Source organism: Aestuariivirga litoralis (assembly GCF_015714715.1).
Taxonomy (GTDB): Bacteria; Pseudomonadota; Alphaproteobacteria; order Rhizobiales; family Aestuariivirgaceae; genus Aestuariivirga; species Aestuariivirga litoralis_A.
This window is the reverse complement of record NZ_WAHS01000001.1, coordinates 1,995,001-2,051,269: the sequence shown is the minus strand read 5'-3', so window position 1 is coordinate 2,051,269 and position 56,269 is coordinate 1,995,001. Positions and strand designations below refer to the sequence as shown.

Here is a 56,269-nt window from a genome sequence, read left to right as displayed (position 1 = left end):
CTGGCCGAAGTCTTCACAAGACGCATGCGCATGGCGCTGCCCTCGATTGTGCTGCTGCTGGTTTTTGTCGGTTCGGTCTTCTGGCTGGTCGCGGCTTTGTTGAACGCGCCCATCTTCACCACAGATCAAAGCGGCGGCCTGCCCAATTCCAGCTATGTGGTCGGCGCTGCCGTCGCGGCGCTTGCGGCGGGCCTGCATTGGTGGCGCTTCCACGTGCCGATCACTTTTGCGGCCGGTGCGGCTGCATTGGTAGGCATTCTGGTCTTCGGCTTGGAATCGATTTTCCCTGGTGTCTTGGAAAAATCCAGCGGGCTCATCTTCTTGCCACTGGGACTTATAACTTTCATCATTGCCATGGTCTTTGACAGCCGTGACCGCGCGCGCCGCACCCAATTATCAGACCGCGCCTTCTGGCTGCATTTGCTGGCCGCCCCGATGATCGTGCACCCGCTGGTGTGGAGCATGACCAAGGTGGAAGAGCTTTCATCTTCGGGGGCAGGGATGATCATTGGTCTCTTTGTCATTCTCGGCCTTGTGGCGCTAGTGGTGGATCGCCGTGCGCTCCTCGTCTCGTCACTGCTTTATCTCGGCTATGCGCTGTCCAAGATCATCGGGGGTAATCTGTTCGGCGCAGAAGGCGCCAGCATCACGGTTCTCACTGTCGGTGCGGTGGTCCTCTTGCTCTCCGTCGCCTGGAAGCCGCTGCGCCGCACGCTGGTTGGTGTATTGCCATCCTCCATCACCAAACTTGTGCCCTTGCCTGCGTGATTTGATCCATGACCAATTTCTCCCCCCGCGAAATCGTATCCGAGCTTGATCGCTTCATCATCGGCCAGCACGACGCCAAACGCGCCGTGGCCATTGCCCTGCGCAACCGCTGGCGCAGGCAACAGCTCAAAGGTCAGTTGCGTGAAGACGTGGTGCCGAAAAACATCCTGATGATCGGGCCCACCGGCGTCGGCAAAACCGAAATCGCCCGCCGCCTCGCCAAGCTGGCCAATGCGCCCTTTATCAAGGTGGAAGCCACCAAGTTCACCGAGGTGGGCTATGTCGGCCGCGATGTCGATCAGATCGTGCGTGATCTTCTGGAAGCCGGCATCGGCCTCATCAAGGCCAGCCGCCGCAAAGAAGTCGAAGCGCAGGCCGAAGTGAACGCCGAAAGCCGCGTGCTGGAAGCTTTGGTGGGCGCCAACGCGTCTGAAAGCACCCAAGACGCCTTCCGCAAGAAACTGCGCGCTGGCGAACTCGCCACCAAGGAAATCGAAATCCAAGTGCAGGATTCAGGCGTGGCAAATTTCGACATTCCCGGCATGCCGGGTGGCTCTGGCTCCATGATCAATCTGTCCGAAATGATGGGCAAGGCCTTCGGCGGCCGCACCAAGCCGCGCAAGGTGAGCGTGGAACAGGCGCAGAAAATCTTCCTCAATGAAGAGAGCGAGAAACTGCTGGATCAGGAAAAGATCATCGCCGAAGCCATCGACGCGGTGGAAAATAACGGCATCGTGTTCCTCGACGAGGTGGACAAGATCGCCTCGCGCGAAGGCCGTGGCGGTGCGGATGTCAGCCGCGAAGGCGTGCAGCGCGATCTTCTGCCGCTGATCGAAGGCACCACTGTTTCCACCAAACACGGCCCGGTGAAAACCGATCACATCCTGTTCATCGCCTCAGGCGCTTTCCACGTGGCCAAGCCGTCAGACCTGCTGCCCGAATTGCAGGGCCGCTTGCCTATTCGTGTTGAGCTGAAAGCTCTCGGCCAGGAAGAGTTCCGCCGCATCCTCACCGAGCCGGAGACAAGCCTGATCAAGCAATATAAAGCGCTGATGGAAACCGAAGGCGTGGCACTGGAATTCACCGATGACGGCGTGGAAGCCATCGCCAAACTCGCCGCCGAAATCAATGCCAGCATCGAAAACATCGGCGCGCGCCGCCTGCAAACCATCATGGAACGTGTGTTGGACGAAGTCAGCTTCACCGCCACCGACCGCGGCGGCGAAAGCGTGCTGATCAACGAAGCCTATGTCACCCAGCACATAGGCGCCCTGGCCAAGAATGTGGATCTGAGCAAGTTCATTCTATGACCGGAGCGAAAGCTCCCACGTCTCTCCCACGAGGTCATGGCCGAAACTGTGATGCGGCTCGCTCTTGATCAGCCGGTATCCCTCATCGGCATAAAGTTTCCGCGCCGGAAGCAGGGTGCTCTGCGTCCACAGCACCATGCGCTGATAGCCGGCAGCCTTGGCAAATTCCGTACACTGACGAACCAGCTTGCGTCCCAGTCCCTGGCCTTGCGCCGCTTTTTCGACATGGAGCAGGCGCAGGCGTGCCGTCGTTTCATCTTCGCGCATCACGAAGACACTGCCCACCATCTCGCCATCGATCTCAGCAACCCATCCGCGCTCCCGTGATGGGTCGCGCTTCGCCGCATAGGCCTTCAGGATTTTCGCGGCCAGCGCCTCATAGGTGCCATCCCAATCATAGTCGCAGGCATAAAGCATGGCTTGCCTCGCCGCGATAAAATCGAAATCATCCGGCCGGTCTTCGCGCAGGATGATGCCGGTCATCAGTCCACCCATTCACCGCTGCGCATCAGTGGTTCACGTTTGCCATCCTTGAACACGCCGTCCACATTGAGCTCGCCAGAGCCGATCATCCAGTCGACATGCACCAGCGAGGTGTTCATGCCCTTCGCCAGCTTTTCTTCAGCACTCATGTTAGCCGTGTTCGCCATGTTCTGCGAATAGGCCTGGCCCACAGCGATATGCGAAGCGGCGTTTTCGTCGAACAGCGTTTCATTGAACACGATGCCGGAAGCCGAAATCGGCGAGGAATGCGGCACGAGGGCCACTTCACCCAGCCGCGCTGCGCCGTCATCGGTCTCGATCATCTTCTTGAACACTTCTGCACCCTTGGATGCCGTGCCCTTGATGATGCGGCCCTTCTCAAACGTCACTTCGATACCTTCAATGAACGTGCCTTGGTAAGAAAGCGGCTTCGTCGAGCGCACCACGCCGTCCACCCGCTCGCGGTGCGGCATGGAGAACACTTCCTCAGATGGGATGTTCGGATTGCACATGATGCCATTCTTGGCCATCGACGCGCCGCCAGCCCAGACATGGTCATCGACCAAGCCCAGCGTAAAATCAGTGCCCGGGCCTTTATAGGCCAATGCCGCATAGCGCTTGTCATTGAGCAGCTTCACCCGGTGGTGCAGCGCCTTGTTATGGGCGGCCCATGCAGCAACAGGATCGGGCAAATCAGCCCGCGTGCATTTGAAGATCGCGGCCCACAACGCTTCCATCGCTTTGTCTGGCGGCAGATCAGGGAACACGCTTTTGGCATGCGATGGCGTGGCCGCAGAAATGATGCACCAATTGGTGGCGAAGGTGGTGATGAGTTCAACGACCGGCTTGTAAGCGGTGGAACGTGCGCGGTTGGCGCGTGACACCTTGTCGATATCCTGGCCGGAAAGCAAAGCCGGGTTTTCCCCGATGATCGCCAGCCTTGCGCAATTGCCATCACGGAAGGCTTCCGCCATCCCCGTGAACAGCCAGCCGGGCGCTGCGTCAAACGCTTCCGTGTGCCCGTCGGTGTAGCGCATGAGCGCCGTCTGCTCGTCATTGTACAAGCAGGTCACCAGCGAGGCCCCGACCTTGTAAGCGTGATGCGTAATGGCACGCACCAGGTCCACGGCTTCCAGCGGCGCTGTCATCAGCACCTGCTGGCCCTTGCGCAAATTAAGGCCGGATTTCACCGTGAGTTCAGCATATTTATCGAGCAGTTGGGCGTGCGTGGTCATGTGATACCTTCTTCAAACGTCTTCGCGGCGAAGTGGAGTGAATTACGACTTTGCCAAATCTTCCGGCCGCGGCATCGAGATGATGTTGTAGCCGCTATCCACATAATGCACTTCGCCGGTCACACCGCCGGACAGCGATGAGAGCAGATAGAGCCCGGCCCCGCCCACTTCTTCCAGCGTAATAGTCCGGCGCAGCGGCGCGTGGTTCTGCTGATAGTTGAACATGGCGCGTGCATCGCCGATGCCTGCGCCCGAAAGCGTGCGCATCGGGCCAGCCGAAATCGCATTCACGCGCACACCTTGCGGACCGAAATCGGCCGCAAGATAGCGCATCGAAGCTTCAAGAGCCGCCTTGGCGACACCCATCACATTGTAATTCGGCATGACACGCACCGAGCCACCATAAGTGAGCGTGATGATCGAGCCGCCATTCGGCATCAAGGCCGCAGCGCGCTTGGTGATCTCCACAAACGAGAAGGCCGAGATGATCATCGTCTTGGTGAAATTCTCGCGGCTGGTATCAGCGAATTTGCCCGTCAACTCTTTGCGGTCGGAAAAGGCAATGGCGTGAACGAGGAAATCAAACGTGCCCCACTTCTGCTTGATGGCGTCAAACACTGCGTCCACCGACGCAATTTCTTCCACTTGGCAAGGCAGCAGGAAATCACTGCCCACTGATTTGGCCAAGGGCTCGACGCGCCGTAGCAGCGACTCGTCCTGATAGGTGAAGGCCAATTCAGCACCTTGCGCGGCCAGTTGCTGGGCAATGCCCCAGGCGATGGAATGATCGTTGGCCACGCCCATGACCAGGCCGCGTTTACCCTTCATCAAATCAGACATGCTTTTCCGTCCCCAGCAGTTTTCTTATCCGTTATAGCGTTGCATGACGAGCGTGGCATTGGTACCGCCGAAGCCGAACGAGTTCGACATCACTGTGTCCACCTTGGCATTGTCCACCCGCTTGCGCAGGATCGGCACGCCCTCGAATTCAGGATCAAGCTCTTCGATATTTGCACTTTCGGCCAGGAAACCGTTCTTCATCATTAACAGGCAATAGATCGCTTCCTGCACGCCGGTCGCACCCAGCGAATGGCCAGTCAGCGATTTGGTGGAAGAGATCGCCGGAATATCCGCACCGAACACTTCCTTGATCGCGCCGATTTCCTTTGAGTCACCCACCGGCGTCGAAGTGCCATGCGGGTTGATGTAATCGACCTTGCCTTTGACAGTGGCCAGCGCCTGCTTCATGCAGCGCACCGCACCTTCGCCCGAAGGAGCCACCATGTCATAGCCGTCAGACGTGGCGCCATAGCCGACGATCTCGCCATAGATTTTCGCACCGCGCGCCTTGGCGTGTTCAAGCTCTTCCAGCACCACAGTGCCCGCACCGCCGGCGATCACGAAACCATCGCGGTTCTTGTCATAGGCGCGCGAGGCCGTGGCGGGCCTGTCATTGAATTTGGAAGACATCGCACCCATTGCGTCGAACAACACGGACAAAGTCCAGTCCAGCTCTTCACCGCCACCGGCAAACATAACATCCTGCTTGCCCCATTGAATGAGTTCCGCCGCATTGCCGATGCAATGGGCTGAGGTGGCGCAAGCAGACGAAATCGAATAATTCACACCACGAATGCCGAACGGCGTGGCCAGCGTGGCAGAATTGGTAGAAGACATCGCGGCGGGAACCACGAACGGCCCCACGCGCTTCGGGCCCTTTTCACGCGTCGTATCAGCGGCCCACACGATCGACTTGGTGGACGGCCCGCCAGAGCCCATGATCAGCCCGGTGCGCTCATTCTTCTGGTCTTTTTCTTCGAGGCCGGAATCGGCGATGGCCTGCTGCATGGCCACATAGTTCCACGCTGCGCCATCACCCATGAAGCGGCGCACACGCCGGTCAATCGTGTCGAGGTCATAATGCGGCTGGCCATGCACCTGGCAGCGGAAACCCAGCTCGGCATATTTGTCAGCCTTCACAATGCCGCTCTTGGCATCATGCAGCGATGACGTGACTTCCTGAACATTGTTGCCAATGCTCGATACAATGCCCATGCCGGTAACGACAACGCGACGCATCTTAATTCTCCTCGGGTTTAAGCCTCAAGCGGCCTCTGGCTGGAACAGGCCAACCTTCATGTCAGTGACTTCATAAATGGTCTGGCCATCGGCCTTCATCACGCCGTCGGCCACGGCAAGCTTCAGCCTGCGCAGGATGAGGCGTTTCACATCGACCTCATAGGTGACCTTTTTGACCTCTGGCGTCACCATGCCGGAAAATTTCACTTCGCCCACACCGAGTGCTCGGCCACGGCCCGGCTCACCCAGCCAGCCGAGGAAGAAGCCAGTCAGCTGCCACAGCGCATCAAGGCCAAGGCAACCGGGCATGACGGGATCACCCTGGAAATGGCAGGGAAAGAACCAGAGGTCTGGCTTGATATCGAATTCGGCAACAACCTTGCCGAGCTGATGGGCACCGCCTTTTTCTTCAATATGGGTGATGCGGTCGAACATCAGCATGGGCGGCAGCGGCAGCTGCGCATTGCCGGGCCCAAACAGCTCGCCGCGCCCGCAGGCGATCAGGTCATCAAAAAGGAAGCTCGATTTGCGTTCAGCCATTTTTCCCGTTCACTTCAAATTACTGGGCAAGTTTACCACCCGGCAGAGGCAAAGCCAAATGCCGAGAAAGTGGCGTGTGGATGATTGCTGCCGGGGCCTGTTCCCTGCTATAGGGCGCGCATGAACCATATTCAAGAAGCAGAAAGGCGCTTGAAAGCGGCAGGCTTGCGCCCCACGGCGCAGCGGCTGGCTCTGGCGCGCGTTCTGTTTGACGGCCATGACAAGCATGTCTCGGCTGAAAGCCTGTTTGCCGAAGTGCAAAAGGCCGGCCTCAAGGTTTCGCTGGCCACCGTCTATAACACCTTGCACCAGTTCAAGACGGCAGGCCTGCTGCGCGAGCTGGCGCTTGAGGGTGACCGCACCTATTACGACACCAACACCTTAAACCACTTCCACCTCTTCAATGAGGAAGATGGCGCGCTGACCGACATTGATCCGGCCTCGCTGAAGATCACCGGGCTTCCGTCTCTGCCCAAGGGCAAAGTGATCGACCGCATCGACGTGATCGTGCGGGTCAAGAAGGTCTAAGAACCTATTTCATCTCCGACGACCACGGGAAATTCACATAACGATCCCGCGTGTCATAACAGATATTGCCATACATCTTGAGATAGGCCGCGCGCCGCGCTGGATCGGCAAAAACTGCCGCAGGGTTTTCCAAGTCAGCTTCGTATTGATGGATATTATCCTTGGTCAATGCCGTGGGCAGAATATCCATGGCTTGCGGCACGCTTTTGCCTTCCAGCCAATCAGCACCATACTCTCCCATCGCATATCCGAAGACCGGCGATGATAGCGCAATGCTGGCCTTGTAGGGGCTGTCGCCCTTCTTGATCTCGGCCACGGCCTCAGGTTCACCATCAATGCCGCCCAGAAACTGGTCGGGCCGCGCCTTGCCGGCGTCACGCAACGCCTGCAGCGCGCCCAGCACCACGGCATCGCTGCCGAGCACCACATCAATATCGGGATTGACCAGCAGGATCGTCTTCATGGTGGTCGCCCCACCTTCCTTGCTCACAGTGTTGGGCGCGATATCGGCGACAATGGTCACGTCTGGCAGCGCATCAAGTGCGTCACGCATCGCCTTGAAGCGCGGCGTCAGAAACTGCATCGAATCCTGTGTGAGCAAAACCACATTGGCTTTTCCGCCAAGCTTTGACTTGATATGCGCAATAGCTGCATCGGCCAGCGCCTTGCCTGTCGCATATTGCGGCGCGTTGAGCAGCAGGGTGGCCGGCGGCGGCACTATGGTGCCGACATAGGCGCCTGACCAGAGTACCTGCTGCAATCCCGGGCTAACGGCACTCGGATTGGATGAGGTTGCAATCAGCGCGCCCACCTTGTCCTTGCGGTAAGCCTCGATCTGCTGCACCGCTCTGCCAACATCATTTTCGACCACTGCCCGGCGATAGTCCAAACCACGATCCTTCGCGGCCATGCTCAAGCCATGATCCACGCCGCCCAGGAACTCGCGCTCATTCTCTTGAACATAAGCCAGCGTCTTGGTCAGTCCCGGAGGCGCGGTGCAGGCAGGCGCATTGGGATCAAAGTCAGGGAATATGGTGGGGTGGGTGATGCCGGACGGGAATTCCTCAGCACCGGAAGCAACGGGCACTGAAACCAGCGCAAGCAAAAGAAACATGGAATATAGCTTCGCTTCTGGCATTTTCCCCGCCAACCGTTTTGAGCCAACGCGGAAGTTCAGAACAAGTTCCGTCCAAATGGAAATTTAGTTCACGGCCTCGCCGGGATAGGCACCCCAGACCATGTTCTGGTCCACATAGCCATCATAACCGCCGGACACGATGCGGCACCAAGTGCCGTCACAGGATTTGATCTCGCCCAGCACACCGGACGCTAGCTTGGCCACGGCGCGCGATTCAATCGAAGGCTCAGACATCAGATTGATGAAACTGTCCTTGCGCGATGGTGCAACCAAAGCGGTGCGCTTGCCGGCCAGCATGTTCTGCAGGATCCAGCCTTCCGAACCTTCGGCATCGCGGATGCGCCGCCAGGTTTCAAACTCGGCGGTGATTTCAACCGGCAGGCCCTTCTGCTGGTAAACCCAGGCCACGGCATGGTCGCTCGATGGGCCTTTGCGCACATTGACCTTCTCGGCCTTAAGCGAAACAAAACGCGGAATGGGCAGGCCCGAAGGCCCCAATTGCTGTGCGGGTGCGACGGAGCCGGTAAGTGCTCCGGCCTCGGCCTGCGCAACAAACGGGATCTTGTGGCTGTGCTGGTGCTTGAGGACCGCAGCAAAGCCAATGGCGGCAGCCATCATCAAGCCCACCGCAGTCATGGCAGACATATAGGAAAAGCGATTGATGGCAGCGGCTTTTGGCATTTCGGATGAAAGCCAGACTTGGGCAAATTTAGTTAAGATTGTGTAAATACCTTCGTCTATCTAGAAAGCAGTCCATGGCAAAATTCACCTACCGAATCCTGAAGCGCGAACTCATGGCCAAGGGCTGGTCCACCCTCACCCGGCTGATGGTGGAGGCAAGGGACGGGGATGGAAACATCCGCCTGCTGCCGCGCGAAGTCTCGGATCATGGAGATGGTGCCTCGGTCCTGCCCGTTGATAAAGCGCGCGGCATGGTCTTGCTGGTGCGCCAGTGGCGCGCTGGTGCGGCCTTTGGCGGGCATGACCCGTGGATCATCGAGGCTTGCGCCGGTCTTCTTGACGGTGACGCTCCGGCAGAATGCGTGCGCCGCGAGGCTATGGAAGAACTGGGCGTTGCCATCCACAACATCCGCCACGTGGTGGATTGCTTCTCCAGCCCCGGCGCCCTGTCAGAGCGCATCAGCCTTTTCATTGCGGATTACACTACAGCAGACAAAGTGAATGCTGGCGGCGGACTTGATTCTGAACATGAAGATATCGAAGTGATCGAAATGCCGATCAATGAGGCCATCGCACTAATGAAAAAAGGCGGCATCACCGATAGCAAAACCATCGTGCTGCTCCAACATCTGATGTTGGAATGACGAATTGGTTTCGCATCGAAATCCCCCTAAAACCTGAACCATGTCCGAGAGATTCGACATTGCGGTGATCGGTTGTGGCGTGGTGGGCCTCGCTATCCTGCGCAGGCTGGCCATGTCTGGCCTCAAGGCGGTGGCGCTCGAAAAGGGTGCCGATATTCTCTCCGGTGCATCCAAGGGCAACAGCGCGCTGTTGCATACCGGCTTCGACGCACCGCCCAAAAGCCTCGAACTCAAATGCATGCAGGCCGGATATGCCGAATATCTGGACATCCGGCAGAACCTCAATCTGCCTTTGCTCGAAACCTCGGCCATTATCGCCGCCTGGAATGAGGAAGAAAAAGCCAAGCTGGAGGGCATAGAGAAAAAGGCCCGCGCCAATGGCGTGAATGATGTGAAGCAGCTCTCGCCCACCGAGCTGCGCATCCGCGAACCGCAGCTCTCGCGCAACGCGTTGGGTGGCCTGCTGGTGCCGGGTGAACATGTGATCGATCCATGGTCGGCTCCGCTGGCCTATGCTCATCAGGCCATCGCCCATGGTGCAAAAATCATCCGCAAAGCCGAAGTCACCGCCGCCCGCTTTGAGAAAGACGCCTGGCATCTCACCACGGCGCAAGGCGAGGTCACCGCGCGCATCGTGATCAATGCGGCAGGTCTTTATGGCGACAAGGTGGAAGCCTTGGCGCGTACGCCTTCTTTTGAGGTAAAGCCGCGCAAAGGCCAGTTCGTCGTCTTCGACAAGCCTGCCGCAAAACTGCTGCGCGCCATCCTGCTGCCGGTGCCTACCGCCCGCACCAAGGGTGTGGTTCTGTTCCGCACCATCTTCGGCAATCTCGCCATAGGCCCAACTGCCGAAGAAACCGATGAACGCGAAAACGCCACGACTGACACAGCCACGCTGGAAAAGCTCAAAGCCCGCGCCATCGAAATGCTTCCTGCGCTGAAGGATGTGGACGTAACCGCACTCTATGCCGGCCTGCGCCCCGCCACGCAGCAAAGCGAATACATTATCGAGGCCGATGAAAAGCAGAACTGGATCACCGCAGCAGGCATCCGTTCCACCGGCCTCACAGGGTCGCTCGGCATCGCCCAGCATGTGAGTGCGCTTTACGCCAAGCATTTCGGCAAGCTGCCGAAGAAGCTGCCGCCACCGAAATGGACGCCGGTTCCCAATCTCGCCGAACACGCCATCCGCCCCTACATGAAAGGCGGCGAGATCATCTGCCATTGCGAATGGGTCACGCGCGGCGAAATCGAAGCCGCCACCAAAGGCCCCCTGCCTGCGGGCGATCTTGCCGGCCTCAAGCGCCGCACCCGCGCCACGATGGGCCGCTGCCAGGGCTTCTATTGCGCTCAGCATGTCTCAGCTGCATTCGAAAAGGCCAAGCATGGAGCATCATGATGTGGTCATCATCGGTGGTGGCCCGGCGGGTTTGACGCTGGCCTGCGAGCTGCGTGAACGCGGCCGCAAGGATGTGGTGGTGCTGGAGCGCGAAGCGCAAGCCGGTGGCATTCCCCGGCATTGCGGCCATGGCGGCTTCGGGCTTTATAATTCATGGCGCACCCACAAAGGCCCCACCTTCGCCAAACTGCTGCGTGAACCTGCGCGCGAAATTGATCTGCGCACCGCCACCACGGTTTTGAATTTCACCATGTCTGGAAATCTGCGCCTGCATTCCGCCAAGGGCATTCAGGAAATGAGTGCGGGCACATTGGTGCTGGCCACCGGCACGCGCGAAGCCTCACGCGCCGCGCGCCTCATCGGCGGCAACAAATTGCCCGGCGTAATGAATACGGGTGAGTTGCAGCAGCGCGTCTATCTCAATCACGAAAAGCCGTTCTCGCGCCCCGTCATCATCGGGTCGGAATGGGTGTCATTCTCGAGTCTGCTCACTTGCCGCCATGCCGGCATGCGCGTGCAAGCGATGATCACCGAAGAAGCCAGCCTCGATGCGCCCGGCATTTTCGGACTGGGCGCAAGACTGGTTTTCGGTGCGCCGGTGTTGCGCAAGGCGAAACTCCGCGCCATCCTCGGCCACAAAAAGGTGGAGGCGGTGGAAGTGGAGCAGGGCGGAACAACCAAGCAGATCGCGTGTGACGGCGTAATCATCTCCGGCAAGTTCCGCAGTGAATCGGCGCTCTATGCTGATGGCTTTATTGAGCGCGAAGGCTGGGCCCCGAAAGTGACGGAACAATTCAAGACATCACGCCCCAACGTTTTGGCTGTCGGCAATGTGCTCGGCCATCTGGAGCGCGCCGGCACCTGCATGCTGCAAGCCCGCGAACTGGCAAAGGTAATGACGGCATGAAAGTTCTCGCCATCGATCAAGGCACCACCGGCACCAAGGCCTTCACCTATGACAGTGACGGGAATTTCAACCAGGTGTTCAGCGCCGAGGTGACTCAATATTTCCCCGAGCAAGGCTGGGTGGAACATGATGCCGAAGAACTCCTCGCCCATATCGGCATGGCGTTGGAAAAAGCAGGCCAAGTAGATGCCATCGGCATTGCCAATCAGGGCGAGACACTTTTGGCCTGGGACGCAACCACCGGCATCCCCATCTACCGCGCCATCGTCTGGCAGGATGACCGCAGCAAGGATTTCTGCGAGGCGCTGAAAGGCCAGGGCGCCGAAGCCCTCACCAAATCGAAAGCGGGCCTGCCGCTCGATCCCTATTTCTCCGCCTCGAAATTCCGCTGGCTGCTGGACCATGTGCCGGAAGCGCGCCCGCTTCTGAAACAGGGCCGCCTGCACATGGGCACCAGCGATGCGTTCTTTTTGGAACGCCTCACCGGTGAATTCGTCACCGATGTCACCACCGCCTCGCGCACTTCTCTTATGTCGCTCGACACGCTGCAATGGGATGCGGAGCTGTGCGATCTGTTCGGCGTGCCGATGCAATGCCTGCCTGAAATCCGTGCCACCACCGGCCCGTTCGGCAAAGGCATCACGGCATCGATGGTGGATCAGCAAGCGGCACTCTTCGGCCATGGCTGCATGAAGCCGGGTGATGGCAAGATCACCTTCGGCACCGGCGCTTTTGCTTTGGCCCTGGCAGGCCCCAACCGCCCGCAGCAGGATCAATCCGGTCTGCTGCCCACCGTCGCGTGGAAGATCGGCCAGGAGCCTGCCGTCTATGCCCTCGATGGCGGAGTGTACAACGCCGCCTCCGCCGTGAACTGGGCCAAGAGCCTCAAGCTCTTTGCCGACTACGCGGAGATCAACACTTTCGAAGCCGCCCCCGCCATTGCCCGCAAGCTGGCGTTTGTGCCAGCACTCTCTGGTCTCGCCTGCCCGCATTGGGACCGCAACGCCACCGGCCTGTGGATCGGCCTCGGCCTTGATACGACAGCGCGCGATATGATGCAGGCCGTTCTCGAAGGCGTGGCCCTGCGCGCCTGTGAAGTGGTCGAAGCCATGTCGCGTCACGGCAGAAGCGGTGCGGCGATCTCCATTGATGGCGGCCTTTCGAAGAATCCTTATTTTGGCCAGTTCCTCAGCAATGCTTTGGGCCGCATGGTCACGGTCGCGTCCACCGCCGATCTCACTGGATTGGGCGTCGCGCGCATGGCGATGGTGGGCGCTGGTGCCGCGCATCTGCCGCCACTGCCTGCGCCTTCGCAGCTTTATTCACCCAGCGATCCTTTGCCCGCCGCCTTGCATTCACGCTTCGGAATTGCTGTGCTGCGCGCCAAGGGCTGGAAAGCTTTTTGATTCAATAAAAAGAGGGAATTTGGAAATGGCAATCTCGGGCACATCAGAAAAATCAACCGGCCGCATTCGTCTGGGCATGGTCGGCGGCGGGCAGGGCGCGTTTATCGGCGCGGTGCATCGGTTGGCGGCACGCATGGATGACCATTATGAATTTGTCGCCGGTGCACTTTCCTCCAGCCCGGAAAAATCTGTGGCCTCCGGCAAGGAACTGGGCCTCTCCGGCGATCGCATCTATGGCGATTTCGCTCAGATGGCCAAAATGGAAGCCAAGCGCCCCGATGGCATCGAAGCCGTCTCCATCGTCACGCCGAACCACATGCATTACCCCGCTGCCAAGGCCTTCATCGAAGCCGGCATCCATGTGATCTGCGACAAGCCGCTGTCGCTAAATCTGAAAGAGGCGAAGCAGCTTGAGACCTTACTGAAGAAAAATCCGAAGGTGATCTTCGCGCTCACCCACAATTATTCCGGCTATCCGATGATCCGCCATGCCCGCGCCATGGTGGGGCGCGGTGACCTCGGCGAAATCCGTTTGGTGCAGGGCGAATATCCGCAGGATTGGCTGACCGAGGCCATCGAAAAAACCGGTCAGAAGCAATCCGTCTGGCGCACTGATCCCAAGCGCTCCGGTGCAGGCGGCAGTGTGGGCGACATCGGCACGCATACATATCAGCTCGCCACTTTCGTTTCAGGCCTCACACTGGATTCGCTCGCCTGCGAGCTCACCAGTTTCGTCAAGGGCCGCGCGCTGGATGACAATGTGCAAGCCATGCTGCGCTTCAAGGGCGGCGCCAAGGGTGCCATCTGGGCCAGCCAGGTGGCGGTGGGCAATGAAAATGGTTTGAAGCTGCGCGTCTATGGCACCAAGGGTGGCCTGGAATGGACGCAGGCTGATCCGAACTATCTGTGGTTCACCCCCTATGGCGGTGAAAAACGCTTGATCACCCGCGCCGGTGCCGGTGCCGGGCCGGAAGCCGCACGCATGACGCGCGTGCCATCGGGCCATCCGGAAGGCTATCTCGAAGGCTTCGCCAACATCTATTCGGAAGCCGCACTCGCCATCAAGGCCGCGCGCTCCGGCGGCAAGGCGCCAAAGGAGGTCATGTTCCCCGGCATCGCCGATGGCGTGGCGGGCATGGCCTTCATCGAGGCTTGCGTGAAATCATCCAAGGCCAATGCCAAATGGGTGAAGGTCTGAGCTTCACTTGAAAAGCACGGGGGCTGGACTTACCTCTGGCTCAGGTCTAGACCCCCGCTCATTCGATCCACTTTCACTTAAGGGTTGAGAGGCTGCGTTCCGCAGTCAAGGCAGGGGCATGTCGCCTTGTGAACCGGAAACAGAAGGGATCAAGCCATGGCATTTCCGCCGAATTACGGCCAGGAGCGGCGCAGCCGCGAAGTGGCCAAGCAGCGCAAGGCGCGTGAAAAGCAGATGAAGCGCGACGAGAAATCGACGCAGCGCAAACACGAGCCGGACGAGGCCGAAACAGTGCCGCAAGCGGCCGATACCGAAAAGGATATTCAGAATGGCTAAGAAAGAAAAAAAGCAGGAAGATGTCTTCGTGATGTTCGATGTTGTCTATGAAGACGGCACCAAAAGCTCACGCCGCAAGATCAATGCGGTTGGCCTGTCGAAAGATGAAATCGAAGACCACGCCCGCACCGAGATCATGAACCAGGACCGCAAGATCGCCGAAATGTCCGGCAAGCCGCGCGGCAATATCAAGGAACTGGCGCGCTCGGAATAATCGCGCCTCAGCGCTTGGGCACCGGGTGCAATTCTGGTGCCTGCAAGCCCTCAAACGGATCGGCCCAACCTGGCAGCCGCATCAAGCCATCATTCCACCGCGACAGATTGGGATAGTCGGCGAGTGGCAACCCGGCCACATCATTGAAGGGCAGGAACGTGGCCATGCGGAAATCGGCATAACTGATGCCGCTGTCCATCAGCCATTCACGGTTCTTCAGGTGATCATCAAGGATGCGGGCCGCCTTGTGGAAAAGCGCTTCGCCTTCCTTCACTTTGTCATGCTCGACGGGGCCGAAGCCGTAGCGCTGCTTTGTACCGAACTCGAAATGCACGATGTCGCAGGCCCAGACAAAATTGGCCTTGGCCCAGCTGATCCAGCGGATCATCTCTGGCGTCTCTGCATCCATGCGCCAGAAATTGGAACCCACCATCATGGAAAGCCGGCACGCAATCGCATCCGCCTCCCATAAAGAATGCCCATCCTCAACGAGAATGGGCAACAGCTGCGTCGGGTTTAGCGCCTTGAATTTGGCTTCATGCGCAGGCGCAAAGGTTGAAGCAAATTCCAGGCTGACCGGCGCTTGCAAATATCTTGCAACCGCCACGGCCAGCCGTGGATTTGGATTTCTGGAGAAGTAGAGAATTTTGCTCATGCAATCACCTCTTCGCCAGAGTGGCTTCAGGCAAACTTCTGCTTGAGCTTGCCGTCCTTGTACATCTTGGCCATTTCGGCCAGCGGGATCACTTTTTTGATCTTGCTGGCATTGCCGGCGGTGCCGAATTCATTGAAGCGCGCCGTGCACAGCTTGGTCATCGCTTCCATCGCTGGCTTCAGATATTTGCGCGGGTCGAATTCGCTGGTGTCTTCAAACAGAATCTTGCGGATGGCACCGGTCATCGCCATGCGGTTGTCGGTGTCGATATTGATCTTGCGCACGCCATGCTTGATGCCGCGCTGGATTTCCGAAACCGGCACACCCCAGGTCGGCTTCATCTTGCCGCCAAACTTGTTGATGATTTCCTGCAGGTCTTCTGGCACCGAGGACGAACCATGCATCACCAGATGGGTGTTTGGCAGCTTCTTGTGGATTTCTTCAATCACATTCATCGCCAGCACTTCGCCGTCCGGCTTGCGGGTGAACTTGTAGGCGCCATGAGAGGTGCCCATGGCAATCGCCAGAGCGTCCACATCGGTTTCCTTGACGAATTTCACCGCTTCATCTGGGTTGGTCAGCAACTGGTCGTGGCTGAGCTTGCCTTCGGCGCCATGGCCGTCTTCCTTGTCGCCCATGCCGGTTTCGAGCGAACCCAGCACGCCGAGTTCGCCTTCAACCGAAACGCCACCGGCATGCGCCATGTGAACCACATCGCGGGTCACGCCCACATTGTAATCCCAATCGCCCGGCGTCTTGCCGTCGGCCTTGAGCGAGCCGTCCATCATTACCGAGGTGAAGCCCGATTGCATGGCGGTCACGCAGGTGCCGGCTTCATTGCCGTGATCGAGATGCACGCAGACCGGAATGTTCGGATAGATTTCGGTCACGGCGTCCATCATGTGGCGCAGCATGATGTCATTGGCGTAAGAGCGCGCACCGCGCGAGGCCTGCAGGATCACCGGCGAGTCGGTGGCGCTGGCGGCGGTCATGATGGCCAAAGCCTGTTCCATGTTGTTGATGTTGAATGCCGGAACGCCATAGCTGTGCTCAGCGGCGTGATCGAGCAATTGGCGAAGGGTAATGCGGGCCATGTATTCCTCCTGATGGGCTTTTCGGGCGTGCCTTAAAGGAGTTCAGGCGGCCAGACAAGCAAAATGAGGGGCGTACATCAAAATGTGACGGGGGCTGGAGGCAGGCTGCAAAAATGCTAACAGAAGGCCCATGTCTGAATTCACCCCGCTCATCGCATCGCTGCCTTCGTCCGTGCCTTTTGTCGGTCCCGAAACGCTGGAGCGGCGCAGTGGCGCTGCCATCCAGGCCCGCATCGGCGCCAATGAGAATGTGTTTGGCCCCGCACCTTCTGTGATCCAGGCGATGCAGGATCATGTGGCCGATGTGTGGAAATATGGCGACCCGGAAAACCATGACCTGAAGCAGGCACTGGCCGCGCATCTGGGCGTGGCACCGGAAAACATCTGCGTGGGCGAGGGCATCGATGGCCTGTTCGGCTATGCACTGCGCCTGTTCGTGGAACCGGGTGTGACGGTGGCCACCTCGCTGGGCGCTTATCCAACCTTCAATTTTCACGCTGCGGGTTTTGGCGGGCGGCTGGTCACCACGCCTTATGTGGAGGATCGCGAAGATCCAGCTTCACTGCTTGATCTCGTGAAGCGCGAAAACGCGCGTGTCGTCTACCTCGCCAATCCTGACAACCCGATGGGCACGGTGTGGCCAGCAGCCAATGTGCAGCGCTTCATCGACGCGCTGCCCGAAACCACCATGCTGATGCTGGACGAAGCCTATACCGAATTCGCACCGCCCGGCACGCAGCCGCCGCTGGATGTTACGCGCAAAAACGTCCTGCGCTTCCGTACATTTTCGAAAGCCTACGGCCTCGCCGGAATGCGCGTCGGCTATGTCATCGGCGAAGCCGAAACCATCAAGGCCTTCGACAAAATCCGCAATCATTTCGGCATGACGCGCCTGTCTCAGGTGGCAGGCCTTGTCGCGTTGAAGGATCAGGCCTGGCTGCAGCATGTCGTCACCGAAGTGAGCGCCGCGCGCGAACGCATTTACAGCATCGCCCGCGCGCATAATTTTGCGCCCATTCGCTCCGCCACCAATTTCGTCGCCGTAGATTGCGGCAAGGATGGCGCTTACGCCAAGTCACTTGTTGATAGCCTGCTTCAACACGGCGTCTTCGTGCGGATGCCCGGCGTGGCCCCGCTCAACCGCTGCATCCGCATTTCTGCCGGAAAAAAAGAGCAGCTCGATCTGCTCGAAGCCGCTCTTTCCAAACTCGTCTAGTTCGGCGCCGAAGCGCTTACTTCTTCTTCGGCTTGGCCTTGTTAGCAGCCTTGGCTTTCACCGGCGCCTTCGCCACTACAGCTTTGGCGGCGGGCTTGGCCGCAACCGGTTCAGCCACCGCGACTGGCAACGGCGCAGCCTTGGACGCAGGCTGGCTGCGGCGGGCCAGAAGCCCCGTTAGCCAATCCGGGTCCATCTGCGGCACCGATGAGAGCAGAAGCTCGGTGTAAGCCGGGTAGGGCGGGTTCAAAACCTTGGTCTTGAGGCCCTGCTGCACCACCTGGCCCTTGTTCATCACCACGATCTCATCCGAGATGGCACGCACGGTGGCGATGTCATGGGTGATGAACATATAGGTGACATTGGTTTCCTTCTGCAGCCGCATCAGCAGCTGCAGGATTTCTTCCTGCACGATCTGGTCAAGCGCTGAAGTCACTTCATCGCAGATGATCACTTCAGGTTCAGCCGCCAGCGCACGCGCGATGGAAATGCGCTGCTTCTGTCCGCCCGACATTTCAGACGGGAAGCGGTCGATGAAGCTTTCGTTGAGTTCGATCGATTCCAGCAGCTCCACCACCTTGCGGTCGCGAGCAGCACCCTTCAGGCCCAGATAGAATTCAATCGGGCGGCCAATGATGTCACGCACCCGCTGGCGCGGATTGAGCGCCGTATCAGCCGACTGATAGATCATCTGGATGCGGCGCAGCGTGTCGCGGTCGCGGTCTTTCAAGTTCGGCGGCAATGGTTTGCCATTGAACAGCACTTCGCCCTTGGTGGGCGGCAGAAGCCCAGTGATGGCGCGTGCCGTGGTCGATTTGCCTGAGCCCGATTCACCCACCACGGCCACAGTGCGGCCGCGCGGAATCTTGATCGAGACATTGTCGAGAACCTTGTTGCCGCCGCCATAGGAGGCATCAACATTCTTCAACTCCAGCACGATGTCTTCGCTGGGGGATTCTTTCTTTACCAGGCTGCGCACCGCCCAGAGCGACTTGGTATAGTCCTCCTTCGGGCTTTTCAGCATGGAGCGCGTGTCGGATTCTTCGACCAGGTTGCCATAGCGCAGCACCATGATCCGGTGCGCCATCTGGGCCACAACAGCGAGATCGTGGGTGATGTAGATGGCAGCGGTGTTGAACTGTTCAACGATGTCGCGCATCGCCGCCAGCACTTCCACCTGCGTGGTCACGTCAAGCGCCGTGGTCGGTTCGTCGAAAATAATCAAATCAGGCCGGCATGACATGGCCATCGCCGTCATCGCGCGCTGCAGCTGGCCACCGGAGACCTGGTGCGGATAACGTTCGCCGATTGTGTCCGGGTTGGGCAGGCGCAAGCGTCCATAAAGGTCGCGCGCATCGCTCTCAGCCTTTTCCTTGGACATGACGTCATGCGCCAAGGCGGTTTCAATCGTTTGGTCGATCAGATGATGAGCCGGGTTGAACGAGGCCGCAGCGCTCTGCGCAACATAAGCAATGCGGGAACCCCAAAGGCCGCGCTTCTGCTCTTCCGGAGCATTTACGAGGTCAATGCCGTCAAACATGATGCTGCCCGCGCTGATGCGGCAGCCGGGCCGCGCAAAGCCCATGGCGGCGAGACCGAGGGTGGATTTGCCGGCACCCGATTCACCGATCAGGCCCAGCACCTCACCGCGCTTGAGCGTGAGGTCCACGCCCTTGACGATGGGGTTCCACTTGTCGTCGCTTTTGCCTTCGATCTTGATGCCCGTCATTTGCAGAAGGGCATCACCTTTTACGCGCTTGCTATCAGTTGCCATTACTTGAGCCCCGAAGTTTTGTGCAGGAACCAATCCACCACGAAGTTCACCGCAACAGTCAGCAGGGCAATGGCACTGGCTGGATAGAAGGGCACACGGATGTAGGGGAAGGCTTGCGCTGGATAATTGATGAGAGTCTTGTTCTCGGCCACCATCGAGCCCCAATCCGCCGTGGGCGGCTGAACGCCGACGCCGAGGAACGAGAGTGCGGCGATGGTGAGGAACACGAAGCAGAAGCGCAGACCAAATTCAGTGATCAGCGGCGGCAGGATATTCGGCAGGATTTCGCGGAACACGATCCACGGCGTGCGTTCACCACGCAGCCTGGCCGATTCCACATAATCCATCACCGCCGAGTTCAACGCCACGGCACGCGCCAGACGGAACACGCGGGTCGAGTCGAGCAGCGCCAGGATGATCACCAGGTTGACAACGCTCTTGCCCAGAACAGCCAGCATCATCAAAGCGAAAATCAAAACCGGAATGGCCAGGAAGGCATCAACCACGCGCGATACGCCCTGGTCGAACCAGCCGCGCAGCAATGCAGCCAGAATGCCCAGCGTGCCGCCGACAAAGAACGAGAACAGCGTGGTGATCAGCGCGATGCCGATCGTGTTGCGCGCACCGTAAATCAGGCGCGAGAAAATATCTCGGCCGATCTGGTCGGTGCCCAGGATGCTGAGTTCGCTCGATGGCAGATAGGCTTTGCCGATCACCTGCGCTTCGCCATAAGGCGCCAGCAGCGGGGCGAAGATCGCAACCAGCGCATAGATCAGGATGACGATCATCCCGAACCAGGCCGAAAGCGGCGCGGTCTTCAGCGTGCGAATGACGTTCTGGGTAAAAGTCCGGCGCGCTTTGATATCGCGTAACGGGGCGGGTGCTGAGGTGCTTGTCATTTCGGGTGCAACAATCTTGGATTTGTGATGATGGCCACAACGTCAGCCAGAAGGTTGAGCGTGATGTAAGTGGCAGCGAAGATCAAAGCGCAGGCCTGCACGACGGGCATGTCACGGCTGGACACGCCGTCCACCATCATTTGCCCGATGCCGGGATAGACATAAACCACTTCCACCACCACCACGCCCACCACCAGGTAAGCGAGGTTGAAGGCGATAACCGTGGCAATCGGCGCCCAAGCGTTAGGGAGAGCGTGGCGCAGGATGACCTGCATCTTCGACACACCTTTGAGCTGGGCCATTTCAATATAAGGGCTGGACAGCAGGTTGATGATCGAAGCGCGCGTCATGCGCATCATGTGGGCGATGATCACCAGTGTCATGGTGATGGCGGGCAGCGCCGCCTTGTAGAGATGCTCGCTGAACGTGGTCGATGAATTGATCATCGACAATGTCGGGAACCAGCGCAGCTTCAGCGCGAAAGCAAACATCAGCAGATAGGCGATGAAGAATTCCGGCGTGGCAATCGTGGTCAGCGTCACGGAGTTCACAATGCGGTCGTACCAGGTGTTGCGGTACAGCGCCGCCAGCACGCCCAGCAGCAGCGCCAAAGGCACCGCGAACACGGCGGCCATGCTGGCCAGGAAGAATGTATTATAGAGACGCGGGGCGATAATCGCAGAAACGCTGCGCTTGATCGTGCCCGTTGTGCCGGAATAGCTGTTGCCGAAATCGCCCTGCACAGCATTGCCGATCCATTCGAAGTAACGGACGTAAGCCGGCCGGTCGAGGCCAAGCTGATGGTTGAAATTCGCAACCAGTTCAGGTGTGGCACCCTGGCCTAGAATGTTCTGGGCATAACCGCCCGGCAGCATCTGCAGGGACGAGAAGATGATGATAGAGACGGCAAACAGGGTGATCAAACCCAGGCCAAGCCTCTGCAATACGGTGCGTAAAACTGGATGCATCGCTGCGCCCACCCCCTCGTTACTTGTTAAGCCCCAGCCTGATTGGTTTTGACGCTATCAGACGATTTTTAGTCTGTCACAAAAAATTCGCATTGGTTAAAAAAGTTATCCACCCGGCGGCAGCGGTCTTGCACGTCAGGGTCTGATTCCGCCAAAAGAGCGACATGAACGAAAATCTTTTGAAGCCCGGCATCCTGCCTGCCGCAGCAATCAGCACATTGTGTGATCAAGGCATAATCAAACTGGCGCATAAAGCGGATGCTGATCAGGTGCAGCCCGCCAGCCTCGATTTGCGCCTCGGCCCAACAGCTTACCGCGTGCGCGCGTCATTCTTGCCCGGCCCGAAGCAAACGGTGGCCGAGCGCCTCAAGGGTCTTGTGCTGCATGAAATGGATTTGGCGGGCGGCACGGTGCTGGAAACCGGCTGCGTCTATATCGTGCCGCTGCTGGAAAGCCTGAAACTGCCCAAGGGCATTTCCGCCGCCGCCAATCCGAAAAGCTCCACCGGCCGCCTCGACATCTTTACGCGCGTGATCACCGATTATGCGCAGGAATTCGACAAAGTGGCCGAAGGCTACGAAGGCCCGCTCTATGCCGAGATCAGCCCGCGCACGTTCCCAATCCTTGCACGCCAAGGCTCCCGCCTGTCGCAAATCCGTTTCCGCAGCGGCGCCTCGCTCGCCACTGATGATTTGATCCGTGCACTGCATAATAAGGAACCGCTGATCACCGAAGGCGAAGTGAACATCGATGGCGGCCTGGCGCTGAGTGTTGATCTCTCCGGCATCAAACAGAACGAACCCATCGGCTTCCGCGCCAAGCGCCATTCGGCGCTGGTGGATGTCGACAAGAAGGCCGCGTTGGAGGTCCTCGATTACTGGGAACCCATCTGGCAAAAAGCCTCGCTCATCCTAGACCCCGACCAGTTCTACATCCTGGCCAGCCGCGAGGCGGTCAGAATCCCGCCCACCCACGCCGCCGAAATGGTTCCCTACAACCCGCTCGTCGGCGAATTCCGCGTCCACTACGCCGGCTTCTTCGACCCCGGCTTCGGCCACGCGAGCGGCCACGGCGAAGGCGCAAGAGCCGTGCTGGAAGTGCGCAGCCACGAAGTGCCGTTCATTCTGGAGGACGCCCAGATCATCGGAAGGTTGGTCTACGAACCGCTGACCGCAGCCCCAGAAGTCGTCTATGGCGGTGGGCTGGGTTCGAACTACCAGAAGCAGGGCCTGAAGCTGTCGAAGCACTTCAAGCCGTATATCGTCGGCACGCATTAGAAAGAGCCCTCATCCGCCTGTCGGCACCTTCTCCCATCGCTGACGCGACGGGCGAAGGCGGCGCGCTGCAAAGCTTGAGATGATCGCCTTCGCCCGTTGAGCGAAGCGAAATGGGAGAAGGTGCCGAAGGCGGATGAGGGCTCTTCGCAACAAGACGCGAGTCCACCCTTGTTCGCCCCACATCACATGGAGCGGAAGGGAAGAAAGCGGAGCTCATCTCAAATGAGCCCCGCTTTCCCAGTCGTGTGAGCAGGAGGGAATGCTCCCGCCAGGCTCTGGCCCGATGCAGAATTCTGTGAAGAGAAGACAAGGGCCAAAGCCCGGGTGGGGAACGCAGCGATTTTAAATTCGGCGGCAATATTGGTTAGCCATTGAAGGCGCTTGGGTCTTAGTGCCCGAGGTCTACCGACGAAGCTCCCGGTCGCGATGAGTGTGTGGATCACCACCAGCAGGCGCTGCACACTGATCCGGCAATATGGGAACACGGTGCACATTGTTCCCTCCTTTCAGGTTCAGTGCGAAGAGGCATATAGTCCTATATTGGGAAATTGTCAATAGCAATTCCTCGCTTGACTTCAGCTATCTGCTCAGCTAGCTGTACAGAAACATCTACAGATAGCTGCACAGGAGTATCAGATGGGCCTACTTATGACACTAAGCGACGTAGAAGAGCTTTCTGCTGGTATTTGGTTGTTTGAGCTTCCGCCGCATCAAATGGCCCATTTTGGAAAGGCGCAAAATTCGATTGGCGCAACCAGCGCTATTCTATTCAAATCTTGTTCTTTCGAATCCAAAACGAGGCAGCTCCAATTTGAAGCTGAGAACGTAGTTCCAACCAACGTTGGTACATCGTCTCGAACGATCGGGTTTTTATCAGAAAGTTTGACCGGTCGCCCAGTGACGAAGCCTAGAGAGATCAATGCTGAGACTGCGTTACTCGGCCCAGGAGACAGGGCGTTTCTAGACCTTACCAAAAAAGAAATGTCTCAGAAAATGCATGAAACGGCGCTCGCGCTTTTGAAGGAAGTACGTTCTCGCTCTCCAGGAAACCTTAAGAGGGGGCAATCAAGAAATTTCAGCGAGACACCAGATAATTTTTGGTACGTCATTGTCCAACCGCAGATCGACGAGCTTTCGATAACGGTTAGGGGAACCGTGGGACACTTCGCCAACGTTTCAAAACTAGAGATCAAGAATGATCGTGGAAACACTCGTTTCAAAGTTAGAAATTTGAACGACATTCCTGAAGCGGTTGCCCTGATATTTCACGCAGTTCGAAAACCTAGTTAACTTGAACGATAGGACCTTGATGATCGACTGATATCTTCTGGCGGAGGTTGAAGCGGGATCTCGGTTTTCGCCGCGGTGACGAAGGAATAGAAGAGAGATGAAAAAGAGATGGGCGGGTCAAGCCCGCCCATGGAGAGATATTGGGTAAGACCTCGACTCTTACTTCATCACCGGCATCACAAACTCCGCACCCGCACGGATACCCGTGGGCCAGCGTGAGGTCACGGTCTTCAGCTTGGTATAGAACCGCAGGCCTTCCGGGCCGTGCATGTGATGGTCGCCGAACAGCGAGGCTTTCCAGCCGCCGAAAGAGTGGAACGCCATCGGCACCGGGATCGGCACATTGATGCCCACCATGCCCACCTGGATCTGGTGCGCGAATTCGCGCGCCGCATCACCGTCACGGGTGAAGATCGCGGTGCCATTGCCATATTCATGATCGTTGATCATCTTGGCGGCGGTGCCGTAATCCTCGACGCGCACCACCGAGAGCACGGGGCCGAAAATCTCTTCCTTGTAGATTTTCATGTCGGTCGTCACATTGTCGAACAGCGAGCCGCCGACGAAATAACCACCTTCATAACCCTGCAGCTTGAGGCCGCGGCCGTCGACGACCAGCTTGGCGCCTTCTTTTTCGCCCTCATTGATGTAGCCCGTCACCTTGTCGAAATGCTGCTTGGTGACCAGCGGGCCCATCTCGGCCTCCTTGTCGGTGCCGGGGCCAACTTTCAGCGCGCGGATCTTCGGCTCCAGCTTGGCGATCAGCGTGTCGGCGGTCTTCTTGCCGACGGGCACGGCAACCGAGATTGCCATGCAGCGCTCGCCAGCCGAACCATAGGCGGCACCCATCAGGGCATCGACGGCCTGGTCCATGTCGGCATCCGGCATGATGATCATGTGGTTCTTGGCACCGCCCAAAGCCTGCACGCGCTTGCCGTTGCGCGTACCTGTTTCATAGATGTAGCGGGCAATCGGCGTGGAGCCGACGAAGGACACAGCCGAAATATCGGGATGGTTGAGGATCGCATCCACGGCTTCCTTGTCGCCGTGAACGACGTTGAACACGCCCTTCGGGAGACCGGCTTCTTCCAGCCACTTGGCCAACAGCAGTGAGGCGGAAGGATCACGCTCGGAAGGCTTCAGGATGAAAGTGTTGCCAGCAGCGAGTGCGATCGGAAACATCCACATCGGCACCATGGCCGGGAAGTTGAACGGGGTAATGCCAGCGACAACGCCGAGCGGCTGGCGCATGGCATAAGAGTCAACGCGCGTGCCGACATTCTCGGTGAATTCGCTCTTCAAAAGCTGAGGGGCGCCGGTGGCGAATTCCACCACTTCCATGCCACGCTGCACTTCGCCGATGGCGTCGGAAACCACCTTGCCATGTTCTTCGGAAATCACTGTGGCCAGTTCCACCGTGCGCTCTTCCAGGATGCGCAGGAACTTGTTGAGGATGCGCGCCCGGCGCAGCGGGGTTGTATTGGCCCAATCGGGTGCGGCCTTCTTGGCAGCGGCCACGGCCTCGCCCACCTGGGCGGTGTTGGCCAGAATAAGCTCGCCGGACTGTTCGCCGGTGGCTGGATTGAAGACGGGGCTCTTGCGGCCAGACTTTCCGTCCACAAACGCGCCGCCGATATAATGCTGAATGGTCTTGGCCATGTTTTCCTCCTGATGATGCCGCCTCTATGCGCGCATGTGATTTGCACAGCAAGATGAACATTTGCATTTTTGATGTGCAGAAATTAAAGTCATCTCATGGACTGGGATCGCATCCGCATTTTCCTCGCTGTGGCCCGCGCCGGGCAGATCCTGGGCGCGGCCCAGCAACTGGGCCTGAACCACGCCACGGTGGGCCGCCAGCTTACGGCTTTGGAAGAAGATTTAGGCGCCAAGCTGGTGGAACGGCAGACGCAGGGCTGCACGCTTACGCCCGCTGGAGAAGCCTTGTTCAAATCCGCCGAGCGTGTGGAATCCGAAGTGCTGCAGGTCGGCTCCGAGATTTCCGGTGCCCGTGCTGAAATCTCCGGCGTGGTGCGCATCGGCGCACCCGATGGTCTGGGCAATTATTTCCTCGCCCGCAAACTGGGCGCCTTGGCCAACCAGCACCCGGACCTGACGATCCAGCTGGTGCCGCTGCCGCGCACATTCTCCCTCTCGCGCCGTGAAGCCGATATCGTGGTGACGCTGGACCGCCCGAAGCAGGGCCGCCTGATCATCACCAAGCTCACCGATTATTCACTCAGCATCTATGCCTCGAAATCATATTTGCAAAACCACGGAAATATCAAAGCGATTGACGACCTCGATGGCCGCCTGTTCATCACCCATGTCGAAGATTTCGTCTACAGCCGCGCGCTGGATTATGCGGCGGAACTCGGCCAGCGCATGAAGCGCCATTATGAGTGCGGCAGTGTGGTGGCCCAGATGGAAGCGGTGCGCGCCGGCCACGGCATCGGCATCCTGCACGACTACGCTGCGGTGCAATTTCCAGAACTCACGCGCCTGTTGCCGCAGACGCGCTTCACCCGAACCTACTGGCTGATGAGCCACCCCGATACCCACCGCACCGCCCGCGTGGCAGCAGTGCACGATTATGTGGCCGAGCAGGCGAGGCGGGCGAAGGCGGAGTTTTTGCGGTCTTAGTGATCCGCCCGCGAGAAAACCTCCCGGTCCAGCTCATGCAGCAGCTTGTCCAGCGTACCGCTCATGATCATGTCGTGATCCATCGGCATCGTCTCGATCTTCAGCTTGCTGCGCAGTGCTGGAACCACACCTTCGGCAATCGCTGTCATGATTGAAGGCTCGATCAGGTCAAACGCCTTGAGGCCAGGGCCGCTGATCATGATCCGGTCCGGGTTCAGGATGGCGATCATCCGCGCCAGGCCATAGCCAATGGCCTCGCCGGCGTTTTGATAGGCCCCCAGCGCATTCTTGTCGCCGCGCCGCGCCGCTGTTTCCAGCGCCGCCATCACGCTGGGCTCAACAGCGTTGAGCGGCGGCGGCACGCTGTCGGGCAAGCCCTCGGCATGGCGCAAGATGCCATAGTCGGATGCATAGGCTTCAAGGCAGCCCGCCCGCCCGCAGCGGCACAGCGCGCCATGGGGGATGTGATTCATATGGCCGAATTCAGCGGCCGCTCCCGTGGCACCATGATAGGTCTTGCCGTCAATCACCAGCCCCATGCCCACGCCGTAACCAGTGAAGATCACCGCCGTCGTGCCCTTGTACTGGTAGTGCTCGCGCGCCATCAGCCCTTCGGCAATCATGTTGGCGTCATTGGCCAGCTCGCAGGTAATGCCTGTCAGCCGCTTGATCGGCTCGACCAGTGGAATGTCCTGCGCCTTGAAGGCCGGGCTCCACATCAAATGGCCGATGCCGGATTCCACCGCACCCTGAACCGCAATGCCGATCTTGTGAATGCGTGCAGGCTCCAGATTCTGCGCCTTGAGAAAATCCAGGATGAATCGCGAGGCACGGCGCGCCGCTTCATCGGCAGGCAGATTATAAGTCGGTTCAGTCCTGATCTCATGCGCCACGCGGTTTCCGGAATAGCCGGTGAGCGCCAGCTCAAACTTGTCGATGGAGATTTTCATCGCCATGACGAGTGCGGCTTCCGGATTAAGCCGCAGGTCAACACTCGGCCGCCCGCGTTTGAACGGCACTTGCCCGCTGTCTGAATCTTCGACCAACAGTTTTTCATTCAGAAGTTGCGTGGTGATCGAGGTAATCGTGGCCAGCGATAATCCAGTCAGCCGGCCCAGCTCGATGCGCGGGGCTTTGCCCGCAAAGCGCAACGCCTCCAGCACCAGATGACGGTTTTGGCGGCGCACAAGATCGCTGTCGGCCTTCTTTGTCATCTTGTTAATGTGGCCACTCCCAAAATCACGTTGACTCAATCTCCAGACCCATGCAAGATTATTTTGAGTATCGAAATAAATTGTCCGACAAATACATATCAGGACAAGATTTCGTGGAGGAATTTGTACTGCAATCATCAACGTGAAAGCCGTGCAAAGGAGTTACGCTCTCTCGCGGGAGTGTAAGTCGATTTTGGATACCAACAGGAGGAAACATCCAGATGAAGAATATTGTGAAAGCCGTTGTGGCTGGCGCTCTGCTCGCCACCGCAATGGGTGGCATGGCAAACGTTGCCATGGCCAAGGGTAAGACCATCGCCGTGTCGTGGAAGACCTTCCAGGAAGAACGCTGGAAGACTGACGACGCTGCCATCAAGGCCGTGGTTGAAGCTGCTGGCGACAAGTACATCACTGCCGACGCTCAGGGCTCTGCCCAGAAGCAGGCTGCTGACATCGAAGCCCTGATCGCCCAGAAGCCTGACGTGATCATGATCGTTGCTTTCGACTCGGACGCCATCCTGCCCTCGATCAAGAAGATCACCGATGCTGGCATCAAGTCGATTGCCTATGACGTGCAATTCGAAGATCCGAACGCCCTCTACATCACCTTCGACAACGTCGGTGTGGGCCGTTTGATGGCCAAGGAAATCCTGAAAGCCAAGCCGGAAGGCAACTATGCCTTCATCAAGGGCGACAAGGGCGATCCAAACGCCACCTTCTTGTTCATGGGCCAGATGGAAGTTCTGAAGCCAGCCATGGACGCTGGCAAGATCAAGAATGTCTGCGAAACCTTCACCGATGGTTGGAAGCCAGACAACGCCCAGAAGAACATGGAACAGTGCCTGACCTCGACCAAGAACAAGGTTGACGCTGTTGTGTCTGAAAATGACGGCATGGCCTCTGGCGTTGTGGCTGCTCTCAAGGCCCAAGGCCTTGCTGGCAAGGTTCCGGTGTCGGGCCAGGACGGTGACAAGGCCGCTCTGAACCGCGTCGCCCAGGGCACCCAGACCGTTTCGGTTTGGAAGGACTCGCGCGCTCTCGGCAAGGCTGCTGCTGAAGCTGCCGTCGCCATGGCTGATGGCACCGCCATCGACAAGCTGCCAGGCGTTGCCAAGTTCAAGGACGGCAAGAAGAAGGTTGAAATGAACTCCATCCTTCTGGCTCCAGATCCAATCACCAAGGCCAACCTTGATGACGTGATCAAGGCCGGCTGGATCGACAAGGCCGCCGCTTGCGCTGGCGCCCAGGCCGACGTTGCCGCTTGCAAGTAATCACTTGCTGAACTGAAAACACGCTGCGCCATCCGTTAAACCGGATGGCGCAGTTTCTCACATGATAGAATAGAGCCGGGCAACGGCCGACAACGGGTTTGGAGGCAAATCGTGTCCACGACGTCAACATCACAATCCCCCGCCACGGAACGGGAAGGCACCATAGCGCGGTTTTTCCGGGCCACCGAGATCGACACGCGCATGCTGGGCATGATCGCGGCGCTGATCATGGTCTGGTGCATTTTCGACGTCTGGAGCGGCCTCAAATCAGCTGACGATGGCCTGCTCGGCGGCGCCTTCCTCACCCCGCGTAATTTGTGGACGCTGCTCGTCCAAACCTCTTCCATCGCCGTCATGTCAACCGGCATGGTGCTCTTGATCGTCATGCGCCAGATCGATCTGTCAGTAGGTTCGATGCTCAGCCTGATCGCGGTCGCCACCGCCGTGCTGCAGGTTTACCAACTCGCACCCGTCCTGGGCGTGGATCATCCGATCATCTGGGCATTGGGCGTGATCGCCTGTTTGGGTCTTGGCACTTTGATTGGTGCCTTCAACGGCTTCCTCGTCTCCTATGCCAAAATCCCGGCCTTCATCGTCACACTGGGCGGCCTGATTGCTTATAGCGGCATCGCTTTCCTTCTGGCCAAGGGTGAAACCGTGGCCCCGATGGATCAGCGTTTCGAAGTGTTTGGCGGCGGCATCCAGGCCAGCTGGCTTGGGCCGTTCTGGAGCTGGCTGCTCGGCATCCTCGGCTGTGTCGCTGTTGCCTATGCCGTTTGGAACGGCCGCATGCAGCGCATCAAGTTCAAATTCCCGCTGCGCCCCATCTGGGCTGAATTGTTCATTGTCGGCGTCTGTTCTCTCGCCATCCTTGGAACCACTTTGGTGATGAACTCCTATCCCTGGCCGCCCGGCGTGATGGAAGATTATGCCAAGGCGCATAATCTGGTCATTCCGCCCGGCGTTGAGGATCGCGACGGCAGCTCGATCTGCATGGCGGGAGACCAAGTCGTCCACTGCGTGAAGGGCCTCATTCACTATACCGGCTTCTCACTTCCCGCACTGATCGCCATCGCGGTCTGCCTGGTGATGACTTTCATCGCGACCCGCACCCGCTTTGGCCGTTACATCTATGCCACGGGCGGCAATCCGGAAGCCGCCGAACTGGCCGGCATCAACACCAAATGGCTCACCGTGAAGGCCTTCGCGCTGATGGGCTTCCTTGTCGGCGTGTCCTCGATCATCTCATCAGCCCGCCTCAACGCGGCGACCAATGCGCTCGGCCTGACCAATGAGCTTTATGTGATCGCCGCCACGGTGATCGGCGGCACATCCCTCGCCGGTGGTGTTGGCACCATCTATGGCGCGATGATCGGCGCCTTGATGATGCAATCCATCGTGTCCGGCATGTCTCTGCTCAATCTGCCGGCCGCATCGCAGAACATGGTGGTCGGTGGCGTGCTCGTACTCGCGGTCTGGCTCGACCAGATCTATCGCAACAAGGTGAAGTGAGGAGAACGGTGATGGCAAAGGCAGTCAAATCCAAATCCAAAGCGTCGCCCAAGAAGGCCGCAAAACCCGCCAAGGTGGCGGTGACGGCCTCGGCCCCCAAAGGCAATCCGCTGGTGGAGATGAAAGAGATTTCCATCGCATTCGGCGGCATCAAGGCCGTCGACCGCGCTTCGATTGATCTTTATCCCGGCGAAGTCGTAGGCTTGCTCGGCCACAATGGTGCTGGCAAATCCACTTTGATCAAGGTGCTGTCGGGCGCCTACAAGCGCGATGCGGGCCAGATCATGGTCGATGGCGCGGAAGTCACCATCAACAATCCGCGTGACGCCAAGGCCCAAGGCATCGAAACCATCTACCAGACGCTGGCTCTGGCCGACAATGTGGATGCCGCCGCCAATCTCTATCTGGGCCGCGAACTCCGCACCGCGATTGGCACGCTTGATGATGCCGCGATGGAATCCGAAACCCGCCAGGTGATGCACCGCCTGAACCCGAATTTCCGCCGCTTCAAGGAACCGGTTTCGAAACTCTCCGGCGGCCAGCGCCAATCGGTCGCCATCGCGCGTGCCATCCACTTCAATGCCCGCATCTTGATCATGGATGAACCCACGGCCGCCTTGGGCCCGCAGGAAACGGCACAAGTGGGCGAGCTGATTAAGCAGCTGAAAGCGGATGGCATCGGCATCTTCCTGATCAGCCATGATCTGCATGACGTATTTGACCTCGCAGACCGTTTGACCGTGATGAAGAACGGCAAGGTCGTCGGTTCCGCCCGCGTGCAGGACGTCACCCATGACGAAGTACTGGGCATGATCATCGCGGGCAAATGCCCCAAGGGTGCCATTCCAGGCCCCGGCGCGATGAAGGACGTTGCATAAACAAGCGATTTTCGCGGGGGCGAAAACAAAGAGGGGCTTGGGGAAATGCTGAAGAAAATTTGCGTGAGCCTTGCGCTGATGAGCCTGCTTGTAGTCACACCCGCGCGCGCCGCTGCACCCGAAGACGTGCTGACCGGCTGGTACAATCTGCTGCTCAATCTGGTGCGCCACACGGCGACATATTCGCCACCCGTGGCCGCCCGCGCTTTCGCTTATGTCGGCATCACCTCTTATGAAGCCACCGCCTCGGGCAATCCGAAGTTGCGGTCTTTCGCTGGCCAGCTCAAGGATCTCAAATCCCTGCCGCAGCGTGAGAGCGGCAAAAAATATGATGAGAGCGTGGTGCTGAATGCCGCACTTGATGCCGCCATGCAGGACTTCTTCGCCAATACCGGCCCATCCGGCCAGCAAGCCATGAAGGCGCATTCCGCCAAGCTGAAAATGGAAGTGGCCAAGGGCCTGCCCAAGGATGTGGTCACCCGCAGCGAGACCTATGGCCGCAATCTGGAAAAGGCGATCCTCACCTGGTCCAAGCTGGATGGCGGCTCGGTCGTCGTCAATCTCGGCTTCCCGCCGATCTATGAAGTAAGCAAGGAACCGGGCCACTGGGTGCCCACCAACATGCTGCAGATCCAGCAGCATCCTTTGCTGCCACTCTGGGGCAAGAACCATCCGCTGGCCATGCCGGAATCCACCAGCTGCGCGCTGGAACCGCAGCCCAAATTCAGCACTGAGCCGGTTTCTGATTTCTACAAGATGGCCAAAGAAGTTTACGACGTCACCAAGGCCTTGACGCCGGAACAAAAGACTATCGCCCGCTTCTGGTCGGATGATCCGGGCCTGTCCTGGACGCCGCCGGGGCACTGGGTCGGCATCGTGCTCGACATCATGGACCAGAAGAAGCTGGACGTGGCGCATGCCGCAGATGCTCTCGCCCGCGTGGGCATCGCGATCAATGATGGTTTCATCGGTTGCTGGGCCGACAAGTATAAATACGACACGATCCGCCCAATCACATACATCAAGAAGAACATCGACCCGAAGTTTGAACCGATCCTGATCACGCCGCCCTTCCCGGAATATCCGTCAGGCCATTCCTCGCAATCGGGTGCTGTGGCTGAAGCGCTCACTGCGGTCTTCGGCCCCGATTTCGCCTTCGATGACCACACCCATGAACGCGATGGTTTGGGTGTGCGTCATTTCAAAAGCTTCTGGGATGCAGCCAAGGAAGCCGGCATTTCGCGGCTTTATGGCGGCATCCATTTCCGCGCCGCCATCGACAATGGCCTGCAGCAGGGCCAGTGCGTCGGTCAATATGTTGTAAAGCTGACGACATTCCAATGAAACACGCGCTCCTCATTGCCGCTTCGCTCCTCGCCGTTTCGGCCACGGCTCACGCTGATGATGCAGGCCCGGTGATCCCGAAATTTGCTGACGAAAGCAAAAGTGCCGGCCTCAATTCCATCTATAAGGGTGACTGGCAATATATGGTCGGCGGCGGTGTCGCTGCCTTCGATTGCTCAGGCGATGGCTTGCCGGAATTGTTCATCGCCGGCGGCGAGAACAAGGCCAAGCTGTTCCTCAACAAATCACCCAAAGGCGGCGCGCTGAAATTTGCCGAAGCCAAAGGTTCTGGCCTTGAACTTGGCCAAGCCACCGGTGCCTATCCGCTCGACGTGGATGGCGATGGCGTGATGGATCTCGTCGTGCTGCGCGTCGGCGAAAGCAAGGTGATGAAGGGCCTTGGCAAGTGCAAGTTCAAGGACGCCAACAAAACCTGGAACATTGATGGCGGTGACGCCTGGGGCACGGCCTTCTCCGCCACCTGGGAGAAGGGCAACAAAATGCCCACGCTGGCTTTAGGCACTTATATAGATCGCAAGTTTGAAGATGATCCCTGGGGCCATTGCACCGACAATTGGCTGCTGCGCCCCAGCGCTGATGGCAAAGGCTACGGCCCGCGTATCGCTTTGACGCCCAGCTATTGCGCCCTCTCGATCCTGTTCACCGATTGGAACCGTTCGGGCACGCCGTCTTTGCGCGTCTCCAATGACCGCGAATATTATATGGGCGGCCAGGAGCAGATGTGGAAAGTGCCGCCCGGCGAGGCGCCGAAGCTTTATACCGCTGACGAAGGCTGGCGCTATGTGCGCCTGTGGGGCATGGGCATCGCCACCGCAGACTTCAACAACAGCGGCTATCCATCTTACTTCCTGTCGTCGATGGCTGACCAGCGCATGCAGCTTCTGGCCGATGGCGCGGGCAAGCCTTTGTACAAGGAAGCTCAGTTCCCGATGGGCACCACCGCGCACATGCCTTACACCGGCGGCGACACGCGCCCCTCCACCGGCTGGCACACCCAGTTTGAAGACGTGAACAATGATGGCCTCTATGACCTGTTCATCGCCAAGGGCAATGTCGATAAGATGCCGGATTTTGCCCAGAAGGACCCGAACAATCTTCTGCTGCAAAAGGCCGATGGCAAGTTCATGGAATCCGGAGACAAGGCCGGCATCCTGAGCTTCCGCAATCATCGCGGCGCGGAACTGGTTGATCTCAACATGGATGGCAAGCTCGACCTCGTCGTGGTCGCGCGCCGTGAGAATGCTGAAATCTGGCGTAATGTGTCGACTGATCTCGGCCACTTCCTCGAAGTTAAACTGCTGGGTGAGAATGGCAACCATGATGCCGTCGGCGCCTGGGTTGAAGTGAAAGGCCCGAACGGCAAGACCATGAGCCACGAAAATTTCGTCGGTGGTGGGCATGTGTCGGGCAAAGCCGGCTTCATCCATTTCGGCCTTGGCACGTTGGATAAAACCCAAGCCCGCGTCGTGTGGCCGGACGGCACCGCCGGTGAGTGGCAAGATGTGGCTGCCGATAATTTCTACACGTTCGAAAAAGGCAAAGCGCCGGTGGCGATGAAATAGGTTGATCGTCCTCTCCCGCTTGCGGGAGAGGGAGGGGACCCATCGCAAAGCGATGGGGAGGGTGAGGGACCGCGGTCACCACCTGCCCCTCATCCTTCTCATCCGGCTTTGCCGGACGGGCCCCTTCCTTCTCCCGCCAGCGGGCGAAGGAGTTAGGAATTCACCACCAGCTTCGGGTCCAGTTTCCCGGCGAAATGATCCAGAATATTCTGCGCTGCCGCAATCGCCATGCGTTTCGCACATTCTTGCGTCAGCCCGGCATTATGCGGGCTGATTGTGAGATAGGGATTACTGAGTAGCGGATGATCAGCCTTCGGCGGTTCCTCCACCAGCACATCAAGCCCGGCGCCATAAATCTTCCGCGCGCGCAGAGCCTGATCCAGCGAAGCCTCATCCACCAACCCGCCGCGAGCCGCATTGATGATGATGGCTGTTGGCTTCATCAACGCCAACTCTTCTGCGCCGATCACCGCGCCCTTGGCGGCAGGCATGTGGAGTGACACATAATCCGCCTGCGCCAAAGCGGCCTTCAGGTCAGCCATCGTGCTGCCATCGGTGATGAAGGGATCATAGGCAATCACTTCCATCCCAAAAGCGCGCGCAAGTTCACCCACGCGCCGTCCGATGCGGCCATAGCCAATCACCAGCAGCTTTTTTCCGTCCAACTCGACGGAATCAAACTTGTTGCGTTCGTTCCAGTTGCCGGAGCGCGAGGCTTGGTCATGCGCCACCACACGGCGCGCCACCGCCAGCATCAGCGCCAGCGTATGCTCGGCCACCGCGCGCGAATTCACATCGCCCACAATGGCTAGCGGAATTTTTCGCGCCGAAAGGGCTGCCACATCCACGGCATCATAACCCACGCCATGGCGTGAGACGATTTTGAGCTGGTTGGAAGTGGCGATCACATCAGCCGTCAAAGGCTGGGTGCGCAGCAGCAGCGCGTCAGCCTTCGGCATCAGCGGCGCATAGGCTTCCTTGGTCACTTCATTCACAAGATCGAATGTAATGCCCGGCGCGGCTTTCAGCAGCGCCACACCCGCCTCATGGATTTTTCCGGCAACGACAACATGCGGCATGATTTACACCGTGACCTGCGTGAGTTTGACATTGAGATAATCATGGATGGCTTCGGTGCCGCCTTCGCGTCCCATGCCGGAATGCTTGCTGCCGCCGAAGGGTGCTTCCGCCGCTGCGAGAGCAAATGAATTGATCCCCACCATGCCCGCTTCAATCGCAGCCGATGCTTCGCGCATGCGCTTGGCATCACGGGTGAACACATAAGCCGAAAGCCCCATGTCGGTGGAATTGGCGCGGGCGTAAGCTTCCTCTACCGTCTTGAATGGCGTGATCGCGGCCACCGGCCCGAAGTTTTCTTCCGCCAGAGCCATCGCATCATCAGGAATGTTCGAGATCACCGTGGGCTCAAAGAAGAAGCCCTTGTTCTGCCCCGATGGCCGCCCGCCGCCGGCATTGATCTTGCCGCCCTTGGCCTTGGCATTGGCAATCACCGTTTCAATCGCGTCGACGCGCTTTTGGTTGATCAGCGGCCCCATCTGGGTCGCGTCTTCCAGGCCGTGCCCCAGCTTCAGCGCCTTGGCGCGCGCCGCAAAGCCATCGACGAATTTCTGATACTTGTCCTGCGCAACATAGAAACGGTCGCCCGTCACGCAGACTTGCCCAGCATTGGCGAATTTTACCGGCACGCAGATATCAAGCGCTGCATCAATGTCGAAATCATCAAACACGATGACCGGCGCATTGCCGCCCAATTCCATCGTGCAGCGCTTCAGCGTGGCTGCCGCATCGCGGATCATTTGCTGGCCCACGGCGGTTGATCCCGTCAGCGAAACCTTACGCACTTTGTTGGAGGCCATGATCGGCCCATAGGTCGAAGCCGTCGGCCCCGTTACCAGACCTACCACGCCGGCGGGCAAACCCGCCTCGCGCAAGCAATCAATCAGCACCATCGCCACGCCCGGCGTCTCCCGCGAAGGCCGCACGATGATCGAGCAGCCAGCGGCCAAAGCAGGGGCCGCCTTGCGGGCGATCAGCACCGCGGGGAAATTCCACGCCGTGAAGGCCGCTGCAATGCCGATGGGTTCATGCGAAATCTCAAGCCGCCCGCCGGGCGCGCGGCTTTCCACGATACGCCCGTAAATCCGCCGCGCCTCTTCGGCATGCCAGCGGAACTGATCAACCGACAGCTGCCATTCGCGGCGCGACTGCGCCAGCGGCTTGCCCGCTTCCAGCGTGATCCGCCTTGCGGCTTCTTCGGTGCGCGCTGCCATTACGTCAGCGCATTTGTGCAGGGCATCGGCCCGTGTCCAGGCCGGCAGAGCGCGCCAGAGCTTCAAGCCCTTGTCAGCCGCAGCAATTGCCGCCTCGGTATCAGCCGGGCTCGCAGATGGCACTTCCCCGATCTGTTCGCCTGTGGCAGGATCAAGAACAGGCAGCATTTCCTTGTTATCGCGGCGCCAGGCGCCATCGATAAAGAGTCCGAATTTCTCGTACATGCCTGTTCCTCGCGCCTGCCCAAATTTGCAGAATTTGGAACAGATATTCTTTTTTTGCTTCCAATGAAACAATTTTTCTGCTTTTAGCTTGGCAAAATTCAGCGGCTGATTTACGTTCAGCTGACCTCTGGAGGAGAGAAATCATGTCCACCATTCGCCTGACGATGGCGCAAGCCCTTGTGCGTTACCTGGTCAACCAGTTCATCATCATCGATGGCAAAAAGGAGCCCCTGTTTCCCGGCGCTTTCGGCATTTTTGGCCATGGCAACGTCACCTGCCTTTCGGAAGCACTGGTCGAGGTGAAAGACAGGCTCCCGGTCTGGCGCGGCCAGAACGAGCAGTCTATGGCGCTGGCCGCCATCGGTTATAATAAAGCCAAGCTGCGCCGCCAGATCATGATCGCCACCTCGTCGATCGGCCCAGGCGCCACCAACATGATCACCGCTGCCGGCGTGGCTCATTCCAACCGCCTGCCCATCCTGATCATCGCCGGTGACACCTTCGTCAACCGCCGCCCTGATCCCGTGCTGCAGCAGGTTGAGCATTACGGCATGCCCTCGATCAGTGTGAACGATGCCTTCAAGCCTGTCTCGCGTTACTGGGACCGGATCACCCATCCGGAGCAGATCATTTCCTCGCTACCGCAAGCCGTGGCCACGATGCTGGACCCGGCTGATTGCGGCCCGGCCTTCATCGGCCTGCCGCAAGACATTCAGGAAATCGCTTACGATTACCCGGCCGCGTTCTTCGAACCCAAGACCCACGAAATCCCCCGCCCACGCCCCGATACGCGCCAGATTGAACGCGCCATTGAAGCCCTGAAGAAAGCCAAGAAGCCGCTGATCATCGCCGGCGGTGGCGTGCGCTATTCGCAGGCCGAAGAAATCGTCGCCAAATTCTCCAACGATTACGGCATCCCGATTGCCGAAACCATGGCTGGCAAGGGCAGCCTTGTGCACAACCACGCCAACCATGTTGGCCCCATCGGTGTGACAGGTTCAACCTCGGCGAATAACATCGCCGCCGAAGCGGATGTGATCCTCGCCATCGGCACCCGCTTGCAGGATTTCACTACCGGCTCGTGGACCTGCTTCTCCGCCGATGCGCAATTCGTCTCGATCAATGCCGCGCGCTACGATGCGCTGAAGCATCGCTCCGTTGCCGTTGTCGGTGATGCGCTGGTGGCGATGCAGGATCTCGCCGCTGGCATGAAAGGCTTCAAGGTTGATGCCGCTTGGACCAAGAAGGGCCGCGATGAAATGGCCATCTGGAACAAGGCCGTCGATGGCTACAAAACACCCACCAACGGCCCGCTGCCCACTTATGGCCAGATCGTCGGCATGGTGAATGACAAGGCGGGCGAACGCGATTACGTGGTTGGCGCCGCCGGCGGCCTGCCGGGCGAACTGAACAAAGTCTGGCGCGTCAAATCCGCCAACAGCTTTGACGTGGAATATGGCTTCTCCTGCATGGGCTATGAAGTGGCCGGCGGCTGGGGTGCTGCGATGGCCGACCCGACCCGCGAAACCATAGTCATGGTGGGTGATGGGTCATACCTCATCATGAATTCCGACATCTATTCGTCGGTGCTCACCGGCCACAAGATGATCGTCATCATCTGTGACAATGGCGGCTATGCCGTCATCAACCGCCTGCAGAATTTCAAGGGCGGCGAGAGCTACAACAACCTGATCAAGGACTGCAATGTGAAGCAGGCCTTCGCCGTCGATTTCGTCAAACACGCAGAATCGATGGGCGCTTTGGCGCGCGGCGTGAAAAGTATCGCAGAACTTGGCCTGGCGCTGGATTGGGCCAAGACCACTGACCGTACCACCGTTATTTCAATTGAAATGGATGCCTTCGTCTGGACGCCGGGCGATGCCATGTGGGATGTCGGCGTGCCGCAAGTGTCGAAGCGCAAGGAAGTGAACGAGGCCGCCAAATATCAGGCCGACCTGCGCAAGAAGCAGCGCGTCGGCGTTTAACCCATCCTGCCCTTCTCCTCTCTGGGGAGAAGGTGCCCGAAGGGCGGATGAGGGGACAGAATTGAGGAGTATTAAATGCTAAAAGCCAAACTGGGCATGTCGCCCATCGCCTGGTGGAACGACGATCTCGCGGAATTGAGCGATGATGTCTCGCTGGAAGAATGCCTGGCGCAATCGCGCAGCGCAGGCTTTACCGGCATGGAAAAGGGCCGCCGCTTCCCGGAAGATCCGAAGCTGATGCTGCCCATCTTAAAGAAGGCTGACGTGACGCTCTGCGGCGGCTGGTATTCCGGCACGCTAGTCAATGAAGAGATGGCCATCAACAAAGACCGCATCTGGCCGATGATCGAGCTGTTCAAGGCGGTCAACGCGCCTTGCATCGTTTACGGCGAAGTGGGCCGCTCCATCCAGGGCGACCGTTCAAAGCCGCTGGCCACCAAGCCGAAGCTCGAAGATTCAGAGATGAAATCCTATGCCCGCAAGATGACGGAGTTTGGAGAATGGTGCGCCGAGCAGGGCATGCCGCTGGCCTATCATCATCACATGGCTGCCGTGGTCGAAACCGAGCCGGAGCTTGATGCGTTCATGAACCATTCGGGTGAGGGCATTCCGCTGTTGCTCGATGCGGGTCATCTGGCCTTCGCTGGTGGTGATCCGCTGCGCGCCATCGACAAGCACCACAAGCGCATCAACCATGTGCATGTGAAAGACGTGCGTATGGATGTGATCAAGAAGCTGGACCGTTCGAAGCAAAGCTTCCTCGATGCGGTGGCGCTGGGTGCCTTCACTGTGCCGGGCGACGGCTCGCTGGATTTCGGCGCCATCGTGCAGAAATTCGCCGATCATGGCTATGAAGGCTGGTTCGTTGTTGAGGCGGAACAAGACCCGAAGAAAAACCCGCCGCTGAAAATGGCGCAAGTGGGCCACAAGGAATTGATGCGCGTGATGACGGCCGCGGGTTACACGGTGGAAACCCAAGGCTTTCCGAATGTCTAAGAAGAAGCTCGGCATCGGCCTCATCGGCACGGGCTTCATGGGCAAGGCGCATGCCTTTGCCTATCGTTCCGCACTGGCGGCCTTCCCCGATATTCCAACGCCTGAACTGCGCATGGTCGCCGATGTGAATGCCGAGGGCGCCGCGAAGGCCGCCCAGCAATATGGCTTTGCCTCCTCCACCGGCAATTGGCGCGACATCATCGCCAATCCGGACATTGATGTGGTCTCGATCACCACGCCCAACACCTTCCACAAGGAAATGACGCTGGCAGCCATCGCCGCGGGCAAGCATGTCCATTGCGAAAAGCCGCTGTCGCCCACGCTGGCTGACTCCGAAGAAATGGTGAAGGCCGCTGAGGCCAAGAAAGTCATCACCCAGGTCGGCTTCAACTATATCAAGAACCCGATGCTGAAACTGGCGCGGGAGATGATCGCCGCTGGCGAGCTGGGCGAGATCACCGGTTTCCGCGGCATTCACGCTGAAGATTACATGCATGATCCGGAGGGTCTCTACACCTGGCGTCTTGATCCCGTCGGGGGCCCCGGCGTGGTGGCCGATCTTGGTTCCCACATCATCTGCATGGCGCGCTTTTTGCTCGGCAAGATCACACATGTGAATGCCGATATTGAAACCATCGTGAAGTCGCGCCCAAAGGCGGTCGGTTCGAAAGAGCGCGTGCCTGTTCTGGTCGATGACATTGCCCGCCTCATGGTCCGCTTCGAAGGCGGCTTCGGCGGTACGCTGGAAGCCAACTGGGTTAAGACCGGTCGCAAGATGCAGCTGGCTTTCGAAGTGCACGGCTCCAAGGGCTCGCTCTATTTCACCCAGGAACGCCTGAACGAATTGCAGTTCTACAAGGCGGGTGGCGATGGCCGCACCGCGGGCTTCACCACCATCGAAGCCGGCCCGCAGCATCCTCCTTACGGTGGTTTCATTGTGGCGGCCGGCCATCAGCTGGGCTTCAACGATCTGAAGACCATCGAAATGGCCGAGTTCCTGCGCGGCATCGCTCATGGCAAAGCCGAAGGGCCGGACTTCCGCGAGGCCTATGAAATCCAGAAGGTGGTGGAAGCCGCGCTTGCTTCGTCGAGGCAGGCCGCGTCGCGCGTCACCATCTGATTGCAATCTAAAGGCGACTTGTCGCGGCCTGACCTGTTAACCTCCCATTAGTTGTTCCCATCCCACCCCGCGATTAATCCGGATACGGACTAATTTGTTCGATTCTGTTGCGAGAGTGTGTGTGCATGTTGGGGATTTTGAAGCGCTGTGATTGATCTTCACAGCCATATTCTGCCAGGCATTGATGACGGCGCCGCCGATCTTGATGCTTCGCTCGCCATTGCTCGCATGGCCGCCGCCGATGGCATCCAGGTCATGGCCGCAACACCGCATTTCATGCCCGGCGTTTATGACAACAGCGCCGCCGACACCCGTGCCCGCGTCGATAGCCTGCAGCAAGTGCTAAATGATGCCGGAATCGCCCTCCATCTGGTCACCGGCTGCGATGCGCATATCCGCCCCGATTTTCCGGCCTGCCTGCGCGGCGGCAGCATCCTCACCATTCACGATAGCCGCTATGTTCTGTTCGAGCCGCCGCATATTTCGCTGCCGCAGCGCATGGAAGAACTTCTGTTTAACGTCACGGCCTCGGGCTTCGTGCCGGTGCTCACCCACCCTGAGCGCCTGAAATGGATCGAGCATCACTACGAGATCATGCCCCGGTTGGTAGAGCAGGGTGTGTTGATGCAGGTGACCGCTGGCTCACTCACCGGGCGCTTCGGCAAACGCGCGCAATATTGGGCCAACCGCATGCTGGCGGAAGGCCTGTTCCACATCGTTGCCACTGATGCTCACAATGTCACCTCGCGCCCGCCCTTGATGGCGGAAGCGGTACGGCTGCTGGAGCAGGAAGTGGGCGTCGAAGAAGCCCGCAACATGGCCTTCACCCGCCCCGCCATGATGCTTGATAACGAAGCGGCAGATCAGCTTCCACCCATTCTGGCGCCAGTGAAACCTGCGCCCAAATCCTTCCTGCGCCAGTTATTCTCGGGCCGTGCATCATGAAATTGTTTCTCCAAGCCTTTACGCTCACGGCACTCGCCGCCCTCTTGCAAGGCTGCATGACCAGCAGCAATTCCTTCAGCGATGCTTCCACCAAGGCACGCCCCGAAGGCCAATTCACGCCGACCGCAGCGGGCCTCACCACCGGCAGCACCACTACGGCTCCCAAAGTGGGCTCCAAGCTTGACAAGATTTTCGCCCAGGCAGGGACAAGCCCCGAAGCCGGGCAGGACTATAGAATTGGGGTTCTCGACGTGCTCGACATTGGCGTGCTGGGTGCCGCTGATTTGAACAAAAGTGTGCAAGTGGGCAGCTCCGGCACCATCAGCCTGCCATTGCTGCGCGAAGTGCCGGCCTTGGGCCGCACGCCGGGCGAGCTTGAAAAAGACATTTCCGCCCGTCTGGCCAAGACCTATATGCAGAACCCGCAAGTTACCGTGGCCATCAAGGAATATAATAGCCAGCGCATCACCGTGGATGGCGCGGTGCAGAAGCCTGGCATATTCCCCAAGCAGGGTGATGTGTCGCTGCTGCAGGCTGTGGCCCAGGCGCAAGGCCTCACCAATTATGCCGATCCGACTGGCGTGCTTGTGTTCCGGACCGTAAATCATCAACGCACGGCAGCGCGTTTTGACATCCGTCAAGTGCGCAATGGCAAGCAGCCAGACCCGATGCTGCTGGCCGGTGATATTGTCATGGTTGATGAAAGCTCCACCAAGACCACGCTGCGCGATATCACCATGGCCATGCCCTTGACCGGCCTGTTTGCGGCAGTTCCGCTTCTCTGATAGAAACCCTGGCAGTCATGCCAGCAACTGTTCAAATCACGCCGATTATCCTGTGCGGGGGCGCGGGGTCAAGATTGTGGCCCCTCTCGCGTGAGGATCTTCCCAAGCAATTCATCAAATTTGCCGATGCGCCGTCGCTGTTCCAAAACACAGTGAAGCGCATGCAGGGCGAGCGCGCTGGCAGTTTCGCGTTTGAAAAGCCTGTTGTTGCAACCGCTGTGGAGCATCGTTTCCTGGTGGCTGAACAGCTGCGCGAAATCGGTGTGGAAGCCGATATCCTGCTCGAACCGGCGCGCCGCGACAGTGCCGCCGCCATTTTGGCCGCCATGGCGTTTTGCGTCGATCAAAAACGCAAAGGCCTGTGTATGGTGGTGGCGTCTGATCATGCCATGACCGATGTGTCTTCCTTCTACGACCATGTGGAATTGTCGCTGAAGGCCGCCAAGGATCACATCGTGCTCTTCGGCATCCAGCCGCAAGAACCCTCCACCGACTATGGTTACATTTCTCCCGGCGACGAGATCAAGACTCTGCCGCCCGTCCACCGCGTCAACAAATTCGCCGAAAAGCCCACCGCGCAAGTGGCCGAGATCTACATCGCCAAAGGCTACCTCTGGAATTCCGGCAATTTCATCTGCTCGGCACAACTCTTATTGGCCGAGGCCGAGGCGCTGGCCCATGAGATCGCCACGCCCGCCACGCGGTCCGCCAGGGCTTTGCGCAAGGGGGATGATTTCATCTATCTCGATGAGCCAACCTATCTCGAGGCCAAATCGCTTTCGATTGACTTCGCGGTTCTGGAAAAAACTTCCAAGGCCGCCGTGCTGCCCTCCAACTTCGCCTGGTCTGATCTGGGCACCTGGAAATCCATCCACGCCTATCTGGAGCAGGACGAAGACGGCAATGCCTCGATCGGCAAGGCGCAGTTCACCCATGCGCGCAATTCGCTGGTGCTGGGCAATGGCTCGCTGGTGGCGGTTGAAGGCCTCGACAACATCGTGGTCACCGTCACGTCCGATGCAATTCTGGTGGCCCACCGCGATGCCAGCAGCGCGATGAAGCCCTTGGTCGAAAAAGTGAAGCGCAACTATCCCGACCTGCTCAAGCGCCCAAAACCCTGATAAAAAATCTGGAGGATTGAATGGAATACCGCATGCTGGGCCGCTCCGGCTTGAAAGTTTCCTTGCACACGCTCGGCACGATGAATTTTGATGGCGAAGGCTTTTTTACCATGCCCGGCGCCACCGACCGCACGCAGTCTCAGCGGCTGGTGGATATCGCCATCGAGCATGGCGTGAACATTTTTGACACGTCCAATGCCTATACCCGTGGCAAGTCTGAAAGCGCGCTCGGCGCCTTGCTCAAGGGCAAGTCCAATGATCTTCTGGTCGAAACTAAAGTACGCTTCTCGATGGGTGACGGCCCTAACCAACAGGGCCTTTCGCGCAGCCACATCATCGAGCAATGTGAGGCCAGCCTGAAGCGTCTGCAGCGTGACCGGATTGACCTCTATCTCATCCATGAATGGGACGGGCTGACGCCTATTGAAGAAACCATGGAAGCGCTCACCTCCCTCGTGCGGCACGGCAAGGTGCGCTATATCGGCTGTTCCAATCTCTCGGCCTGGCACATCATGAAGTCCATGATGGTGGCGGAACGCCACAATCTCGAAAAATTCATCGTCCAGCAGATCCACTACACGATTGAAGCACGCGAAGCCGAATATGAGCTGATGCCGGTGGCACTCGATCAGGGCGTGGGCATCCAGGTGTGGAGTCCGATTGCCGGCGGGCTTCTCTCCGGCAAGTTCCGCCGCGACAAGACGCCCGAAGCGTCCCGCCATCTTTCCGGCTGGACTGAGCCGCCCATCCGCGATCAGGAACGCCTGTGGCGCATCATTGATGCCTTGGTGGAGGTGGGCGATGCGCAAGGCGTCTCCGGCGCGCAGGTGGCCCTGGCCTGGCTGGCCGGAAGACCGGGCGTGGCCTCACTGGTGATCGGCGCCCGCAATGAGGCCCAGCTGAAGGACTCGCTCAGTTCCGTCAATCTGAAGCTGACCGACGCCGAGCGCGCCAAGCTCGATGACGTGAGCCTGCTGCCTTTGACCTACCCATATTGGCACCAGTTCAATTCGGTCAGTGACCGGTTGAGCCCGCCCGATCTGGCTTTGCACGCGCCGCATATCGCCAAGCGCGCGGCGGAAGCGAAGAAGTAAAGCCCGCTGATGCTTGTACAACCGGCACGGCACGGCTAGAAGCTGGCAAAATTGAATGAGGGAGATTTAGGGATGTCGATCAAGCGTATTGGGATGGGTTCGCGCATGAGCAGCGCGGTGATTTATCACGGCGTGGCCCGTCTTGCAGGTTTCGTGGCCGAAAAGGCTGCAGGCAAATCGGTCAAGGAACAGACCGCCGACATCCTCGCCCAGATTGACGCCACCCTGAAAGAATGCGGCACCGACAAGACCCGGCTGCTCAAGGTCAATATCTGGCTCACTGACATGAGCGCCTTTGCCCAGATGAATGAGGCTTGGGACGCTTGGGTGTCCAAGGGCAATACGCCTGCTCGCGCCACGGTAGAGTCGCCCCGTCTGGCCGCCGCCGGCCTCGACGTTGAAATCATGGTGGAAGCAGCAGTCGAATAACTTCAGTGAGTTAGTATGCGCCTGGCGCATGCTGCACCTGCGAAGAGCAGCCCTTTTTCAGCCACATTTGGCCCTATCTAGCGCCTTTCACTTTGCAACCAAGAATTGGGTTGCGCGTTGAAGGTCCAAAGAAGGGTTACCGAATGAAACTGATTGCCTCTGCCGCTTTTGCCGTTTTGCTGTTTGCGTCCACCGCTCATGCCTCGGTGGGTTATGCCTCTTGGTATAAAATGGGCCGCGTCACCGCTAACGGTGAGCGTTTTAAGCCCATGGGCTTCACCTGCGCGCATCGCTCGCTGCGCTTCGGAACGAAGCTCAAAGTGACCAATTTGAAGAACGGCCGCTCGATTGTGGTGCGCGTCAATGACCGCGGTCCCTTCGTGCGTGGTCGTGTCATGGATCTCAGCATGGGTGCCGCCCGCGCCATCGGCGTGTCCGGCGTGGCGAAGATTTCTTACGTCGTAATGAATTGATTTTGCGAGGGAAGGGTGTGGTTCTCGCCACAACCTTTCCACAAAGCCATCATTTTGGGAACCAATTCCACATTTAAGGCTTGATGCCCAGAAGGAGCCTTAACCATGAAAAAGCTCATAGTTGTTTGCATGCTGGCTGCCATTGGTGCAGTTACCATGATTGATCGTTCAAACGCTGCAGGCCCTGGCCAGTGCATGAAAAATGCTGGCGATTGTATGGGCATACCCAGCCGTCCGCACAAGCAGCCTGGCGGTGCCAATGCTGGCCAACCGGGCCAGCCCAACGTACCCAACGGCAATTGGCAGGGCAATCATCAATGGCCAAACCACCAGGCCAACAATGGCAACTGGCCTCACCGCCGCCACCACAACTGGAACAATGGTGGTTGGAGCAATGGTGGCCAGCCCTTCATCGGCTTCCAGTTCGGCCCGCAATATAACGATGGCTATTATTCCGGCTATTACGACGATGCGCCTGATTACTACGATGGCCCGCCGGTCTATCGTTACTCGTCAGCCAATCGCTGCAACACCTTGGCCAGCCGCTTGCGCGGTGCGGGTTACCGCAACGTGCGCGCCACCGATTGCGTCGGAACTTCATTTGTTTTCCGTGCCACCAAGGCTGGCAAAGCCGTGAAGGTTACGATGTCGGCCCGCAGCGGCTCCATTATCAAGGTTGCCAAGGCCTATTGAGGCCAAGGCTGCTTTACACTAAGGCACATGCGGAATTGAAGATTCCGCATGTCTGCCATCAACACCCAGAAACTTGACCGTATCATTGAACGCTTTGCCGGCGTGGAACACGCTTTATCGAGCGGCGCCACCGGCGAAGCCTTCGTCAAGAATTCCAAGGAATATGCCGAACTCGCCCCCATGGCCAAAGGCGCCTCCGCGCTGAAGGCTGCTTATGGCGAGCGCGATGGCCTCGCTGAAATGCTGGCAGGCGGCGGCGAGATGGCGCAAATGGCCGAGGCTGAAAAGCCCGAATTGGATGCTCGCATCGAGACTCTCGAACACGACATGCGCATCCTGCTCATCCCCAAGGATGCCGCCGACGAGAAGAACGTCATTCTCGAAGTGCGCGCCGGAACCGGCGGCGATGAAGCCGCGATTTTCGCCGGCGACCTGTTCCGCATGTATCAGCGCTATGCCGCCTCCAAGGGCTGGAAAGTCGAAGTCATCTCCACCAGTGATGGCGAGCATGGCGGCTACAAGGAAGTCGTCGCCAACGTGTTCGGCCAGGGCGCCTTCGCCCATTTGAAATTTGAATCCGGCGTGCACCGCGTGCAGCGCGTGCCGGCCACCGAAACCCAGGGCCGCATTCACACATCCGCCGCCACCGTGGCCGTGCTGCCCGAAGCCGAGGAAGTGGATATCAAGATCGAAGACAAGGATCTGCGCATCGATGTCTATCGCTCATCCGGCCCCGGCGGCCAGTCAGTGAACACGACTGATTCCGCGGTGCGTATCACGCATATTCCCACTGGGCTGGCTGTGGCCCAGCAAACTGAAAAGTCGCAGCTTAAGAACAAGAATGCCGCGATGAAATTGCTGCGCTCGCGGCTTTACGAAATGGAACGTTCGCGTATCGATCAGGAACGTTCCGCCACCCGCAAGGGGCAAGTGGGCTCCGGCGACCGCTCGGAACGCATCCGCACTTACAATTTCCCGCAAGGCCGCCTGACCGACCACCGCATCAATCTGACGCTCTACAAACTGCCGGAAATCATGGAAGGCCCAGCACTGGAAGATGTGGTGCAGGCTTTGGTCACCGAGCATCAGGCCAGCTTGTTGGCTGAGATGGACAATGACAACTGAAACGCTGGCGGGCCTGATGGCTGCCGCGCGCAAGCAATTGTCTGAAGCTGGGATTGAAACCGCCAGCCTCGATGTGCGCCTTCTCCTGCAGGCCGCCACCGGCTTTGCCCATGAAGACCTGATCGTCATGCCCAACACGGCGATTGAGCCCCGCGCCGCAGTGCTGTTCAAGGCTTACATTGCGCGCCGTTTGAACCACGAACCCGTCTCACGCATTCTGGGCACGCGCGAATTCTATGGGCGGCCTTTCGCCGTCTCGCCCGCTGTTCTCGATCCGCGCCCTGATACTGAGGTGGTGGTCGAGTTGGCGCTGAAGCATATGCGCGCCGGCCGGTTCATCGATCTGGGCACTGGCAGTGGTGCAATTGCCATCACGCTCTGTGCAGAAAATCCGCATCTCGAAGGCATCGCCACCGATGTGTCGCCAGAGGCGCTTTCCATTGCTGCGGAAAACGCCAACACATTAGGCGTTTCAAACCGCCTGCAATTCATCCAGTCCAATTGGTTCGAGCAGATTGAAGGCCAATTCGATCTCATCATTTCCAACCCGCCCTATATCAAGCGCGCTGAAAACCTCCCGCCAGAGGTCAAAAACTTCGATCCGCACCTAGCACTTTTCGGCGGCGAAGACGGCCTCAACTCCTACCGCGCAATCGCTTCCGGCGCTGCCGCACGCCTCGCGCAAGGTGGCCTTATCGTCGTCGAAATCGGCCATGACCAGGCGGCAAAAGTGGTTGAAATATCTAAACTCTGCGACCTGATGTTGTTCGACCGGGTGGCTGATCTGGGAGGCCGCGACCGTGGCCTGGCCTTCCGCCGCCCTTAATCCTGTCTAAGATTTACATTGGAATCCCCGGCTACATGGTCTATGTAATGCCTATCCCCAATGGCTGTGATTAGGCGCGTTTGCAAAGCGCATCTTGGCTGATGGAACACTTCCAGAGAGAATGTGCTCGGGCCGGGATCGTTTCAAACTTGGGTGTTTTTTGCTGCATCAATTCAGCAGGGTTTCGATCTCCGGCTCCTCGCCTGACCAAAGTGTCGGGCCAGCCGCATCATGCAAAGGTATGACATAGAGTGAACAATAATTTCATGAGACAAGGCGGCCAGGGCAATCGCCAGCGCGGCCGTGGCAACCGCAACAACCGTCACCGTTCAGGCGGTGGAGGCGGTGGTGGAGGCGGCGGTGGCAATTCCTCCAACAAGGTTTTTGATTCGAACGGGCCGGATGTCAAACTGCGCGGTACCGCTCAGACGATCGCCGAAAAATACATGCAGCTGGGCCGTGATGCGCAAAGCTCTGGCGATACGGTTGCGGCTGAAAGCTATTACCAGCACGCCGAACATTACTATCGCATCTGGGCGTCGAACCAGCCGCAGGGCGCATCCCTGGTGATGACGCGCAAGCTGGGCGAAGAAGAATTCGAAGAAGAACAAACCGCTGAAGATGCCGAAGGCGAAGAAGCAGTCGAAGGCCAAAACAACGAAACCGCAGCCGGTGAAAGTGCCGAAGGCCAGAACCAGCCGCAAGCTGAAGCTGGCGAAGGCCAGCGCCAGAACAACAACAATAATAATAACGGCCAGCGCAACAACAACCGCGAGCGCTTCCGCCCGAAATGGCAGAACCGCCGCGATCGCCAGGGCCAGGATGGAGGCCGTGACGATCAGGCCGCGCAAGGCAATGGATCGGGCAGCGATTCCCAAGCCGCTCCCGCGGCCGCTGAAAGCGATAATGGCCAGTGGGAAGCGCCAAGCTTCCTGCAGCGACCCACGCCAGCACCTGCACCTGCCGTAGAAGCCGAAGCCAGCGACGAACCGCCACCACCGCGCCGGGCCCGTGCCCCGCGCCGTGAGCGCGAAGATGCAGCTCCTGCTGCGGAAGAGCCCACGCCACAAGCCGAATAGGCTTGAAACCAGCAACTTCTTCCCTACTTTTGTGCAAGGATGAAAGCCATCAGCCTTTGGGGGTTGGCTTTCAGGCCGGAAGGAGTTTTCTATGGATATTCAGAAATACACCGAACGAAGCCAGGGCTTCATTCAGTCAGCGCAGGGCTTGGCCTTGCGCGAAGGCCATCAGCGTTTCACGCCCGAACATCTTTTGAAAGTTTTGCTCGATGACGAGGAAGGCCTCGCCAGCGGCTTGATCAAGGCCGCCGGTGGCGACTCGCGAGCCGCATTGGCACAAACCGAAGCCGCGCTCGCCAAGATGCCGAAAGTCTCCGGCGGCGGCGCAGGCCAGGTCTATCTCGCGCCCGAAATGGCCCGCGTGTTTGACGGTGCTGAAAAGCTTGCCGAAAAATCCGGCGACTCCTATGTCACTGCCGAGCGCCTGCTGCAGGAATTGGCAATTGAACCTTCTGAGGCTCAGAAGGTTTTGAAGGCCGCCAATGTCACGCCGCAGGGCCTGAACAATGCAATCAATGCTATCCGCAAGGGCCGCACGGCTGACTCAGCTTCGGCGGAGCAGAGCTATGACGCGCTGAAGAAATATGCACGTGACCTCACCGAAGTGGCGCGCGAAGGCAAGCTTGATCCGGTGATTGGCCGCGATGATGAAATCCGCCGCACCATCCAGGTTCTCTCCCGCCGCACCAAGAACAATCCGGTGCTGATCGGCGAGCCCGGCGTGGGTAAAACTGCCATCGCCGAAGGCCTGGCCTTGCGCATCATCAAGGGCGACGTGCCCGAAAGCCTGAAAGACAAGCGGCTGCTGGCGCTGGACATGGGCGCACTCATTGCCGGTGCCAAATTCCGTGGCGAATTCGAAGAGCGGTTGAAGGCCGTGCTGTCGGAAGTCACCGCTGCCAATGGCGGCATCATTCTGTTCATCGATGAAATGCACACGCTGGTCGGCGCCGGAAAGGCGGAAGGGGCGATGGATGCATCGAACCTCTTGAAGCCCGCGCTCGCGCGTGGTGAGCTGCATTGCGTCGGCGCCACCACGCTGGATGAATACCGCAAGCATGTGGAAAAGGATGCTGCCCTGGCCCGCCGCTTCCAGCCCATTTTCGTCGAAGAGCCCACGGTGGAAGACACCATTTCCATCCTGCGCGGCATCAAGGAAAAATATGAACTGCATCACGGCGTGCGCATCACCGATGCCGCCATCGTGGCCGCAGCCCAGCTGTCCAACCGCTACATCGCTGACCGTTTCCTGCCGGATAAAGCCATCGACCTGATGGACGAGGCGGGGGCGCGGCTGCGCATGCAGGTGGATTCCAAGCCTGAGGAGCTCGACGAAATTGACCGCCGCATCATGCAGCTGCAGATCGAGCGTGAGGCCTTGAAGAAGGAAAGCGATAGCGCCTCGAAAGACCGTTTGGAAAAGCTGGTGAAGGAACTGGCCGAAGCGGAAGAAAAATCCGCCCTCATGACGCGCAATTGGCAGTCCGAAAAAGAAAAGCTCGCTTCAGCATCCAAGCTGAAAGAGCAACTCGAAGCCGCACGCCGTGATCTCGAACTGGCGCAGCGCAAGGGCGATTTCGCCAAGGCAGGTGAACTCGCCTATGGCACCATCCCGGCATTCGAAAAGCAGCTCAAGGAAGCTGAAGCCGAATCCGCTGATCGCGTGATGGAAGAGGCAGTGACCGAAGCCCATATCGGCCAGGTCGTCTCGCGCTGGACCGGCATCCCGGTGGACAAGATGCTGGCCGGCGAGCGTGACCGTCTGCTGCAGATGGAAACCGAACTGGGCCGCCGCGTGGTGGGCCAGGCCGAAGCCGTTGAAGCCGTCGCCACCGCCGTGCGCCGCGCGCGGGCCGGCTTGCAGGATCCGAACCGACCCATCGGCTCCTTCCTGTTCCTCGGTCCAACAGGTGTCGGCAAAACCGAACTCACCAAGGCGCTCGCGTCGTATTTGTTTGACGATGAGCACGCGATGGTGCGCCTCGACATGAGCGAATACATGGAGAAGCATTCCGTCTCGCGGCTGATCGGCGCGCCTCCCGGCTATGTCGGTTACGATGAGGGCGGTGCGCTTACCGAAGCCGTGCGCCGCAGGCCCTATCAGGTCGTACTCTTCGATGAAGTCGAAAAGGCACACCCCGATGTGTTCAATGTGTTGCTGCAGGTCCTCGATGATGGCCGCCTGACCGATGGTCAGGGCCGCACCGTGGATTTCAAGAACACGCTGATCATCATGACGTCAAATCTGGGCTCCGAATACCTCGTCGCCCTGGGTGAGGATCAGGATGTGGACGTTGTGCGCGATCAGGTCATGGGCGTGGTGAAGACGGCCTTCCGGCCGGAATTCCTGAATCGCCTGGATGACATCATCCTGTTCCACCGCCTGAAGCGTGCCAATATGAGCGCCATCGTCGATATCCAGATCGCCCGGTTGAAGAACCTGCTTGTCGATCGCAAGATCGATATCGAGCTGTCAGACGCCGCGCGCGAGGAACTGGCCGAGAAGGGCTATGATCCCGCTTACGGTGCACGCCCTCTAAAGCGCGTGATCCAGAAAATGGTGCAGGACCCGTTGGCCGAAGAGATCCTCGGTGGCAACATCAAGGATGGTGATCAGGTGGCGGTGGATGTGAAATCCGGTGCCTTCACTTTCAACGGCAAAACGCCGGCATCACTGGCCCCCAAGGCGCCAGCGCCGAAGACGGTGCATTAAAGCGAAAGCCCGATGATCATCAGGCAATAGCCGCACAAGGCAATGTTGACGAGGGTGAAGTAAAGATGCGGCAACCGCGCTTCACCCTCAAACAGCATGAAGTTGTGATAGAGGGCCGTAGCGCTGATCAGAAACAGGATCAGCAGCGCAGCGCCCCAGGCCGGATAGAGCCCGAACACCACGGAAAGTCCGCCGATCAGCTGGCTGGCAAAGCCCAGCGCCATCACCGGGGTTGGAATTTTCCACCCGTAATTGGTGTCCATCTTGATGCGGTCGCTGAAGCGCAAGAAGTTGCGGATGCCAGCGATCACAAAAAACAGGCCAAGGATCACCCGGCCGGCGAGAAGAAGAAAAGCTGCTGTTGTCATGACGTCCCCTAACAATTCAGCGCTAGCGCATCGCCGCGTGCAGCGAAAGGGGCTTCATCCGCTAACCCCCACAACCTTGATCTTCCCCTTCACCACTTCAATCTCGCACGGCGCCTTCCCCAGCAGCTCGCCATCGGCGTCGCACAGCATGGTGCTGCCATCCACTGTTTCAAAGCGTACCCGCCGCGTTTGGAAGTGGGTGATCGCTGGAAGATTCAAATGCGTGCCGGCATAGAGCAGCCGCAAATCTGTGGCGCGCACGCGGGGCTCTTTGGCGATCACGATCACATCGAGCAAACCGTCATCGAGTTTCGCAGCGGGCGCGATCTTCATCCCGCCGCCAAATGTGCGCCCATTGGCAACAGCGACAGCAAGAATCTCGCGCTCATGCGAAGTGCCATCCTCCGCCTCATATTTAATGCGGTGGCCCTTATAGCGGCGCAACACCAACACGGCATGCAGCGGATAGGCCAGCTTGCTGCCCAGCATGCGGCGCAGTTTCGAATCCTGCGCATCGGCCACCACTTCGCCGATCAGGCCGAGATCCGCGCAATTGGCAAACCAGCGGCTGGCCTTGGCGCCATCAGCACCGGTAAAATGCACGAGGCCCAGATCCACCACACGCGGCGCACCCTCGCGCAAGGCTACAATGCCGGCCTTCCATCCGCCCTTGATGCCATTGGCGCGCGCGAAATCATTGCCGGTGCCCATGCCTATGACACCAAGCAGGGGTACCACAGGCCTGTCACCAGAAGCCCGTGCCAGCCCGTTCACCACTTCATTCACCGTGCCGTCGCCACCAATGGCGATCACCCGCTCATATCCTTGCGTCGCCGCATCACCAGCCAGCGCAATCGCACCCGTGGCCAGCGAAGTGAAGGCCGTGTCAAACGCCCCGATCGCATTCTGTAGCGCAGGCGCATGTTGCAGCCATTGCCGCCCGGCGCGACCGCCGCCGGCAGTGGGGTTGATGATGACCAGTGTTTTCAAGCGAAGGGCGTTCCCGATTTCCCGATGAATTATTATTTTTATTGTGCTTAGTTAGATCATGCCCACGCCCCTTCTCAAGCTCGATTTCGGCGGCCACCGCCTTGGACCCGGCAAGGTGGAACTGTTGGAACATGTGCTGGAGACGGGCTCGATCTCGCAGGCGGCGAAGAAGATGGATATGTCTTACCGCCGTGCCTGGCTGTTGATTGACGAGATGAACAAGATGTTCTCGCAGCCCTGTGTGGAAACGGCGGCGGGTGGTGCGGGCGGCGGCGGCGCCAAGGTCACGGCCTTCGGCCAGAAGATTGTGGCCACCTATCAGAACCTGGCGCTGAAAGTGGCGGCCGAGTCCGAAACTGCCTTCAAGAACCTGAAATAATCTGCCCCTCAGCCACATGCAGAAAGCGGTCTGCCAGCCGCTGCACTTCATTCGCATTGTGAGAAACAAACAACGTTGGAATGTTGAACCGGCTTTGCAGGCTTTCGAGATAGGGCAGGATTTCGTTTTTGCGGTCCTGGTCCAGATTGGCCAGCGGCTCATCCAGCAGCAGCAATTGCGGCTGGCTCAACAATGTGCGGCCCAAAGCCACGCGCTGCTTTTCACCACCGGAGAGATTGGCGGGCCGCCGCGCCAGCAAAGCTTCCAGCGCCATGAAATGAACCAGCGCGTCAAAGGTGATTTGCCCTTCGCGCAGGCCATATCGCAGATTGCCTTCCACGCTCATATGCGGAAACAGCAATTGGTCCTGCATCACATATCCGATGCGGCGCAGATGCGGGGGTAGGCGGGTAATGTCGGTGCCATTGAACGAGAGCTGACCGCTATCGGGTTTGATGAGCCCTGCGATCATGTTCAGAAGCGTGGTCTTGCCGGCACCAGATGGGCCCACCACAGCGGTAACACCTTCACCCGCCTCGCCAACAAAATGGAAATGCTTGGCGCCCAGAATCTTGGTCAGGTCAAAGCGCAGCATGGCTTATCCCTTCAAACGCTTCTGCATGGCACGGCTCACATAATCGGCCAACAGAAGGGCTGAGAAAGCCAGCACGATGGAAAGCCCGATCAGCCGGAAGGCCGCGGAATCACCCGCCGGTGTTTGCAGGAATGAATAGATCGCCAGCGCCAGCGTTTGCGTCTCGCCGGGAATGTTGGAAACAAAAGTGATAGTCGCACCGAATTCGCCCAGCGCCTTTACAAAGCAAATCAGCGCACCAGCCAGAATGCCCGGCATCGCAAGCGGCACGGTGATGGTGAAAAACCGCCGCAACGGCGAAGCACCTAGCGTAGCAGCGGCTCCTTCCAGCCGGTGATCTGCCGTTTCCATCGCGACGCGTATGGTTTGAACGAAAAGCGGCAGCGCCATCAGCCCCGCTGCCAGCGCAGCGCCGGTCCATCGAAAAGCAAAAGTGAAGCCAAACCAGTCCCACAACGAGGTGCCGATAAAGCCCTTCTTGCCGAAGGCCAGCAGCAGCATGTAGCCGGTGGCCACCGGCGGCATCAGCAAGGGCAGGTGGATCGCGGCATGGAGCAGAGGTTTGCCCCAGAATTCCTTGCGGGCCAGCACAAACGCCAGCAACACCGCAATCGGAAATGAAAACAAGGTGGCGCAGAACGCCACCTTGAGGCTGAGATACAATGAGGTGAGTTCCTCAGTGCTCATTTAGTGCAGCGTGGTGAAGCCATCTTTTTTCAGGATAGCCTCTGCTTCAGGGCTTTGCAAAAATTCTACGAAGCCCGCCGCACCATCATTGGCGGAAGCGGCAACAACAGCTGCCGGATAAACGATCGGCGCATGGCTGTCGTCAGCGAAAGTGGCGGCCACTTCGGTCTTGGGATCAGACAGAACGTCGCTGCCATAGACGATGCCAAGCTTGGCTTCACCCTTGGAAACCAAAGCAAGGGCAGAGCGCACATTGTCCTGCAGCACGATATTCTTCTGCAGGCCATCCCACTCACCCAGCTTGGTCAACGTGGCTTGCGCATAATTGCCTGCGGGAACTGATTTCGGATCGCCGATCACCAGCTTTTCATCACCCAAGGCTTCGGCCAGCTTGTCGGCCTTCACGTCAATCTTGGCATCCTTCTGCTTCACAACGACCAGCGTGTTACCGGCAATGTCATGGCGCGTATCAGGCTTGATCAGGTTCTTTGAAGCCAGCTCATCCATCCACTTTTTGTCAGCGGAAATGAACACATCGGCAGGTGCGGCAGCTTCGATTTGCTTGGCCAGCGCGCCAGAAGCGGCATAGGTGGCCACAATGCCATTGCCCGATTTGGCTTTGTAGGCAGCACCGATTTCATCCAGCGCGCCTTTCAGGCTGGCGGCAGCAAAAACATTGACGTCAGCAGCAAAGGCCGACGTGGCAGTGAGTGCAAAAATAGCAGTGGCAGCAAAAAGTTTTTTCATCTCGTTCTCCTCCGATGTATCTTTTCGGATATAGCGAAGACGAAAATATGTCAAACTTCAAGACAGGCGATTTTATTGCTTGCTGGCGTCCGCCACATCCACGGCGGAAGGTGCGTTTT

56 protein-coding genes (2 of these 56 running past the window's edge) are annotated in these 56,269 nt (G+C 58.7%); 34 read left to right on the top strand and 22 right to left on the bottom strand.

The window, feature by feature from the left end; translation table 11 throughout:
* Both F8B91_RS10370 and hslU read left to right on the top strand, forming a co-directional pair.
* A protein-coding gene (locus tag F8B91_RS10370; protein WP_196503620.1) for a hypothetical protein crosses the window boundary here: on the top strand, positions 1-768 show its 3' portion. It extends 270 nt beyond the left edge of the window; the window shows 768 of its 1,038 coding nt (coding positions 271-1,038); its start codon lies off the left edge, out of view; its stop codon occupies positions 766-768.
* Between the two features lie 8 nt (positions 769-776).
* Positions 777-2,078, top strand: coding sequence for an ATP-dependent protease ATPase subunit HslU (gene hslU / locus F8B91_RS10365; RefSeq protein ID WP_196503619.1), 1,302 nt, complete (start codon positions 777-779; stop codon positions 2,076-2,078).
* Here the strand turns inward: hslU and F8B91_RS10360 are convergent.
* The 5 genes from F8B91_RS10360 to fabA are packed head-to-tail and all read right to left on the bottom strand — an operon-like array spanning position 2,073 to position 6,415.
* Positions 2,073-2,561, bottom strand: a complete 489-nt coding sequence (locus F8B91_RS10360) for a GNAT family N-acetyltransferase (protein WP_196503618.1) — start codon at positions 2,559-2,561, stop codon at positions 2,073-2,075. The genes hslU and F8B91_RS10360 overlap by 6 nt on opposite strands.
* On the bottom strand, positions 2,561-3,796 hold the full coding sequence (locus F8B91_RS10355) for an aminopeptidase (RefSeq protein ID WP_196503617.1): 1,236 nt from the start codon (positions 3,794-3,796) through the stop codon (positions 2,561-2,563). The genes F8B91_RS10360 and F8B91_RS10355 overlap by 1 nt, the downstream gene beginning before the upstream one ends.
* A 42-nt stretch (positions 3,797-3,838) precedes the next feature.
* Positions 3,839-4,636 (bottom strand): enoyl-ACP reductase FabI, encoded by a 798-nt coding sequence (gene fabI / locus F8B91_RS10350; RefSeq protein WP_196503616.1) that lies wholly within the window; start codon positions 4,634-4,636, stop codon positions 3,839-3,841.
* 24 nt (positions 4,637-4,660) lie between these two features.
* A complete protein-coding gene (gene fabB / locus F8B91_RS10345; protein WP_196503615.1) occupies positions 4,661-5,875 on the bottom strand; it encodes a beta-ketoacyl-ACP synthase I in 1,215 nt (404 codons plus the stop codon).
* A 24-nt stretch (positions 5,876-5,899) separates the two neighbouring features.
* Positions 5,900-6,415: a 3-hydroxyacyl-[acyl-carrier-protein] dehydratase FabA gene (fabA, locus tag F8B91_RS10340; RefSeq protein ID WP_196503614.1), complete on the bottom strand. Its 516-nt coding sequence runs from the start codon at positions 6,413-6,415 to the stop codon at positions 5,900-5,902.
* Positions 6,416-6,535: 120 nt separating this feature from the next.
* Here fabA and irrA point away from each other — a divergent pair, with 120 nt between their 5' ends.
* Positions 6,536-6,943: an iron response transcriptional regulator IrrA gene (gene irrA / locus F8B91_RS10335; RefSeq protein WP_196503613.1), complete on the top strand. Its 408-nt coding sequence runs from the start codon at positions 6,536-6,538 to the stop codon at positions 6,941-6,943.
* A 4-nt stretch (positions 6,944-6,947) separates the two neighbouring features.
* Here irrA and F8B91_RS10330 read toward each other — a convergent pair whose 3' ends face one another.
* Positions 6,948-8,057, bottom strand: a complete 1,110-nt coding sequence (locus tag F8B91_RS10330; protein ID WP_246715018.1) for a sugar ABC transporter substrate-binding protein — start codon at positions 8,055-8,057, stop codon at positions 6,948-6,950.
* A gap of 87 nt (positions 8,058-8,144) precedes the next feature.
* A complete protein-coding gene (locus tag F8B91_RS10325) occupies positions 8,145-8,762 on the bottom strand; it encodes an SH3 domain-containing protein (RefSeq protein ID WP_246715016.1) in 618 nt (205 codons plus the stop codon).
* Positions 8,763-8,836: 74 nt separating this feature from the next.
* On the opposite strand from F8B91_RS10325, the gene F8B91_RS10320 reads away from it, so the two are divergent.
* The 7 genes from F8B91_RS10320 to F8B91_RS10290 all read left to right on the top strand — a co-directional run bounded on the left by F8B91_RS10320 (position 8,837) and on the right by F8B91_RS10290 (position 14,866).
* Positions 8,837-9,406, top strand: coding sequence for an NUDIX domain-containing protein (locus tag F8B91_RS10320; RefSeq protein WP_196503611.1), 570 nt, complete (start codon positions 8,837-8,839; stop codon positions 9,404-9,406).
* 40 nt (positions 9,407-9,446) lie between these two features.
* On the top strand, positions 9,447-10,805 hold the full coding sequence (locus F8B91_RS10315) for an NAD(P)/FAD-dependent oxidoreductase (protein ID WP_196503610.1): 1,359 nt from the start codon (positions 9,447-9,449) through the stop codon (positions 10,803-10,805).
* Positions 10,792-11,712, top strand: a complete 921-nt coding sequence (locus tag F8B91_RS10310; protein ID WP_246715014.1) for an NAD(P)/FAD-dependent oxidoreductase — start codon at positions 10,792-10,794, stop codon at positions 11,710-11,712. The genes F8B91_RS10315 and F8B91_RS10310 overlap by 14 nt, the downstream gene beginning before the upstream one ends.
* A complete protein-coding gene (locus F8B91_RS10305) occupies positions 11,709-13,118 on the top strand; it encodes an FGGY family carbohydrate kinase (protein WP_196503608.1) in 1,410 nt (469 codons plus the stop codon). Before F8B91_RS10310 ends, F8B91_RS10305 begins: the two co-directional genes overlap by 4 nt.
* Before the next feature lie 25 nt (positions 13,119-13,143).
* On the top strand, positions 13,144-14,316 hold the full coding sequence (locus F8B91_RS10300; protein WP_196503607.1) for a Gfo/Idh/MocA family protein: 1,173 nt from the start codon (positions 13,144-13,146) through the stop codon (positions 14,314-14,316).
* A 156-nt stretch (positions 14,317-14,472) separates the two neighbouring features.
* A complete protein-coding gene (locus tag F8B91_RS10295; RefSeq protein WP_196503606.1) occupies positions 14,473-14,652 on the top strand; it encodes a hypothetical protein in 180 nt (59 codons plus the stop codon).
* Positions 14,645-14,866, top strand: a complete 222-nt coding sequence (locus tag F8B91_RS10290; protein WP_196503605.1) for a hypothetical protein — start codon at positions 14,645-14,647, stop codon at positions 14,864-14,866. Before F8B91_RS10295 ends, F8B91_RS10290 begins: the two co-directional genes overlap by 8 nt.
* Before the next feature lie 7 nt (positions 14,867-14,873).
* Here the strand turns inward: F8B91_RS10290 and F8B91_RS10285 are convergent, their stop codons facing one another.
* Positions 14,874-15,521 carry a glutathione S-transferase family protein gene (locus tag F8B91_RS10285; RefSeq protein WP_196503604.1) on the bottom strand — a complete coding sequence of 216 codons (648 nt, stop codon included), beginning with the start codon at positions 15,519-15,521 and terminating at the stop codon, positions 14,874-14,876.
* 26 nt (positions 15,522-15,547) lie between these two features.
* Complete coding sequence (fba, locus tag F8B91_RS10280) at positions 15,548-16,615, bottom strand: class II fructose-bisphosphate aldolase (protein ID WP_196503603.1); 1,068 nt, start codon at positions 16,613-16,615, stop codon at positions 15,548-15,550.
* A 130-nt stretch (positions 16,616-16,745) separates the two neighbouring features.
* Between fba and F8B91_RS10275 the strand changes: the two genes are divergently transcribed.
* Positions 16,746-17,831: a pyridoxal phosphate-dependent aminotransferase gene (locus F8B91_RS10275; protein ID WP_196503602.1), complete on the top strand. Its 1,086-nt coding sequence runs from the start codon at positions 16,746-16,748 to the stop codon at positions 17,829-17,831.
* Between the two features lie 16 nt (positions 17,832-17,847).
* Here the strand turns inward: F8B91_RS10275 and F8B91_RS10270 are convergent, their stop codons facing one another.
* Genes F8B91_RS10270 through F8B91_RS10260 form a run of 3 tightly spaced genes read right to left on the bottom strand, consistent with a single transcriptional unit; the run spans position 17,848 to position 21,472 of the window.
* Entirely contained in the window at positions 17,848-19,605 is a 1,758-nt protein-coding gene (locus F8B91_RS10270; RefSeq protein ID WP_196503601.1) for an ABC transporter ATP-binding protein, read from the bottom strand.
* Positions 19,605-20,504, bottom strand: a complete 900-nt coding sequence (locus F8B91_RS10265) for an ABC transporter permease (RefSeq protein WP_196503600.1) — start codon at positions 20,502-20,504, stop codon at positions 19,605-19,607. Before F8B91_RS10265 ends, F8B91_RS10270 begins: the two co-directional genes overlap by 1 nt.
* A complete protein-coding gene (locus tag F8B91_RS10260; protein WP_196503599.1) occupies positions 20,501-21,472 on the bottom strand; it encodes an ABC transporter permease in 972 nt (323 codons plus the stop codon). Before F8B91_RS10260 ends, F8B91_RS10265 begins: the two co-directional genes overlap by 4 nt.
* A gap of 164 nt (positions 21,473-21,636) precedes the next feature.
* Between F8B91_RS10260 and F8B91_RS10255 the strand changes: the two genes are divergently transcribed.
* Both F8B91_RS10255 and F8B91_RS10250 read left to right on the top strand, forming a co-directional pair.
* Positions 21,637-22,749 carry a 2'-deoxycytidine 5'-triphosphate deaminase gene (locus F8B91_RS10255; protein ID WP_196503598.1) on the top strand — a complete coding sequence of 371 codons (1,113 nt, stop codon included), beginning with the start codon at positions 21,637-21,639 and terminating at the stop codon, positions 22,747-22,749.
* Positions 22,750-23,385: 636 nt separating this feature from the next.
* Positions 23,386-24,039 (top strand): hypothetical protein, encoded by a 654-nt coding sequence (locus tag F8B91_RS10250; protein WP_196503597.1) that lies wholly within the window; start codon positions 23,386-23,388, stop codon positions 24,037-24,039.
* 159 nt (positions 24,040-24,198) lie between these two features.
* On the opposite strand, the gene F8B91_RS10245 is transcribed toward F8B91_RS10250, so the two are convergent.
* Positions 24,199-25,698, bottom strand: coding sequence for a CoA-acylating methylmalonate-semialdehyde dehydrogenase (locus F8B91_RS10245; RefSeq protein ID WP_196503596.1), 1,500 nt, complete (start codon positions 25,696-25,698; stop codon positions 24,199-24,201).
* A 96-nt stretch (positions 25,699-25,794) separates the two neighbouring features.
* On the opposite strand from F8B91_RS10245, the gene F8B91_RS10240 reads away from it, so the two are divergent.
* Positions 25,795-26,682 (top strand): LysR family transcriptional regulator, encoded by an 888-nt coding sequence (locus F8B91_RS10240; RefSeq protein ID WP_196503595.1) that lies wholly within the window; start codon positions 25,795-25,797, stop codon positions 26,680-26,682.
* Here the strand turns inward: F8B91_RS10240 and F8B91_RS10235 are convergent.
* Positions 26,679-27,896, bottom strand: coding sequence for an ROK family protein (locus tag F8B91_RS10235; protein WP_196503594.1), 1,218 nt, complete (start codon positions 27,894-27,896; stop codon positions 26,679-26,681). The two genes, F8B91_RS10240 and F8B91_RS10235, sit on opposite strands and share 4 nt — an antisense overlap.
* Before the next feature lie 221 nt (positions 27,897-28,117).
* On the opposite strand from F8B91_RS10235, the gene F8B91_RS10230 reads away from it, so the two are divergent.
* The 5 genes from F8B91_RS10230 to F8B91_RS10210 all read left to right on the top strand — a co-directional run bounded on the left by F8B91_RS10230 (position 28,118) and on the right by F8B91_RS10210 (position 34,484).
* Positions 28,118-29,167, top strand: a complete 1,050-nt coding sequence (locus F8B91_RS10230; RefSeq protein WP_196503593.1) for a substrate-binding domain-containing protein — start codon at positions 28,118-28,120, stop codon at positions 29,165-29,167.
* A 108-nt stretch (positions 29,168-29,275) separates the two neighbouring features.
* Positions 29,276-30,679 (top strand): sugar ABC transporter permease, encoded by a 1,404-nt coding sequence (locus F8B91_RS10225; RefSeq protein WP_432432040.1) that lies wholly within the window; start codon positions 29,276-29,278, stop codon positions 30,677-30,679.
* Between the two features lie 119 nt (positions 30,680-30,798).
* Complete coding sequence (locus tag F8B91_RS10220; protein ID WP_246715204.1) at positions 30,799-31,557, top strand: ATP-binding cassette domain-containing protein; 759 nt, start codon at positions 30,799-30,801, stop codon at positions 31,555-31,557.
* Positions 31,558-31,602: 45 nt separating this feature from the next.
* Positions 31,603-32,901, top strand: coding sequence for a vanadium-dependent haloperoxidase (locus F8B91_RS10215; protein WP_210324350.1), 1,299 nt, complete (start codon positions 31,603-31,605; stop codon positions 32,899-32,901).
* Positions 32,898-34,484 (top strand): CRTAC1 family protein, encoded by a 1,587-nt coding sequence (locus F8B91_RS10210; RefSeq protein WP_196503591.1) that lies wholly within the window; start codon positions 32,898-32,900, stop codon positions 34,482-34,484. The genes F8B91_RS10215 and F8B91_RS10210 overlap by 4 nt, the downstream gene beginning before the upstream one ends.
* A 152-nt stretch (positions 34,485-34,636) precedes the next feature.
* Here the strand turns inward: F8B91_RS10210 and F8B91_RS10205 are convergent, their stop codons facing one another.
* Both F8B91_RS10205 and F8B91_RS10200 read right to left on the bottom strand, forming a co-directional pair.
* Positions 34,637-35,563: a hydroxyacid dehydrogenase gene (locus F8B91_RS10205; RefSeq protein ID WP_196503590.1), complete on the bottom strand. Its 927-nt coding sequence runs from the start codon at positions 35,561-35,563 to the stop codon at positions 34,637-34,639.
* A 3-nt stretch (positions 35,564-35,566) separates the two neighbouring features.
* On the bottom strand, positions 35,567-37,000 hold the full coding sequence (locus F8B91_RS10200) for an NAD-dependent succinate-semialdehyde dehydrogenase (RefSeq protein WP_196503589.1): 1,434 nt from the start codon (positions 36,998-37,000) through the stop codon (positions 35,567-35,569).
* A gap of 143 nt (positions 37,001-37,143) precedes the next feature.
* Between F8B91_RS10200 and iolD the strand changes: the two genes are divergently transcribed.
* The 14 genes from iolD to clpB all read left to right on the top strand — a co-directional run bounded on the left by iolD (position 37,144) and on the right by clpB (position 52,384).
* Positions 37,144-38,985, top strand: a complete 1,842-nt coding sequence (gene iolD, locus F8B91_RS10195) for a 3D-(3,5/4)-trihydroxycyclohexane-1,2-dione acylhydrolase (decyclizing) (RefSeq protein ID WP_196503588.1) — start codon at positions 37,144-37,146, stop codon at positions 38,983-38,985.
* A gap of 75 nt (positions 38,986-39,060) precedes the next feature.
* Entirely contained in the window at positions 39,061-39,981 is a 921-nt protein-coding gene (iolE, locus tag F8B91_RS10190; RefSeq protein WP_196503587.1) for a myo-inosose-2 dehydratase, read from the top strand.
* The gene (locus tag F8B91_RS10185) at positions 39,974-41,101 is read left to right on the top strand and encodes a Gfo/Idh/MocA family protein (protein ID WP_196503586.1); all 1,128 of its coding nucleotides are present in this window, start codon (positions 39,974-39,976) and stop codon (positions 41,099-41,101) included. Before iolE ends, F8B91_RS10185 begins: the two co-directional genes overlap by 8 nt.
* 147 nt (positions 41,102-41,248) lie before the next feature.
* Complete coding sequence (locus F8B91_RS10180) at positions 41,249-42,046, top strand: CpsB/CapC family capsule biosynthesis tyrosine phosphatase (RefSeq protein ID WP_196503585.1); 798 nt, start codon at positions 41,249-41,251, stop codon at positions 42,044-42,046.
* Positions 42,043-42,831 carry a polysaccharide biosynthesis/export family protein gene (locus F8B91_RS10175; RefSeq protein WP_196503584.1) on the top strand — a complete coding sequence of 263 codons (789 nt, stop codon included), beginning with the start codon at positions 42,043-42,045 and terminating at the stop codon, positions 42,829-42,831. Before F8B91_RS10180 ends, F8B91_RS10175 begins: the two co-directional genes overlap by 4 nt.
* Positions 42,832-42,848: 17 nt before the next feature.
* Positions 42,849-43,952, top strand: coding sequence for a mannose-1-phosphate guanylyltransferase (locus tag F8B91_RS10170; protein ID WP_281432907.1), 1,104 nt, complete (start codon positions 42,849-42,851; stop codon positions 43,950-43,952).
* 20 nt (positions 43,953-43,972) lie between these two features.
* The gene (locus F8B91_RS10165; RefSeq protein ID WP_196503582.1) at positions 43,973-45,046 is read left to right on the top strand and encodes an aldo/keto reductase; all 1,074 of its coding nucleotides are present in this window, start codon (positions 43,973-43,975) and stop codon (positions 45,044-45,046) included.
* 72 nt (positions 45,047-45,118) lie between these two features.
* The gene (locus F8B91_RS10160) at positions 45,119-45,475 is read left to right on the top strand and encodes a RidA family protein (RefSeq protein ID WP_196503581.1); all 357 of its coding nucleotides are present in this window, start codon (positions 45,119-45,121) and stop codon (positions 45,473-45,475) included.
* A 143-nt stretch (positions 45,476-45,618) separates the two neighbouring features.
* Positions 45,619-45,948, top strand: coding sequence for a septal ring lytic transglycosylase RlpA family protein (locus F8B91_RS10155; RefSeq protein ID WP_196503580.1), 330 nt, complete (start codon positions 45,619-45,621; stop codon positions 45,946-45,948).
* A 105-nt stretch (positions 45,949-46,053) separates the two neighbouring features.
* On the top strand, positions 46,054-46,641 hold the full coding sequence (locus F8B91_RS10150; RefSeq protein ID WP_196503579.1) for a hypothetical protein: 588 nt from the start codon (positions 46,054-46,056) through the stop codon (positions 46,639-46,641).
* 48 nt (positions 46,642-46,689) lie between these two features.
* Complete coding sequence (gene prfA / locus F8B91_RS10145) at positions 46,690-47,766, top strand: peptide chain release factor 1 (protein ID WP_196503578.1); 1,077 nt, start codon at positions 46,690-46,692, stop codon at positions 47,764-47,766.
* Positions 47,756-48,592 (top strand): peptide chain release factor N(5)-glutamine methyltransferase, encoded by an 837-nt coding sequence (gene prmC / locus F8B91_RS10140; protein WP_196503577.1) that lies wholly within the window; start codon positions 47,756-47,758, stop codon positions 48,590-48,592. Before prfA ends, prmC begins: the two co-directional genes overlap by 11 nt.
* Positions 48,593-48,858: 266 nt before the next feature.
* The gene (locus F8B91_RS10135) at positions 48,859-49,671 is read left to right on the top strand and encodes a DUF4167 domain-containing protein (RefSeq protein ID WP_196503576.1); all 813 of its coding nucleotides are present in this window, start codon (positions 48,859-48,861) and stop codon (positions 49,669-49,671) included.
* A 91-nt stretch (positions 49,672-49,762) separates the two neighbouring features.
* On the top strand, positions 49,763-52,384 hold the full coding sequence (gene clpB, locus F8B91_RS10130; protein ID WP_196503575.1) for an ATP-dependent chaperone ClpB: 2,622 nt from the start codon (positions 49,763-49,765) through the stop codon (positions 52,382-52,384).
* On the opposite strand, the gene F8B91_RS10125 is transcribed toward clpB, so the two are convergent.
* Together F8B91_RS10125 and F8B91_RS10120 are read right to left on the bottom strand one after the other, a co-directional pair.
* Positions 52,381-52,752: a DoxX family protein gene (locus F8B91_RS10125; protein WP_196503574.1), complete on the bottom strand. Its 372-nt coding sequence runs from the start codon at positions 52,750-52,752 to the stop codon at positions 52,381-52,383. The genes clpB and F8B91_RS10125 overlap by 4 nt on opposite strands.
* Positions 52,753-52,806: 54 nt before the next feature.
* Entirely contained in the window at positions 52,807-53,742 is a 936-nt protein-coding gene (locus tag F8B91_RS10120; RefSeq protein WP_196503573.1) for a diacylglycerol/lipid kinase family protein, read from the bottom strand.
* A 58-nt stretch (positions 53,743-53,800) separates the two neighbouring features.
* Between F8B91_RS10120 and F8B91_RS10115 the strand changes: the two genes are divergently transcribed.
* Complete coding sequence (locus F8B91_RS10115; protein WP_196503572.1) at positions 53,801-54,121, top strand: winged helix-turn-helix domain-containing protein; 321 nt, start codon at positions 53,801-53,803, stop codon at positions 54,119-54,121.
* Here the strand turns inward: F8B91_RS10115 and F8B91_RS10110 are convergent.
* The 4 genes from F8B91_RS10110 to F8B91_RS10095 form a co-directional block, all read right to left on the bottom strand.
* Positions 54,105-54,716, bottom strand: a complete 612-nt coding sequence (locus F8B91_RS10110) for an ATP-binding cassette domain-containing protein (protein WP_196503571.1) — start codon at positions 54,714-54,716, stop codon at positions 54,105-54,107. The genes F8B91_RS10115 and F8B91_RS10110 overlap by 17 nt on opposite strands.
* Before the next feature lie 3 nt (positions 54,717-54,719).
* Positions 54,720-55,403 carry a molybdate ABC transporter permease subunit gene (gene modB / locus F8B91_RS10105; protein ID WP_196503570.1) on the bottom strand — a complete coding sequence of 228 codons (684 nt, stop codon included), beginning with the start codon at positions 55,401-55,403 and terminating at the stop codon, positions 54,720-54,722.
* Positions 55,404-56,150 carry a molybdate ABC transporter substrate-binding protein gene (modA, locus tag F8B91_RS10100; protein ID WP_196503569.1) on the bottom strand — a complete coding sequence of 249 codons (747 nt, stop codon included), beginning with the start codon at positions 56,148-56,150 and terminating at the stop codon, positions 55,404-55,406. It lies immediately after the preceding gene.
* 72 nt (positions 56,151-56,222) lie between these two features.
* Positions 56,223-56,269: the final stretch of a M23 family metallopeptidase gene (locus F8B91_RS10095; RefSeq protein WP_196503568.1), read on the bottom strand. 1,570 nt of this gene lie beyond the right edge of the window; only the last 47 of its 1,617 coding nucleotides appear in the window; the start codon falls outside the window, past its right edge; its stop codon occupies positions 56,223-56,225.

Bases quoted from the DNA above. Each gene is read 5' to 3' on its own strand.
- F8B91_RS10205 (WP_196503590.1), bottom strand. From the start codon at position 35,563: ATGCCGCATGTTGTCGTTGCCGGAAAAATCCATGAGGCGGGTGTGGCG.
- F8B91_RS10235 (WP_196503594.1), bottom strand. From the start codon at position 27,896: ATGACAAAGAAGGCCGACAGCGATCTTGTGCGCCGCCAAAACCGTCAT.
- F8B91_RS10275 (WP_196503602.1), top strand. From the start codon at position 16,746: ATGTCTGAATTCACCCCGCTCATCGCATCGCTGCCTTCGTCCGTGCCT.
- fabA (WP_196503614.1), bottom strand. From the start codon at position 6,415: ATGGCTGAACGCAAATCGAGCTTCCTTTTTGATGACCTGATCGCCTGC.
- F8B91_RS10255 (WP_196503598.1), top strand. From the start codon at position 21,637: ATGAACGAAAATCTTTTGAAGCCCGGCATCCTGCCTGCCGCAGCAATC.
- F8B91_RS10150 (WP_196503579.1), top strand. From the start codon at position 46,054: ATGAAAAAGCTCATAGTTGTTTGCATGCTGGCTGCCATTGGTGCAGTT.
- prmC (WP_196503577.1), top strand. From the start codon at position 47,756: ATGACAACTGAAACGCTGGCGGGCCTGATGGCTGCCGCGCGCAAGCAA.
- F8B91_RS10210 (WP_196503591.1), top strand. From the start codon at position 32,898: ATGAAACACGCGCTCCTCATTGCCGCTTCGCTCCTCGCCGTTTCGGCC.
- iolD (WP_196503588.1), top strand. From the start codon at position 37,144: ATGTCCACCATTCGCCTGACGATGGCGCAAGCCCTTGTGCGTTACCTG.
- F8B91_RS10115 (WP_196503572.1), top strand. From the start codon at position 53,801: ATGCCCACGCCCCTTCTCAAGCTCGATTTCGGCGGCCACCGCCTTGGA.
- F8B91_RS10270 (WP_196503601.1), bottom strand. From the start codon at position 19,605: ATGGCAACTGATAGCAAGCGCGTAAAAGGTGATGCCCTTCTGCAAATG.
- F8B91_RS10265 (WP_196503600.1), bottom strand. From the start codon at position 20,504: ATGACAAGCACCTCAGCACCCGCCCCGTTACGCGATATCAAAGCGCGC.
- F8B91_RS10355 (WP_196503617.1), bottom strand. From the start codon at position 3,796: ATGACCACGCACGCCCAACTGCTCGATAAATATGCTGAACTCACGGTG.
- F8B91_RS10285 (WP_196503604.1), bottom strand. From the start codon at position 15,521: ATGAGCAAAATTCTCTACTTCTCCAGAAATCCAAATCCACGGCTGGCC.
- F8B91_RS10175 (WP_196503584.1), top strand. From the start codon at position 42,043: ATGAAATTGTTTCTCCAAGCCTTTACGCTCACGGCACTCGCCGCCCTC.
- fabI (WP_196503616.1), bottom strand. From the start codon at position 4,636: ATGTCTGATTTGATGAAGGGTAAACGCGGCCTGGTCATGGGCGTGGCC.
- F8B91_RS10330 (WP_246715018.1), bottom strand. From the start codon at position 8,057: ATGTTTCTTTTGCTTGCGCTGGTTTCAGTGCCCGTTGCTTCCGGTGCT.
- F8B91_RS10240 (WP_196503595.1), top strand. From the start codon at position 25,795: ATGGACTGGGATCGCATCCGCATTTTCCTCGCTGTGGCCCGCGCCGGG.
- F8B91_RS10170 (WP_281432907.1), top strand. From the start codon at position 42,849: ATGCCAGCAACTGTTCAAATCACGCCGATTATCCTGTGCGGGGGCGCG.
- F8B91_RS10260 (WP_196503599.1), bottom strand. From the start codon at position 21,472: ATGCATCCAGTTTTACGCACCGTATTGCAGAGGCTTGGCCTGGGTTTG.
- F8B91_RS10220 (WP_246715204.1), top strand. From the start codon at position 30,799: ATGAAAGAGATTTCCATCGCATTCGGCGGCATCAAGGCCGTCGACCGC.
- F8B91_RS10155 (WP_196503580.1), top strand. From the start codon at position 45,619: ATGAAACTGATTGCCTCTGCCGCTTTTGCCGTTTTGCTGTTTGCGTCC.
- F8B91_RS10315 (WP_196503610.1), top strand. From the start codon at position 9,447: ATGTCCGAGAGATTCGACATTGCGGTGATCGGTTGTGGCGTGGTGGGC.
- F8B91_RS10215 (WP_210324350.1), top strand. From the start codon at position 31,603: ATGCTGAAGAAAATTTGCGTGAGCCTTGCGCTGATGAGCCTGCTTGTA.
- F8B91_RS10165 (WP_196503582.1), top strand. From the start codon at position 43,973: ATGGAATACCGCATGCTGGGCCGCTCCGGCTTGAAAGTTTCCTTGCAC.
- irrA (WP_196503613.1), top strand. From the start codon at position 6,536: ATGAACCATATTCAAGAAGCAGAAAGGCGCTTGAAAGCGGCAGGCTTG.
- F8B91_RS10110 (WP_196503571.1), bottom strand. From the start codon at position 54,716: ATGCTGCGCTTTGACCTGACCAAGATTCTGGGCGCCAAGCATTTCCAT.
- F8B91_RS10325 (WP_246715016.1), bottom strand. From the start codon at position 8,762: ATGCCAAAAGCCGCTGCCATCAATCGCTTTTCCTATATGTCTGCCATG.
- fabB (WP_196503615.1), bottom strand. From the start codon at position 5,875: ATGCGTCGCGTTGTCGTTACCGGCATGGGCATTGTATCGAGCATTGGC.
- F8B91_RS10200 (WP_196503589.1), bottom strand. From the start codon at position 37,000: ATGTACGAGAAATTCGGACTCTTTATCGATGGCGCCTGGCGCCGCGAT.
- F8B91_RS10310 (WP_246715014.1), top strand. From the start codon at position 10,792: ATGGAGCATCATGATGTGGTCATCATCGGTGGTGGCCCGGCGGGTTTG.
- modA (WP_196503569.1), bottom strand. From the start codon at position 56,150: ATGAAAAAACTTTTTGCTGCCACTGCTATTTTTGCACTCACTGCCACG.
- F8B91_RS10185 (WP_196503586.1), top strand. From the start codon at position 39,974: ATGTCTAAGAAGAAGCTCGGCATCGGCCTCATCGGCACGGGCTTCATG.
- F8B91_RS10295 (WP_196503606.1), top strand. From the start codon at position 14,473: ATGGCATTTCCGCCGAATTACGGCCAGGAGCGGCGCAGCCGCGAAGTG.
- F8B91_RS10245 (WP_196503596.1), bottom strand. From the start codon at position 25,698: ATGGCCAAGACCATTCAGCATTATATCGGCGGCGCGTTTGTGGACGGA.
- F8B91_RS10160 (WP_196503581.1), top strand. From the start codon at position 45,119: ATGTCGATCAAGCGTATTGGGATGGGTTCGCGCATGAGCAGCGCGGTG.
- F8B91_RS10230 (WP_196503593.1), top strand. From the start codon at position 28,118: ATGAAGAATATTGTGAAAGCCGTTGTGGCTGGCGCTCTGCTCGCCACC.
- F8B91_RS10290 (WP_196503605.1), top strand. From the start codon at position 14,645: ATGGCTAAGAAAGAAAAAAAGCAGGAAGATGTCTTCGTGATGTTCGAT.
- clpB (WP_196503575.1), top strand. From the start codon at position 49,763: ATGGATATTCAGAAATACACCGAACGAAGCCAGGGCTTCATTCAGTCA.
- F8B91_RS10320 (WP_196503611.1), top strand. From the start codon at position 8,837: ATGGCAAAATTCACCTACCGAATCCTGAAGCGCGAACTCATGGCCAAG.
- hslU (WP_196503619.1), top strand. From the start codon at position 777: ATGACCAATTTCTCCCCCCGCGAAATCGTATCCGAGCTTGATCGCTTC.
- modB (WP_196503570.1), bottom strand. From the start codon at position 55,403: ATGAGCACTGAGGAACTCACCTCATTGTATCTCAGCCTCAAGGTGGCG.
- prfA (WP_196503578.1), top strand. From the start codon at position 46,690: ATGTCTGCCATCAACACCCAGAAACTTGACCGTATCATTGAACGCTTT.
- F8B91_RS10125 (WP_196503574.1), bottom strand. From the start codon at position 52,752: ATGACAACAGCAGCTTTTCTTCTTCTCGCCGGCCGGGTGATCCTTGGC.
- iolE (WP_196503587.1), top strand. From the start codon at position 39,061: ATGCTAAAAGCCAAACTGGGCATGTCGCCCATCGCCTGGTGGAACGAC.
- F8B91_RS10250 (WP_196503597.1), top strand. From the start codon at position 23,386: ATGGGCCTACTTATGACACTAAGCGACGTAGAAGAGCTTTCTGCTGGT.
- F8B91_RS10305 (WP_196503608.1), top strand. From the start codon at position 11,709: ATGAAAGTTCTCGCCATCGATCAAGGCACCACCGGCACCAAGGCCTTC.
- F8B91_RS10360 (WP_196503618.1), bottom strand. From the start codon at position 2,561: ATGACCGGCATCATCCTGCGCGAAGACCGGCCGGATGATTTCGATTTT.
- F8B91_RS10300 (WP_196503607.1), top strand. From the start codon at position 13,144: ATGGCAATCTCGGGCACATCAGAAAAATCAACCGGCCGCATTCGTCTG.
- fba (WP_196503603.1), bottom strand. From the start codon at position 16,615: ATGGCCCGCATTACCCTTCGCCAATTGCTCGATCACGCCGCTGAGCAC.
- F8B91_RS10135 (WP_196503576.1), top strand. From the start codon at position 48,859: ATGAGACAAGGCGGCCAGGGCAATCGCCAGCGCGGCCGTGGCAACCGC.